Raw genomic sequence first — 56,035 nt, 5'->3', positions numbered from 1 at the left:
CGACGCCGACATCGCCACCGTCACCACCGTCGACAGCCGTGGCGAAACCTCGCTGCACCCGGTATTCGCGCTGATGCGCACCGCCGTCGCGGACGACCTGGCAGCGTTTCTGGCCGCCGGCGAGCGCAAGGTCCGCGCGTGGTACGCGCGCCACAGGACGGTCGAAGTCGTCTTTACCGACGAGCGCGCGTTCTACAATGCCAACTCGTTACAAGAACTCGCCGACCTCGAACGTAATCGAGGCCCCGGCTGACATCCGCTCCGGCCGCACGGCAACAGCCGCGCCCGTCTCCGGTCGCGACGCCCAGCCATTCATGACCACGCTCAACGACTTTTCACGCTGCGTCGCGCAGTACGATCCTCACGCGCTACCCGTCCCGGCCGCTCAGGCGATTGTCCGGCAGTGGGCGACGCCGGTCGCGGCCATCGAGCGCGTGGCGTTGCGTGATTCGCTCGAGCGCGTGCTCGCCGCCGACATCGTGTCGCCGATCGACGTACCCGCGCACGACAACTCCGCGATGGACGGCTACGCGTTCAATCACGCGGCGCTCGCGGGCGGTATGCGAGGCGACGCGAGCCGTGTCGAGCTGACGGTCGCCGGCAAGGCGCTCGCCGGCCATCCGTTTGCGGGCCGGGTCGCGGCGAACCAGTGCGTGCGCGTGATGACCGGCGCCTGCATGCCCGCCGGCTGCGACACCGTCGTGCCGCAGGAACGGGTGGAGCGCGACAGCGCGGATTCCCCGTCGATCCGCTTCGCGGCCAGCGCGGTCACGGCGGGCGCGAACCGCCGCCGCGCCGGCGAGGATCTCGCGCGCGGCCACCTCGCGCTGCACGCCGGACGCATCGTGCGCGCGTCGGACCTCGGTCTGCTCGCGTCGCTCGGGATCGGCGAAGTCAGCGTGCGGCGGCGTCTGCGCGTCGCGTTCTTGTCGACCGGCGACGAACTGCGCTCGCTCGGCGAACCGCTCGACGCTGGCTCGGTCTACGACAGCAACCGCTACACGCTGTTTGCGATGCTGCGGCGCCTGAACGTCGACACGCTCGATCTCGGCGTCGTGCGCGACGAGCCGGACACGCTCGAAGCCGCGCTGCGCAGTGCCGCGGCCAACGCCGACGTGGTGCTGACCTCGGGCGGCGTGTCGGTCGGCGAAGCGGACTTCACGAAGCAACTGCTGCAGACCTTCGGGGACGTCGCCTTCTGGAGTCTCGCGATGCGCCCCGGCCGGCCGCTCGCGTTCGGCCGCCTGTGGTCCGGCGCGCAGGCGGGGCTCGGCAATCCTGCGCTATTCTTCGGCCTGCCCGGCAATCCGGTCGCCGTGATGGTGACGTTCTATCAGATCGTGCGCGAAGCGCTGCTGCTGATGGCCGGCGCGACGCCGCGGCCGCTGCCGGTGATTCACGCGACGACCCGTGTGGCGCTGGGCAAGAGCGCGGGTCGCACCGAATTCCAGCGCGGCATCGCCGAACAGGACGCGCACGGACACTGGCACGTGCACCCGACCGGGTCGCAAAGCTCGGGCGTGCTGAGTTCGATGAGCGAAGCGAACTGCTTCATCGTGCTCGGCCACGACGAGGGCGACATCGACGTCGGCGAGCGCGTGTCGATCATGCTGTTCGACGGTCTCATCTGAGCTCTCGCGCGGCGCATCTATCGCATAACACCGGCATCACGGCGGCACCTGATCGATACTCCACCCACTATCACTACTACGACACACTGGGGTTTGACTTACATGAAAAAACAGATCTCGTTCATCGCACCGGGACAGACGGCCAAAGCGCTGATTCTCGTGTATCTGACGTTCTCGGTGCCGATCGTGCTGCTCGGCGTGCTGGTCGCGTTCGTGCGCTATGGCTCGGTGGAGCTGAGCACGGTGTTCAGTGCGCTGCTGTTGAACGCGATCCTCGGTTTCGTGCTGTTGTGGATCGCGTGTCACGCATACAACTGGGTCGCGTCGCGCTTCGGTGGCATCGAAATCCATCTGGCCGACGCACCGGAAGAAGCGTAACGCCCGCGACGATCCGCGCCGCCACGACCGGCCTGAATTCCAGCGCCTCATCCGTCATTGCTCATCAGGCTCTGCACCCGACAACGCATCGCCGAGCAACTCACTCGCCTCGTCGCCCGGTAACGCCTCGACGTCGCGCAGCTTGCGGTTCATCATGCGCGTGCGCGTTTCCGCGGCCTCGATCGAACGCGTGACGGTTTCGAGCTGCGCCTTGGTCTTCGCGAGCACGTCGCCGAATTTACCGAACTCCGTCTTCACCGCGCCGAGCACCTGCCAGACCTCGCTCGAACGCTTTTCGATCGCGAGCGTGCGGAAACCCATCTGCAGGCTATTGAGCAACGCGGTCAACGTGGTCGGCCCCGCAATCGTCACGCGATAGTCGCGCTGTAGCAGATCCGAGAGCCCCGGCCGGCGCAGTACCTCCGCGTATAGCCCTTCGGTCGGCAGGAACAGTAGCGCGAAGTCGGTCGTATGCGGCGGCGCCACGTACTTCTCCGCGATGGTGCGCGCCTCCGCGCGAATTCGCGCTTCGAGCGCGCGCGATGCTTCCTCGACCGCGGCCGGATCGGCGCGCTCCTGCGCTTCGATCAGCCGCTCGTAATCCTCGCGCGGGAATTTGGCGTCGATCGGTAGCCAGACCGGCGTATTCGCGCCGCTGGGCTCCGGCCGCCCCGGCAGCCGAATCGCGAACTCCACGCGATCGGCGCTCTTCGGCACCGTCGCAACGTTCTTCGCGTATTGATCGGGCGTCAGCAGCTGTTCGAGCAAGGCTTCGAGCTGCACTTCGCCCCACGTGCCGCGCGTCTTCACGTTGGTCAGCACGCGCTTCAGATCGCCGACGCCGGCCGCCAGCGTCTGCATTTCGCCGAGGCCGCGATGCACCTGTTCGAGTCGGTCGGACACGAGCTTGAACGATTCGCCCAGACGCTGTTCGAGCGTCGCATGCAGTTTTTCGTCGACGGTGCGGCGCATCTCCTCGAGCCGCGCTGCGTTGTTCGCCTCGATGTCCTTCAGACGCTGCTCGATCGTCGCGCGCACTTCGGCGAAGCGCCGATCGTTCGCCTCGGTCAGTTGCCCGAGTTGCAGGCTCAGCGTGTCGCCGAACTGCTTCAGTGAACGCCCTTGCTCTTCGCGCGCCTGCTGCGCCTGTGCCTGCAGGCTGTGACGCACGGCGTCGAACTGCTGCGCAAAGCCGTCGATCTTCCCGCCCTGCACCGTCGTCATGCTGGTGAATTGCGCGGCGAGCGTCTGCTGAAAATGCGCGAAGCCGCTGCTTTGCTCGGTGCGCGACACACGCGCGGTCTCGGCGATGTCGTTGCGCAGTTGCCGCTCGAGCCGCTCGGCGGTATGCGCCTGGGCGTCGACGACGGCATCGACGCGTTCGTTCAGCATCTCAAACTGCTCGTGCTGCTCCGTGCGATCGTGACCGCGCAGCAGCAACGCGAGTGCGATCACGAGGGCGACCGCCAGCACCGCGACGGCCACCACCAGAGTCATCGTCATGAACGCGCTCGGCCGATCACGTCGGGGTTGATCGGATTCGGCGGCTGACCGGCGCGCGGTCCTGCGCCGAGGCCGGCGATCAGGTTGTCCGCGGCGAGATTCGCCATCGCGCGGCGGGTGGCTTCGGTCGCGCTCGCGATGTGCGGCGTCAGCACGACGTTCGGCACGTTGAGCAGCGCCGGGTGCAGTTGCGGCTCGCCTTCGAACACGTCGAGACCGGCCGCCGCGATGCGCCTGTCACGCAGCGCATCGGCCAATGCCGCATCGTCGACGATACCGCCGCGCGCGATGTTCGTCAGCGTCGCGCTCGGCTTCATCAGCGCGAGTTCGGCCGCGCCGATCGTGTGATGATTGTCTTTCGTGTACGGCAGCACCAGCACGACGTGGTCGGCGCGCCGCAGCAAATCCTGCTTCGACACGTACTCCGCGTTCAGTTCGGCCTCGATTTGCGGCGCGACGCGCGAACGGTTGTGATAGATGACCCGCATGTTGAAGCCCCGCGCGCGCCGCGCGAGCGCCTGGCCGATGCGGCCCATGCCGATCACGCCGAGCGTCGAGCCGTACAGGTCGCTGCCGAGGAAGCCGTCGTAGCTCCACTTCTGCCAATGCCCGGCGCGCAACCAGTGCTCCGCTTCGGCGATGCGGCGCGCGGCGGCCATCATCAACGCCCAGCCGAAGTCGGCGGTCGATTCGTTCAACACGTCCGGCGTATTGGTGCCGAGTACGTTCGCCGCGTTGAACGCGGCCATGTCGAAGTTGTTGTAGCCGACCGCCATGTTCGACGCGACGCGCAGACGCGGCGCCGCGGCGAGCACGCCCGCATCGATCATGTCGCCAGCCGTCAGCGCTCCGTCCTTGTCCGCGAGACGGCGCTTCAGCTCGTCGGCGGGCAACACGTCGCCGTCGTTCCAGTCGACATCGAAGTACTGCTTCAGCCGATCGATCACGTCGGGAAAGATCGGACGGGCAACGAGGATTTTCTGCATTGCAAGTCTCCGTATCGCACGTCGAGGGAATGCCTCGGCGTTGCAGAGTCAGCGTCCAAAAAAGAGCCAGCCGGTCAGCGCGAACAGCGGCAGCAACACGGCGCCGGACCAGCCCAGATACGCGAAAAAACTCGGCATGCGCACACCGCGCGATTGCGCCATGGCCTTCACCATGAAGTTAGGCGCGTTGCCAATATAGGTGTTCGCGCCCATGAACACGGCGCCGGCCGAAACCGCCGCGAGCGTGGTCGCTCCGGTGCTCATCAATGCCTGCGCGTCGCCGCCGGCCAGGTTGAAGAACACGAGGTAGGTCGGCGCGTTGTCGAGAAACGAAGATAGCAGGCCGGTGGCCCAGAAGTACATGATGTCGCGCGGCTCTCCTGACGGATCGTTGACCAGATGGACGATGCCCGCGAATGCGCCGGCCTCTCCCGCGCGCAGGATCATGATGACCGGCACGATCGTCACGAAGATGCCGGCGAACAGTTTGGCCACTTCCTCGATCGGCGCCCAGTTGAAGTCGTTGCCCGCGCGGGCCGCGCGCGGCGTCAAGGCGAGCGACAGCAGCGTGACGACGATCAGCGCTGCGTCGCGCACGATGTTTTGCAACGCGACGTGCGTGCCGAACACGTCGAACGCGATTTGCGGGCGCCACAATCCGCTCATCAGCACGAGCGCGATCACCGCGGCGAGCAGCACAAAATTGATCTTGCCGTCGATGCCGAGCGGCGCGCCATCGGGCGTCGGATCGAGGAACGCTGAACGCACCTCCTCGCGCTGGTGAAAGTAATACGAGTCGAGCGCATAGAACGCGGCGAGCAGCATGCCGCTCACGAACAGCATTGGCCGCGCGAGATGCGTGGTGGTCCAGAAAAAGCTCACGCCTTCGAGGAAGCCGAGGAACAGCGGCGGATCGCCGAGCGGCGACAGCGCGCCCCCGACGTTCGCGACGAGGAAGATGAAGAACACGACCACGTGGGTCACGTGGCGGCGATTGTCGTTTGCGCGCAGCAACGGGCGGATCAGCAGCATCGCCGCTCCGGTCGTACCCATCACGCTCGCGAGCAAGGTGCCGAGCGCGAGAATCGCGGTGTTCAGGCGCGGCGTGCCATGCAGATTGCCGCGCACGCAGATTCCGCCCGCGACGGTATACAGCGCGGTCAGCAGGATGATGAACGGGATGTACTCGTCGAGCATGGCATGCGCGAGCGCGCCGAGCGCCGCGTTGGCGCCGAAGCTCACGGCAAACGGCGCGACGAACGCGAGCGCCCATGCCGCCGCGATCTTGCCGAAGTGGTGATGCCAGAGGGCTGGCGCGATCAGCGGAAAGATCGCGATCGACAGCAGCACACCCGCGAAGGGCAAGCCCCATAGCGCCGACAAGCGCGCGCCGTCGAGCGTCGCGGCCTGCACCGACGGCGAGCACAGCGCGACCATCGAAGCAACGGCGAGCCACAGGCCCACGCGTCCGGCCTGCGAATTCATCGCGATACAGGCCACGCGACGGTTTGCAACCGCGCGCACGACAGATACCGCGTGTGTTGCGTATGCGTTGGCACGCCGCCGCGCGACGCGTTCAAGCATCCTGGACGACGATCGCATGCACCCGGTAAGGGCCGTGCGCGCCCAGCACGATGGTCTGCTCGATGTCGCCGGTGCGCGATGGCCCCGATACGAAATTGACCGCGCGCGGCAGCTCGCCGCGTTCCTTGCGGATCAGGTCGAACGCCTCTTCATGACCCGCGACGATGCGCGAGCCCGGCACGATCGCGATGTGCGTCTCCGGCAGCAGCCCGGCCGACGCATACGTGTCGGGACCGGACAGCAACACGAGCGTGCCGGTCTCCGCGGTCGCGCAGAAGCAGCCGGTGAGGCCGACCACGTCATTGTCTTGCGGCTTGCGAAATTCGACGGCAAGGCCGGCTTCGGCCCACGGCAGATCGCGCAGCGTTTGCCACGCGATGGCCTGCAACGGCAAGCCGTGTTCCGTCAGATAGCGATGCGCGGCGGCGGGTACATCGGCCAGGGTTTGAACGGTGTCGACGGTGGTCGCCATTTTCTGCGCTTCGTCGATGAAACGCGCACGCAGATCGGCGGGCATGTCCGGACGCGGACCGGTTGGATGACGCGCGAGATAGTCCGCTGCGGCTTCGCGCTCGGCGGCGCTCGGCTCGGGCTCGCGCCCTTGCGCGGCGCGGATGCGCGCCAGGATGTTGCGGCGGGCAATCGATGTGTCCATTGGCGAAATCCTCGTGTCGACAGCCGTGCGATATGGCGCGGATTATACCGGCCGCCGTCCACGCGAACAGCCTGGCCGAACGGCATATTGCCGCCTGTCGATAGCGCGGCGACACTGTTCGCCACGCCACCCCGAACGCGAGCAGATCACGAACAGGCGATAAACCGAAAAGCAGGCCCCGAAGCGCACTACTTCGCCGCCTCTTCTTCCGGCTGCGCGATACCGAACACCTGCCGCAGATACGCGAGATATGCCTTGTCCTCGCACATGTTCTTGCCCGGCGAGTCCGACAATTTCGCGACCGGTTGACCGTTGCAACGAACCATCTTGATCACGATCTGCAGCGGGTTGTAGCCGAGGTCGTTGGTCAGATTGGTGCCCACGCCGAACGCGAGCTTACAGCGGCCGCGAAAGCGCTCGTACAGCTGCAGCACCTTCGGGATGTCGAGCGCGTCGGAGAACACGAGGACCTTCGTGCGCGGGTCGCAGCGGTTCGCCTCGTAATGCTCGAGCAGGCGCTCGCCCCAGTCGAATGGATCGCCGGAATCGTGGCGAGCGCCGTCGAACAGCTTGCAGAAGTACATGTCGAAGTCGCGCAGGAACGCCTGCATCCCGTAGACGTCGGAGAGCGCAATCCCGAGGTCGCCGCGATACTCCTTCGCCCACATCTCGAAGCCGAAGATCTGCGAGTCGCGCAATCGCGGACCGAGCGCCTGACAGGCCTGCAGGTACTCGTGGGCCATCGTGCCGAGCGGCGTCAGGCTGTGCTTCATTGCGTAAAAGACGTTGCTCGTGCCGGCGAACTGCTCGCCGAGGCCGTCCTTCAGCGTGAGGATCACCTCCTCGTGCCATTGTTTCGAGAAGCGACGGCGCGTGCCGTAATCGGCGATTTTGCAGTCGGCGAATTCCGGACGGGCGCCAAGCAATTGGATCTTGTCGAGGAGACGGCCGCGGCCTACGTGATAGTCGGGCGTTTGCTGGGTGTTGCGGAAATAGACTTCGTTGACGATCGCGAGCACCGGGATTTCGAAGAGGATCGTATGCAGCCACGGCCCCTTGATGTCGATGTCGATTTCGCCATTGCCCTTCGGCGACGGCGCGATCGAAATGTACTTCTCGTTCAGATGGATCAGCGCGAGGAACTCGATGAAGTCGCCCTTGATGAAGCGCATGCGCCGCAGGTAGTCGAGTTCGTCGTCGGTGAAACGCAGTTCGCAAAGCTTGCGCACTTCGTCGCGAATCTCGTCGATGTACGGCACCAGATCGACGTTCGGTGTGCGGCAGCGGAAGCGGTACTCCACGTTGGCGGCGGGGAAGTGATGCAACACCACCTGCATCATCGTGAACTTGTACAGATCGGTATCGAGCAGCGAAGTAATAATCATGATGGTACGAACTGGACCGCTGAAAAAGCGAAAAGGGCTCACAGCACCCTTGCAACGGACGCGCTGAGCCGAGCGGCGCGCCAACCTGACGCATGTTACCCGAATGCATCCGCATCCATCGTGCCACCGGCCCTTCGCCGGCTGTCCACGGCCGCTCGCAGCACCCCATAAACTAATCACAAAAACATATAAAACGCATGGCCCGATGCTTTATCCGGCTCTTGACGTTACGTTACAATAACTCTTTTGGCGTCCGCGCCTTCCCCGATTCCGCATGCAGGAGCTGCCTGAATGACTCACGTTGTGACCGAAAGCTGCATCAAGTGCCGCTATACCGACTGTGTCGATGTGTGCCCGGTGGACTGCTTTCGCGAAGGTCCCAACTTCCTCGCGATCGACCCCGATGAATGCATCGACTGCGCCGTGTGCGTGGCCGAGTGCCCGGTGAACGCCATTTATGCCGAAGAAGACGTGCCGGGCGACCAGCAGGACTTCATCCCGCTGAACGCCGACCTGGCGAAAGCGTGGCCGAGCATCACGAAGACCAAGGCGCCGCTGCCGGAAGCCGACGAATTCAAGGATGTGAAGGAAAAGCTCGCGCTGCTCGCGCGCTGAGCGCGGCCTCCTGTCGCCTGAGTTGGCCGTTCAGATTTAATATCGAGGTGAACGCAGAGGTATTGACAGACGTTTAAGCTGCCCCTACAATTTCGCTTCTCTGCTGTTGTTTTTCTGTTCCTCGATAGCTCAGTCGGTAGAGCGCCGGACTGTTAATCCGTAGGTCCCTGGTTCGAGCCCAGGTCGAGGAGCCAAGAATTGCAAAAGCCCGTTAACCAAGACGGGCTTTTTTATGTAGATCGAGTTGTATTGCTGTTCCTCGATAGCTCAGTCGGTAGAGCGCCGGACTGTTAATCCGTAGGTCCCTGGTTCGAGCCCAGGTCGAGGAGCCAAGAATTTGAAAGGCCCGCATCCGTGCGGGCCTTTTTGTTTTTGCGGCCTGATCGATAGCCTCCCGCGCGCGGTGCGCCGTTATACGATGGCGGATTTACGGCGCACGTTTCCCCCGTTCTAGCGCCGGCCCACTCCCGACACTTAAACCGGCACGCTCATGAAATCCACCTCGCTACGCATCGCGCTCGCGACCGTCGGTGCACTGCTGCTCTATTCGGCGCATGGCGAAGAAATCGCCAGCGTCAACACGAATTTTCACGTTACCGGCTCCGACCGCGTGGTCGTCGAGGCGTACGACGATCCCGTCGTGCAAGGGATCACCTGCTACGTGTCGCGCGCACGCACCGGCGGCGTCAAAGGCACGCTCGGCATCGCCGAAGATCCGACCGAGGCGTCGATCGCGTGTCGCCAAGTCGGGGGGCTGCATTTCACCGGCCCCGTCAAGCGGAAGGACGATGTGTTTTCGGTCAGCATGTCGCTGATCTTCAAGTCGCTGCACGTGGTGCGCGTGGTCGACACGAAGCGCAACGCCCTCGTCTATCTGACCTACAGCGACCGCGTGGTCAGCGGCAGCGCGAAAAACAGCGTGAGCGCCGTGCCGATGCCTGCCGGCACGACGATTCCGGTCAAATAAGAGCAAGGACGGCCACATGACGGCGCGAGCGGCGCGCGGGCGCACCCGCCGCCGTCCCCGATAACGACGCGCTAAACTGACCGGTCCAGCTGAACCTTCGTCATGACCGCCACCCCTCGTTTCCGCGATTCCGCCCGTTATTGGCGCACGCCGCTGCTGCCCGGCGCGGATCTGCTCACCGCCGAATATCACGACCACGAGTTCGCGCCGCATTGGCACGACGCCTACACGATCCCGGTCATCGTCGCGGGCGCGGAATGCTACCGGTATCGCGGCGAGAACCATGTCGCCGAAGCGGGCAGCGTGCCGGTCATCAATCCCGGGGAGTTGCACACGGGGTCGAAGGCGGTCGAGGCCGGCTGGCGGTATCGCGTGATGTATGCGCCGGTCGAGTTCCTCCGCGCGCTTGCCGACGAAGTCGCCGGCAAGCCGCAGGCGTTGCCCTGGTTCGCACCCGGTGTGATCCGCGATGCCGATCTCGCGACGCGGCTCGCGCACGCCCATCGTCTGCTCGAAGCCGGCGACGACGCGCTCGCCGCCGAAGCCGCGATGCTCGACGCACTGTCCACGTTGCTGGTCCGCTACGCGCAGACGCGCCCCGCTTGCGCGCGCGTCGCCGCCGACGACACCCGCGTCGCACTGATGCAGGAGCGTCTGACCGGCGATCTCGTCGAACCGGTGACGCTGGCCGAGGTCGCGAGGGCGGCGGGTCTATCGCCGTTCCATGCGGCGCGGCTGTTCGCGCAATCGACGGGCCTGCCGCCTCACGCGTGGCGCAATCAGGTGCGCCTGCAGCGCGCGCTCGCGCCGTTGCGCGCCGGCGTCCCCGTAACGCACGTCGCCGCCGCGAGCGGCTTCACCGATCAGAGCCATTTCACGCGGCATTTCCGGCGCATGTTCGGCGTGCCGCCAGGTCAATGGCAAGGCACGCAACGGGGCTCGTAACGCGATGCGGCACCACCGACGCTCGCACGGCGCGCCATCAGCGTCTCACTGCGACCCCTGAGCCTCGACCCTCCATCCACCAGCAACCCGCCGCAAGAACGTACAAGTTCGAACGCCCGTCAGCCGCTATGCTTCCGGAATCAAGGAGGCGTAGATTGACCGATCCCACCCAAGGCCAGCCTACCCGGGCCGGCCATCTCAAAGAATTCGCCGCCGGCGCGCGCGACATCATCCCGATGATGGTCGGCGCCGCCCCGTTCGGCGTCATTTTCGGCACACTCGTGACGTCCGGCCCGCTGCACCTGTGGCACGGCCAGTTGATGTCGCTCGTCGTCTTCGCGGGCTCCGCGCAGTTCATCGCGCTCGGCCTCATCGCCGGGCATGCGAGCTTCGCCGTGATCTGGGCGACCACGTTCGTCGTCAACCTGCGTCATGTGTTGTATAGCGCCACGCTCGCGCCGCACGTCGCGCATCTGCCGAAGCGCTGGCGTTGGGCGCTCGGCGCGCTGTTGACCGACGAGGTCTTCGCGGTCGCGTGGGAGCACTACCGGCACCGCGAGCCCGGCACGGTCGGCCCGTACTATTTCTTCGGCGCCGGCGTCGCGATGTATCTGAACTGGCAGCTGTGGACCGTCGCCGGCCTGCTGTTCGGCGCGGCCTTCCCGGGCCTGCAATCGCTCGGTCTCGACTTCGCGATGGTCGCGACGTTCATCGCGATCGTCGTGCCGCAACTGGTCGCGCTGCGCTATATCGCAGCGGCCGCCACCGCCGGCACGCTGGCGTTTTTCTGGCAGGCCTGGCCGTACAAGCTCGGTCTGCTCGGCGCGGTGTTCGCGGGAGTCGCGGTCGGCGTGCTGCTGTCGATGTCGCGTCTGAACCTGCGCGGCGCGCGCCGTACCGTGGAGGCCACACGATGAACTACGTCGTTCTGATCGTCGGCATGGCCGCGATTACATGGTTGATCCGCGCGACCGTGTTCGTGCTCGGCGACCGGCTCGTGTTCCCGCCGCTTCTGCGCACCGCGCTTAGCTTCGTGCCGGTTACGGTGCTGACCGCGATCATCGTCCCGATGGCCGTGTCGCCGCACGGCAACGACGCCGAGTTGAGCTGGCGCAATCCGCAACTGGTCGGCGCGCTCGCCGCGATCGTCGTCAGTGCGCTGACGCGCCGGCCGCTGCTGACGATCGCTGTCGGTCTGGCCGTGTTCTTCGTGTGGCAGTGCGCGGTGCTGAAGTAAGCGCGCCTTCTCTGCGCTGAACAACTCGTCAGCGGTCCGTCGACAGCTCGCTCCGCTGCGGGCCGCGGTGCCGCGGCCCGCGAGCGCTCGAATCTTCCCTCCAAAGCGCCCGCGCGTCGCCGGGCCGCCCTCAAGTTTCCCGCCACCCCGCCGATATGCAGTCGAGGTCCGCTCATCGGGAGTCGTCCCGCTGGTTATGCGGCTAAAGGTATGAATCAAGCGCGTCGGCAGCCGGCGTCGCGTCGCCCGGTCCGCGAGTGGCTGGGCGATCTTGCGACGCCGCGCCGCGCGTGGCCGCATTAAACGGGATAACACATGGGTCAAATCACCCTGAAGCTCAAGGACGAGACCGTCGCGTCGCTGCGCAAGGACTTCGATGCCTTCTTGCGGGTCTCGCTGAAGCTCGATCCGCAGTTCGCGACGCCGTCGTTCGAGGATTTCTTGCGCGCGAAGCTGCTCGACAACATGGTGCCGCTAACCGAGCACGCGGTGCAGCGGATGCTGCAGGGCGGTCAGTACGCGTGGGCCAAACGCACGCTCGACAAGGAGTTTCCGGACGTCGTGTCGATCCTGTTGCGGCAGGCGAGCGAGTTTGGCTTCGGTTTCGCAGCGCGCTCGGAATGGACGCCCGAGGAGCTCACCAAGCAATGCCGCGACTGGGCGGCCGCGATCGTCAAGGAAGCGGAAGGCGACACGACGCTGGTCGACCCGCTCGCCTCGCAGATCAAGAGCACGGTGCAGGATATCCAGGCGCTGGAGGAAGTGATGCAGACGCCGGCGTGGCGGCTCGTCGAATCGCTGCGCCAACGCGTCTACGAGGCGAAGGTCGCGTGCGAGACGAGTGTGGGCAGCACCGCTCGCGAGAAGCTCGGCGAACTGCGCGGGCTGTTGCGGCTCGGCATTTCGCACGGCACGTTCCAGAAGCAGGAAGCGCAGCAGATCATGGAGTATCTGCGGCTCCTGAAGCCGGAGATTTTCGTCGAGGAGCCGTACGACGTGTTCTCGCGACTCGCGGCATGGCTGCGCAATTTCTTCGTGCCGCCTCCTCCGGTCGCGCAGCAACAGCAGCGGCAGTCGCGCTGAGCGTGTATCGACGCGCATCCGCGCACCCGCGCATCAGCCGCAACGCGGCGCTACCCGCTCAATCCCACATCTTCCTGAGCTTCGCCGCGATCTCGATCTTCGCCTGCGCGGCCGCGGCTAGTCCCGCCGCGCCAGGCGCGCTCGCCACGGGCACGCGCGGCCATGCGTAGGCATCGAACAGCGGCAGCATCGGCGTGGCGATGAAGCGCGTGCGCGACGCCCACACGTGCCGGTCGCCCAGATGCGTCTGGTTGTGCACGTAAAAGCGCTGCGGCACGACGATATGCAGGTCTTCCTTCGCGCGCGTCATCGCCACGTAGAGCAGGCGCCGCTCCTCGTCGATTTCCGCGTCGCTGCCGGTGCCGAGATCCGACGGAATGCAGCCGTCGACGCCGTTCAGCACGAACACGTTGCGCCACTCCTGGCCCTTCGCCGAATGAATCGTCGACAGGATCAGGTAGTCCTCGTCGATCAGCGGCACGCCGGATTCGTCGCTGGTGGCATCGGGCGGGTCGAGCGTCAGCTCGGTCAGGAAACGCTCGCGCGACGGATACGTGCCCGCGATGCTTTCCATTTGCAGCAGGTCCGCGTGACGAATCGCGGCGTCTTCGTGATTGCGCTCGAGATGCGGCTCGTACCAGCGCCGCACCATTTCGAACTCGGCGGGCCACGGCGTTTGCCGCCCGTAGACACCCGACATCAGCCGGACGAACGGATGCCAGTCTTCCTGCGCGCGAGCGGGCGCCGCAAACGCGGCCAGTACGCCGCCGGCGGTCGCGACTGGATCGCCGCCATCCGCGCGCGCGGCGATGTCGTCGAGCACCTTCGCCGCGGTACCCGGGCCGACACCCGGCAGCAGCTGCACGACCCGAAACCCGGCGACGCGGTCGCGCGGATTCTCGGCCCAGCGCAGCACCGCGAGCACGTCCTTCACGTGCACCGAGTCGAGAAATTTCAGCCCGCCGAACTTGACGAACGGGATATTGCGGCGCGTGAGTTCGATCTCGAGCGCGGCGCTGTGATGCGCGGCGCGAAACAGCACCGCCTGCGACTTCAGCTTCACGCCCTGCTCGCGCGCTTCGAGCACCTGCTCGACGATGTAGCGGGCTTGCGCGGCATCGTCAGCGACCGTGACGAGGCGCGGGCGCTGCGCCGACGCCTTGTCGGTCCACAGATTCTTTGTGTAGCGCTCGCTCGCGAGCTCGATCACCGCGTTCGACGCGGCAAGAATCGGCTCGGTCGAGCGATAGTTGCGCTCGAGCGTGACCTGCCTCGCCGGCGGCTCGAACTGGGCGGGGAAGTCGAGGATATTGCGCACGGTCGCGCCGCGAAACGAATAGATGGACTGGGCGTCGTCGCCAACCACGGTCAGCCCGCGGCCGTCCGGCTTCAGCGCGAGCAGGATAGACGCCTGCAGGCGGTTGGTGTCCTGATATTCGTCGACCAGCACGTGATCGAAGCGCGCCGACAGATCGGCCGCGATGGCGGGCTCGCCGGCCATGTGCGACCAGTAGAGCAGCAGATCGTCGTAGTCGAGCACACTCTGCTTCTGTTTCGCGTCGAAGTAGGCGGCGAACAGCCGGCGCAGATCCTCCTCCCACTCGCGACACCACGGAAACGCGCGCTCCAGCACCTGGCCGAGCGATGCGCCGGTGTTGACGACGCGCGAGTAGATCGCGAAGCAGGTGCCCTTCGCCGGAAAACGCCGCTCCTTGGCGGACAGCCCGAGCTCGTGGCGCACGAGGTTCATCAGGTCGGCGGAGTCTTCGCGGTCGTTGATCGTGAACGCGGGCGCGAGACCGATCAGATCCGCGTATTCGCGCAACAGCCGCGCGCCGACGCTATGAAACGTGCCCGCCCACGTCAGCCCTTGCGCAAGCGCGGCGCGGGCCCCGACGGAGGTGGCCGCGGCGGCCGTGATGCGCGTCACACGGCGGGTCATTTCGAGCGCCGCGCGGCGCGAGAAGGTCAACAGCAGGATGCGCTGCGGATCGGCGCCCTTCACCACCAGATTGGCGACGCGGTGCGCCAGCGTGTTGGTCTTGCCGGAGCCGGCGCCCGCGATCACGAGCAGCGCGCCGGGCAGCGCGTCTGGCGTGTCGGTCCCGTATTCGACGGCTTCGCGTTGGGCGTCGTTGAGCTTCGCGAGCCAGGAGGTGGTATCGAACGACGGAGCGGATTCGGCGACGGTGGACACGGATAGGCTTTGCGTGCTGGATGGATTTCAGGATGCGACGCACACTGTATATCCATACAACCCCACGCGACAAGCGCCCTTTTTCCGGGCGCCCATCTGCGGGGGCCAGACGTCGGCAGGCGGGTGGCCTGACGCACAACCCGTTAAGCGAGAGTCGTCGGCGGCGCGCGAGCCTCGCAACGCCACGCGCCGCCGCATCCAGCAGGGCTTAATGCTTGACGTCCGCGCCATCGGCCTGCGCGGCAGCCTGCCCTTCCATGTTCATCTTCATTTCGTTATCGGCGGTCTGCCTGTCCGCCTTCTGGTTCAGCTTCGCGCCGCGCACCTGGTCCTTGTACTGGTCCTTTGCGGCCTTCTGCTGCGCCTTCAATTCCGCTTTCGAGGACTTTTTCGCCGCGCGATACTCGGCGTTGGCCTTGGCGTCGGCGTCGCGCTTCTGCACGAGCGGGTCGGTCGAGCCCGACGCCGTCAAACGGGCCGGCGGCGGCGCCTCGACGCCCTGCGCGGCGGGCGCGCCGGGGACTTGCTGCATGCCTTGCGCCGAAGGCGGCGCCTGCAAGCCCTGTGCGCCAGCAGCGGACGGCGGCACCATGTCGGCGGCGCCCTGGGTCTGGATTTGCGCGTGACCGCCAATGCCTGCTGCCGGTGCTGTCTGCGCGACAGCGGCCGTCGCGGCAAAAGCGGTGAGGGCGGTACCGATCAGGAGCGAACGAATCTGGGTCATGGCTTTCCTCTCTAAAGTTGTCGTGACTCGGGCGGACTTTCCGGCATCGCGATGACGGTATGTCCCGCGCGCCTCACCCGGTCTGGACGTCGCTGGATGGGTGGCCGGGGAGCGATCCCGGAAATGCCAGCGGGCTTTGCTGCTGAACTGCACTTTAGGAGTGAAATCCGTCCGACGCGACCGGCGTTACGGAACGTTTCAGTTTCCGATAACTGAATAACATCTGCTTTCATTTGCTTGCCGGGGCGCGTTTCGGAGGAATCCTGCGCAGGTCGAACGGCCCGCGCCGCCGCGGCGCATGCACTTGCTTTATGATGCGAACCCCGAACGCGACCCGTGCCCCAAGGTGCAAATGCGATGCCCAACCTCAATTTCACGCTGACCGGCGAATACGTCGAACTGCACAATCTGCTGAAAATCACGGGCCTCGCGGATAGCGGCGGCTCAGCGAAGATGATGGTTGCCGACGGCGCCGTGATGGTCGACGGCCGCGTCGAGACGCGCAAGACCTGCAAGATCCGCGCGGGCCAGGTCGTGCTGCTCGGCGATACGCGGATCGCTGTCCACGAAGGCTGACGGCAGTCCGGAAATTCGCGGGACGCCGCGCACCAGGATTGTGCGTTGTCCATCGACATCGGCCGGGCGAGGCAATAAGCTGTCGGTTTCGACAGGTATACGACGGACCGCGCCACGCGCGCGTAGTCGGCTGACCGGCTCGCCGCCGCGCCCCCGCCGCCGGAACGCGCAGCGCGAGGTACGCGCCCCCGCTTGCGCCGGTCCCGCGCTGCTGCCAGCGCCGTCGCCATCGCTGTCGCCACCTTTCGCCGCCAGGCATTCGATGACTCAACCCAGCTTCGCCCGAGCGGCCAGCCGGCCGCCGACCCTATCCCGCCACGCGGCCGACACCGCGCGGCTCGCCGCGCCGCTCGCGATCGCGCAACTGTCGCAGATGGCGATGAGCGTCACCGACACGATCCTGCTCGGTTCGCTCGGCCCCGATGCGCTCGCCGCCGGCGGCCTCGGCGCCAACCTCTTTTTCGTCGTCGTCACGTTGCTGCAGGGCGTGCTGACCTCGGTCAGCGTCAGCGTCGCCCACGCGCGCGGCGCGCAGGACGACGGCCGCGTGCCGCATATCTACTGGACCGGTTTCGTGCTGTCGGTGCTGCTGTCGGTGCCGGCATTCAGCCTGCTGTCGTTCGCGTCGCACATCCTGCTCGCGTTCGGCGAGCCGGGCCTGCTCGCGCACAACGTCGGCCAATACGCGGCGGTACTGCGCTGGGGCGCGCCCGCGAGCCTGATCGGCGTCGGCCTGATGCGCTCGTTCCTGCCGGCGATCGGCGCGGCACGGCGCCTGTTGTGGGTGTCGATCGTGAGCGTCGGCGTGAACGGCTTCCTGAACTACGGCTTGATTCACGGCGCCTACGGGCTGCCGCGGCTCGGTTTTCTCGGCTCGGCGGCCGCGACCACGATCACCGTATGGCTGACCGCGCTCGTGCTGATGGCGCTGCTGCATCTGCGGCCGCGCTTCCGTCATTTCGTCGTCGCGACGCGGCCGAAACTGCCATTGATGGGCGAATTGTTCGGCATCGGCTGGCCGGTCGCGATCACCTACGGCGTCGAGTCGACGCTGTTCCTTGCCACTGGCCTGATGGTCGGCCTGCTCGGCGAATCGCAACTGGCCGCGCATCAGATCGCGCTGAACGTCGCGTCGGTCGCGTTCATGGTCCCGTTGTCGATCGGCCAGGCGGCCAACGTGCGGGTCGGCTACTGGGCCGGCGCCGGTCAGCCGCTCGCGGCGCGCCACGCGGGCTTCGTCGCGCTCGCGCTCGGCGTCGGCTTCATGTCGATGTCGGGCCTCGTGCTGGTCACCGCGCCGCACTGGATCGTCGGCCTGTATCTGCATCTCGACGACCCGGCCAACGCGCCGACCATCGCGCTGGCCAGTTCGCTGCTCGGCGTGGCGGCGATTTTCCAGATCGTCGACGGTATGCAGGCGGTGGGCTCCGGTTGTCTGCGCGGCCTGAAGGACACGCGCGTGCCGATGATCGCGGCCGCGTTCGGCTACTGGGTGATCGGGTTTCCGACCGGCTATCTGCTCGCGTTTCACGCCGGCCTCGGCGCGCGCGGCTTGTGGTGGGGGCTCGCGGCAGGGCTCGCGAGCGTCGCGCTGTTGATGACGCTGCGCTTTCATCGGCTGAGCCGGCGGCAGACGCCGGTGGAACGATCGGTCACGCCGCATGCGCGGTCGGTCCGAGCGAAGTAGCGGTATCCCCACTGCTGAAGCGTGATGATCTCTGTCGCGCGCGGCGACGTCGCGCTGTCGGCGCGGAGCAACGACGAACACGCGCCCCAATTCCCTTAGAATGGTTTTCTCGACAGCATGTGCAGGCCTTCGCTGTCGTCACGCGAAAAAACTTGCAAAACAAGGGGAAAACAGCGTGCAGGGCCAATTCGAACAACATCGGCGGGCCGCGCGCCGCCGCTTCCTATTCAGCACAACGAGAGAATTTTTCCTGCTCTGTTGCGCCGCAGCAGTTTTGACCGCCTGCGCGACGAAGCCGCCCGCCACCGCGTTCGACCGCAAGGTCACGCACGCGCTGCCCGCCACCGCCGATACGCCGCTGCGCGAAGCGCTCGCGCCGCTCGAGGCGAAGCATCCGCGGCAATCGGGGTTTCGCGTGCTGGCGAAGGGCAGCGACGCGCTGCAGGTGCGCATCGCGCTCGCGCGCGCCGCAACCAGAACCCTCGACATGCAGTACTACATCGCCAAGGAGGACGCCACCGGCAAGCTGCTGCTCGGCGCCGCGCTGTACGCGGCCGATCACGGCGTGCGCGTGCGCATGCTGGTCGACGATCTGAACTTCAAGGACATCGACCGCATCATGGCGGGGCTGAACTCGCACGACAACATCGAGATTCGCGTGTTCAATCCGTTCGGCAGCCCGCAGCAAGGCATGTTCGAGCGCACCACGAACCTGTTCACTCAGATCGGCCACTTCACGCGCCGCATGCACAACAAGGCGATGATCGCGGACAACCAGCTCGCGATCGTCGGCGGGCGCAATCTGAGCGACGAGTATTTCAGCGCGAGCGAAACCCTGCAGTTCCGCGACCTCGACGTACTCGCGGCGGAACCGATCGTCGCCGACGTCTCCGCGAGCTTCGACGACTACTGGAACAGCGACCTCGCCTATCCGCTGCGCGCGCTGAACAAGCAGAAATTCGACCAGAAGGAACTCGACCAGACGCGCGACGACTTGCGCCAGCACTGGCGCAGCAACGCCGATCCGTACAACGCGAAACCGCTGAATGCGACGCCGCTCGCCGCACAGATCACGAGCGAGCGACTCGGCATCACGTGGGCAAGCGCGGAATTCAGCGCGGACGCGCCGGAGAAGATCGAACATCCGTCGCCCGACTACGTGAGCCCGCCGCTCGCGCGGCTGCGCGAACTGATGCGCGACGCGCACCACGACTTCCTGATCGTGTCGCCCTACTTCGTGCCGCACGCGTCGGGCGTGCAGGCGGCCAGCGGGCTCACGCATCGCGGCATCCGCATCGCAGTGCTGAACAACTCGCTCGCGGCCACCGACGCGGTCGCCGTGCAGGCCGGCTACAGCCCTTTCCGCGTGCCGCTGCTCAAGGCGGGCGTCGAACTGTACGAGTTCAGGCCGCACCAGGACACGCCGAACGTCGGGCTGGTCGGCTCGCGGTCGCGCGCGAGCTTGCATGCGAAGGCTTATGTGATCGACCATCAGATTCTCGTGATCGGCTCGATGAACCTCGACCCGCGCTCGGCCAATCTGAACACTGAGCTCGCGCTCGTGATCCACAGCCCCGAACTCGCGAATCAGGTCGCCAGGATCTTCGAGCGTGCCACCCAGCCCGATCAGAGCTACCACGTGACGCTCGCCGACGCGACCCAGCTCGCCTATCTGCGCTCGATCGGCGCGCCGCTGTCGCCGCTCGTCTGGACCGACGTCGAGAACGGCCAGACACGCACCTACATTTTCGATCCGCAGGCCGGCTTCTACCGGAATGCGCTAACCGGTCTATTCTCCTTATTGCCGGTCAACCCGGAACTTTGAGAAGCGGAGTCAACCATGACTGAAGACGTACGGATGGAGCGCGACACGTTCGGCGAAATCGCGGTGCCGAACGCCCGCCTGTGGGGCGCGCAGACGCAGCGCTCGCTGCAGAACTTCAAGATCTCGACCGAGAAGCAGTCGCCCGAACTGATCGCCGCGCTCGCGGTGATCAAACGCGCGGCGGCCGAAGTCAACCTCGGCCTCGGCGAACTCGACGAGCAGAAGGCCCGCGCGGTCATGCAGGCGGCCGACGAGATCATCGACGGCAAGCATCCGGACGAATTTCCGCTCGCGGTCTGGCAGACCGGCTCGGGCACGCAGACCAACATGAACCTGAACGAGGTGATCGCGAATCGCGCGAGCGAGTTGCTCGGCGGCGAGCGCGGCGAAGCGCGCAAGGTGCATCCGAACGACGACGTGAATCGCGGGCAGTCGTCGAACGACGTGTTTCCGACCGCGATGCACGTGGCCGCCGCGAGCGCCATCGTCACGCATCTGCTGCCCGCGCTGAAAACGTTGCGCGATACGCTGGACAGCAAGGCGAAAGCGTTCGCCGACGTCGTCAAGATCGGCCGCACGCACCTGCAGGACGCGACGCCGCTCACGCTCGGGCAGGAATTCTCAGGCTATGTCGCGCAGCTCGAGCAAGGCATCCGGCACGTCGAGTCGGCGCTGCCACACCTGTACGAGCTTGCGCAGGGCGGCACCGCGGTCGGCACGGGACTGAACGCGCATCCGAAGTTCGCCGACAGCGTCGCCGCCGCAATCGGCAAGCTGACCGGTCTGCCGTTCGTGTCGGCGCCGAACAAGTTCGAGGTGATGGCGGCCGCCGACGCGCTGGTGTTCGCGCACGGCGCGCTCAAAACGGTGGCCGCGAGCCTGAACAAGATCGCCAACGACATCCGCTGGCTCGCGAGCGGCCCACGCTGCGGTCTCGGCGAGCTGTCGATCCCCGAAAACGAGCCGGGCAGCTCGATCATGCCGGGCAAGGTCAATCCGACCCAGTCCGAAGCGCTGACGATGCTGTGCGCGCAGGTGTTCGGCAACGACGTCGCGGTGAACATCGGCGGCGCGAGCGGCAACTTCGAGTTGAACGTGTTCCGTCCGATGATCGCGCACAACGTGCTGCAGTCGGTGCGCCTGCTCGCCGACGGCGCGCATAGCTTCAACGAGAACTGCGCGGTGGGCATCGAGCCGAATCACGAGCGCATCGATACCTTGCTCAATGAATCGCTGATGCTGGTGACCGCGCTCAATCCCCACATCGGCTACGACAAGGCCGCGCAGATCGCAAAGAAAGCGCACAAGGAAGGCACGACGCTGAAGGCTTCGGCGCTGGCGCTCGGCTATGTCACCGAGCAGCAGTTCGACGAATGGGTGCAACCGAAAGATATGGTCGGGCGCACGGCATGACGATGCGCGAGGCGCCCCGAGAAATGGCGCGCAAAGGGGCGCGCCGTTCGGGGCTCCGACGCGCTTAAATCTTTCCCTGCGCGACTTCTTCCGGCTTCAGCTCGACGATCGCGTCGAGCGCTTCCTTCACGTCCATCGCGTACCTGGCGAGGCGTTTCTGCTCCTCCGTTTGCGGCACGAAGGCGGCCACCGGCACCGGATGGCCGTTCTCGTTGACGGCGACCATCACGACGAGACAGTCGGTGGTCTGCAGCAGCTCGCCGCCCTTCGGATCGCCCGCCTGCACCGACACATGAATGTGCATGCTGGTGCGGCCCGTCGCGACGACGCGCGCACGCAGTTCGACCAGATTGCCGACGAGGATCGGCCGGCGGAAACGGATATTGCCGACGCTGACCGTCACGCAATAACGCCCCGACCACACTGCCGCGCATGCATAGGCGGTCTCGTCGATCCACTTCATCAGCGCGCCGCCGTGCACCTTGCCGCCGAAGTTGACCGAGGTCGGCTCGGCGAGAAAGCGGAAGGTGGTTTCCGAACGGTCCAGCGGTGCGGCGGGCACAGTGCTCATCTTGACTCCGGTCAATCGGATGCATTGAAAGGAGGCGATTATACGAGCGCAATATTGCGCGCGGCGCTGCGTCGATTGAGGACGCGGCGCGAGGCGCGAGGATGGCCGAAGCTCGGGCCTAGTTGTGGACGCTGACGCCTTCGTCGATGGTGCCGTACATGCTGATGCTGCCGCTGCCGGCCGAGCCGGAGCCGGCTCCGCCCCCCGCGCAGGCGCTGAACAGCAGAACCGCCGCGGCGACGGCCAGAAGAGTTTTCATTGCATCGTGTTCCTGCAAGACAGGCTTCGATTCTAGCCTGGCCGCACCAGACAACGCGGGAACGCGGGCTGGCAGGACACAACGCCGCATTCATTGTTCACGCAAGGCTGAAACATCGAATACCCGATGCGCGTAGAGTAGGAATCGTGGCGGCGCGCTTTGCCATTCGGCCGCACTGCCGTTCGCCGCCCATTCAGGAGACGTGAGATGACGGCCCCCGTTGCAGACGACCAGAACCACTTCCCCGGCCTGAGCCGGATCGGCGCGCTGCTCGCGGACCCCGGTCGCGCCACGATGCTGTGGGCGCTAATGGACGGCAGCGCCCGCCCCGCCGGCGAACTGACGATGATCGCGGGGCTGTCGCCATCGGCGGCGAGCGCCCATCTCGGACGGCTCACCGACGGCGGGCTGCTCGCGCTCGAAGTGCGCGGCCGGCATCGCTATTTCCGTATCGCGTCGCCGGACATCGCCGCGTCGATCGAAGCGCTCGCGAACGTCGCGCAGGTCAGCGCGGCGCAGCGCCCCGTGCCGCGTCCGGCCCGCACCGTGCCGCTCGAGATGCGCTACGCGCGCACCTGCTACGACCACATGGCCGGTGAGCTGTCGGTGCGGCTGTTCGAGCGCATGCTCGAGCGCGGGCTGCTGACGCAAAACGGCACATCGCTCGAAGCGACCGCGCAGGGCGCCGTCCGCTTCGCCGACTGGGGCATCGACCTCGCCGCGCACAAGACCCGCCGCCGCTTCGCATGCACATGCCTCGACTGGAGCATGCGCCGGCCGCATCTGGGCGGCGCGCTCGGCGCGGCGCTGCTCGACGCGTGGTCGTCGCACGGCTGGGTCGAGCGGACCGTGCGGCCGCGCGTGCTGCGGGTTACGCCGGCCGGCCAGCAGCATTTCGATGCATTTCTGGCCGGATAGACGGTTGCGTTATTCGCGGCGCGATGGCGCGATGGCGCGAGACGCGACGCCGTGAGACCTTTTGTTACACGCCCGCGAATCCACCTTACAAATGAGCGGGCCTTGAAACATGGCCGACAGCTACAGTGACTGAACGGACGCGGCCCATCGCCGCGTCCGCCGGAGATCAGTCATGACACACGCCAAGCAGCCCGTGCAGCAAGCCGGGAACCGACGCCGGATGAGCGGCTATACGCTGATCGCGGCCGCCGTCGTCGCGCTCGCCGCGCAGAGCGCCTTGGCGCAGCAAGCGCCAGCCGCGCCGCCAACCGCGGCGGCCGTCGCGTCGGGCGGCGCTCCGGCGGGCGGCGACCCGTCGGGCGGCGATCCGCCGGGGCGCATCGCGCGTCTGAATTACACGGCCGGCGCCGTGACCACCGAGCCCGCCGGCGCGACCGACTGGTCCTACGCGCAGATCAACCGGCCGCTGACGACCGGCGACCAGTTGTGGAACGACCAGAACGCGCGCTCCGAGCTGCACATCGGCTCGACCGCGGTGCGCCTGGGTCAGAACACGAGCCTCGACGTGCTCAACCTCGACGACACGAGCGCGCAACTGAAAGTCGCGCAAGGCACGCTGTCGACGCGCGTGCGCGAGCTCGCGCCGGGATCGTCGTATGAAATCGACACGCCGAACCTTGCGCTCGGCGTGAACGGTCCCGGCGACTACCGCGTCGACGTCGCGCCCGACGGCAGCAGCACGACCGTCACCGTGCGCAGCGGCAGCGCGATCGCGTACGGCGACGGCGGCCAGGTGCCGATCGCGGCGGGTCAGCAGCTCCGCTTTGCCGGCACCACCCTGCAGCAGCTCGCCGACAATCGCGCGCCCGCTCTCGACGAGCTCGACCAGTGGGCCGCCAGCCGCGACGCCACCGAAGACCGCTCGCTGTCGGCGCGCTACGTGTCGCGCGACGTCCCCGGTTACGAAGACCTCGATGCCAACGGCACGTGGCGCGAGACGCCGCAGTACGGTGAAGTGTGGGTACCGAACGCGACGCCGGCCGGCTGGGCGCCCTATCACGACGGCCACTGGGTCTGGCAGGCGCCGTGGGGTTGGACGTGGGTCGACGACGAACCCTGGGGCTTCGCGCCGTACCACTACGGCCGCTGGGCCCAGGTCGACGGCACATGGGCCTGGGTACCCGGTCCGCTCGAAGCGGACTCGGCGCCGGTCTATGCGCCGGCGCTGGTCGCGTTCGTCGGCGATAACGAGGGCGGCGTCGACTGGGGTGTGAATCTGGCGGTCGGCGGCGTCATCGCGGCAGGCGTCGCGTGGTTTCCGCTCGGGCCGGGCGAGCGGTGGCATCCGCATTGGCGCGATCACGACCGCTGGAGCGCCGGGTACTACGACCGCGTGAATCGCCCGACGATCGTCAACGATTTCCACCGCAACGTGAACGTCCACAACACGTACGTCAACTATCGCGTGCCGGGCTGCGTGACGGCCGTGCCGGCGACCGCGTTCGTGCACGGTCAGCCGGTCGGACGCTTCTCGCAGAAGATCGATCCCGCGCAGTGGCGCCACGCGCGGATCAACCCTGGCGCACCGGGGATAGCACCGGTGCGCGAGAGTTTCGGGTCGGATCTGCGGCGCGCGAATTATCGGCCGCCTGCGAGCGTGGCCGCGCGGCCGGTCGTTGCGACACGCAACCCCGTGATACCGGCTGCGTACCACGACGAGCTCGCGCAGCGCTTCGCGCAAAGCGGCGGTCGGGTGCCAGGTGGCGGTCAGCCGGTCGTGCACACCTCGGTGCCCGCGCATATGACCGGCGCACCGGGCGCGCTGCCGATGGCGAACGTGCGAGTAGTACGATCGCATGTGCCGGGTCGTCCGCCGGGGATGGCGACCGGTGCCCCCGCTGCGCCTGGCGGGGCTGGCGGCATCGCGCCGCGTGGCGTCGAGCAGGCGGGCCAGCGGCCCGGTGAAGCGGCCGCCGTGGGGCCGCATGCCGAAGCGCCGCAAGCGCGTCCGGGCATACCGCCGCAGATGGTCGGCAACCCGCATCCGCCGCAGCCTGACGTGAGCGGGCTCGCGGGCAATGCGAGCCATCCGTCGAACGGGGTGCCGCGGCCGCCGCAAGCAGGCGGCGTCAATCCAGCCAACCCAGCCTACGCACGGCAGCACGGCGCGCCGCAGGAATGGGGCGCGGTCGGCAGGTCGCAGCCGACATGGACGCAGCCACATACGCCGATGGCGCAGCAGGCACCACGAGTCGAGCAGCCGGGCGGACCGCAGCAACCGAGGTTCGCGCCGCAGTCCGGGGTGCCGCGTCCGCCGGAAAATCCGGCCGCACGGCAACAGGCGCGTGGGCCCGAAGGGCATCCGCCGGCGATGCAACCGGCGCCGCGCGCGGAGCCGCCGCAGCAACCGCGTCCTGAACCACGGATGCAGCAGGCGCAGCAACCGCGTGTCGAGCCCCGTCCGCAGCCGATGCCGCAAGCGCGGCCCGAGCCGCAGTTCCAGCAGGCGCAGCAGCCGCGGGTCGAACCGCGTCCGCCGATGCAGATGCAGCAGCCGCGCCCCGAACCGCGCCCGCCGATGCAGATGCAGCAACCGCGCCCCGAACCGCGTCCGCCGATGCAGATGCAACAGTCGCGCCCCGAACCGCGGCCTCAGCAGGTGCAGCAGCCGCGTGCGCAACCCCAGCCGCAACCGCAACACGCCGAGCAGCACCAGGGCGGCGGCAATCGCGACGAGCATCACAAGAGCTGAGCAGGACGGCTGCCGTCCCGACGACAAAAAGCCCCGCGACGCAAATCGTCGCGGGGCCTTTTATGTTTGACGAGCCCGAGCGCTACTGCCTCGCTTGCACCGCCATCAAATCGCCATCGGCGCCGTCAGTGGCTCGTGATGCCGATAGCCGACCAGCGAGAAATCCGCCGGCTCAATTTTCTCGAGCCACTCCGGCTCGTACACGCCGGTCTTCGCGTAGTCGGGCACACGATCCGAAATCGCCAGCCGCGGACTTTCGTACGGCTCGCGCCCGAGTTGCTGGTGCAGCATGTCGAGCTGATTCTCGTAAATATGCGCATCGCCGATGAAATAGCTGAACCAGCGCGGCGTATAGCCCGTCAGCCGACCGGCCAGATGCAGCAGCGCGCCGCCCTCGGTCAGATTGAACGGCGTGCCGAGCCCGACGTCGTTGCTACGGATATACAGGCACAGCGATATTTCGCGGCGCGTGACGTTCGGCAGGAACTGGTACAACAGATGGCAGGCCGGCAGTGCGATCTGATCGAGCACGGCCGGATTCCAGGCATGGAAAAGAATCCGTCGATCGGCGGGATTCTGCATGATCGTGTCGAGACACTGGCGGAGCTGATCGATCGACTTGTAAAGCAGTACCTTCGAGCGGCCTTCTTCGTCGAACTGCGTGATCACGCGGAAACCGCGCGCCTGCGCGTCGGCGAGCTGTGCGCTCGCGCTGGCGTCGAGAACCTTGTAGGCCGGCCACTTGCGCCATTGCACGCCATACACATCGCCGAGATCATCCGGGCCCTCGCGATACGGATTGGCGAGCCACTGCGCGTTCTGATTCGCGTTACCGTCCCACACCTTGCAGCCAAGCTCGCGGAAATCAGCGGCGCTGCGCGAAGCACGCAGAAACCCGACCAGCTCGCCGATCGCCGACCTGAACGCGAGCTTCTTCGTCGTGACCGCCGGAAAGCCCTGCTGCAGATCGAAGCGCAGCATCGCGCCGGGCATGCTGATGGTGCGGATGCCGGTGCGGTTTTCCTGCCACGTGCCGGTGTCGAGAATCGTGCGGACGAGTTCCAGGTATTGTTTCATGCGGTTTCCTTCGACGCGGCGCGAACCCGACCAGGCGCGCTCACGGAATTGAGCAAAGCCTGATTCTAACAAGCGCAACCGGGCGACGCCGGGGCACGGCGCGCCGCATGGGAAGTATCGAGGGGGAAATCAGACGGAAAGGAAAAGCCCGCGGAACGCGAAATACGAGCGGCCAACACGCGCACGCACGCACACGCGACAGCGCTTCGACGCCTGGCCGGTGGACCCGCGGCGACGCGCCAGACCTTCACATGCCTCGTCGCCAGCCTCGCCGCTCGCCCGCCGCCTTATAGATGCTGCACCGTCGCCGGCAAATCGCCGTGCGGCGTCGACATCGGTTCGCCTTCCATGTGACGCATGCCATGCGAGCACAGCAACCGGTACAGCGTCACCCGCGAGATGCCGAGTTCCTGCGCCGCATCGCCGAGCCGGCCGCGATGCCGCAGCAACGCAAGCTCGATCGCCTGACGTTCGGCCGCTTCGCGCGCCTGCGCAAGCGAGACCGGCACGATCTCCACGTATTCGGCCAGTTCGAGATCGCGCGCGGTGATCGCGCGTCCCTCCGACATGACGATCGCGCGGCGCACCCGGTTGATCAGCTCGCGCACGTTGCCCGGCCAGCCGTAGTTATGGAGCGCGGCAATCGCATCGGGCGCGAAGCCGCGTAGCCGACGGCTGGCATCCTTCTTGAAACGTTCGAGCATGTGCCGCGCGAGCAGTTCGATGTCCTTGCCGCGCGCGCGCAGCGGCGGCTCGTCGATCTGCAGCACGCAGAGGCGGTGATACAGGTCTGAGCGGAAGCGGCCTTCGATCATCGCCGCGGTCATGTCCACATGGGTGGCCGAAATGATCCGCACGTCGACGTCGATCGCGCTATGTCCGCCGAGCCGCTCGACCTTGCGCTCCTGCAGGAAGCGCAACAGGCTCGCCTGACTTTCGAGCGGCAGATCGCCGATTTCGTCGAGAAACAGCGTGCCGCCGTTGGCCGCTTCGACCCGGCCGATCTTGCGCTGGTTCGCGCCGGTGAACGCGCCGCGCTCGTAGCCGAATAGTTCCGATTGCAGAAGATGCGGCGGGATCGCACCGCAATTGATCGGCACGAACGGCGCGTTGCGCCGCGCCGAGCGTTCGTGAATCGCAACCGCCGTCAGCTCCTTGCCGGTGCCCGATTCGCCGGAGATGAACACCGGCGCGTCGGTCATCGCGACCTTGCGGATCGAGCGGAACAGCGCAAGCATCGCGTCGCACGAGCCGACCATCTCGCCTTCGGCGCCCTGCGAGCCGTCGTTCGACGCGGTCTCGCTCAACGAGATCATGCCGTAGGCATGACCAACAGAATCGACGATACGGTCGCCCGAATACGGCACCGTCACGTAATCGAAACAGTAGTCGCGCACGAGCCGGCGCAACGCGGCGTCCTGCAGTTGGCCAGGCGTGGTGGCGGCGACCCAGCCGACGTTCGGCATGGTCAAACAGGTTTCAAAAGCGGCGATTTCGTGCGGCTGGAAATCACTGGACAGATCGAGCAGGCCGCCAGCTGCCGAGCCGGTGCGCACTGCCCGGCGCGCATCGCGCGCCGATCCCACGACTTCGACATGCCAGCCGCGCTGCAGAAAACGCGTATTCAGTTCCGCGCTAGGGTCGCGCGAAACGTAAATCAGTTGCCGCGTTGCGGGTTCCATTATTCAGATCCTCTCGTCAACGAACGTTTAGGACGACGCATGCACCTGAAACTGCAGTTCAGACACGCTGACTCGTTCGGGATTCGCGAATCGCAAAACCCGAACGGCCATTCCATTCCGTGCGGACAGCTGATCCCCAAGAAAGCGGCGTGTGTGTTTGAGACGGCCTGATATGGGCCTTTTTTAAACTTTGAGCTGTTGTTCGAGAGCTTACTATACGTGCGCCGCTTCGAAAACAATTATGCGAATTTAATCAGTAGACCCCTTGCCCATCAAGGCTTAGCGGCCGATCGTGGATGATTAAGCCGACAAATAAAACATTAGTGGAAGCGCTTTTCGTGGCGTTCCCGCGACAGTAGTTCGTACTTCACGGATTAACGAATTATAGGTATTTTCTGCTGCTCCGTTTCGGCACTGCAACGTTTTTCCCCGATTTGGAACGCATTAGCTCTGTTTCTGCCGGTTGACGCCAGACGCATCAATGGATTGCGAGCGATGGCATAGGTTTCGCTAAATGGCGAGCACCAGGGAGACACATCATGCGACTTGCATTCTGCATCGATCTGATAAGCCGCCGCGCAGTTGACTTCGCAATTTGCGCAGCCCTTGCCCTCAGCGCTCCGCCAGCGAGTGCCGGCACCCCGACGGCGCAAGCCGCCCCCGCTCGATCCGCCACGCTGGCGGATTCCAACGATGCCGCCGACCCTGCCTCCGCCAGCCTGCAAGCCACGACGCCGGTTCCCGCGGAAGACGACAGCCAGAGCGCCGCCTGCGCGTGGAACCCGGCTGTCGATGCTGCATCGATGAACGACATTTCGCTCGACGACCAGATGCTGTCGCGCCAACGCGGCGGCGCGGTCGGCATGTTGATGGTCGCCGCGACACCGCAACTGATGCAAAACAGCGGCAACCAGGTGACGTTGTGGGACGAGATTGCCCCGCCCTCGCCGCTGCCGGTGCCCGTCGATGCCGCGCGCGCCGCCCAGGGCAACGTCGCGACTTACCAGCGCAAGTAGCAGGACGTAGCACCGAACAGACAGCGAATCACCAGGTAATGCAGGACCGGTGGCCGCGCGCAACGCAGCGCGCGCCACGACGGCGGGACACAAGTTACAACAGAGAAGGGGCCAGGACATGGCTACGAATCACCAGACGCCGCACGCCTTCGGGCTGCCGTCGGCGTCGTTCGACAACGCTCCCGTCTTGCCGCGCGCCGCTTGCGCCCGCGCCGCCCTCCTCGCCAGCGTCCTCGTCACCGCCTGCTTCGCGAGCCACGCGTATGCCGAGCAGGTCGCCAATCCGGGCGACATCATCGTCGAGCGCAGCATCACGCCGCGCGACGCATTCGTCCCCGTGCCGCGCGACCAGGACCCGGTCGCGGTGCGCGCCACGACGTTCCCGGCCAACTCGTTCGATCCGACGATCGCGACGCTCGTCGGCGATACCGATCTGACGAACGCGCACGGCTCGAACGGCGTCGCCGACGGCGGCGTGCTCGGCGGTACCGGCATGCAGGCCGTCACGCAGATTCTGAGCGGCAAGGCGACCGGCAACACGATCCCGCTGAACTCGGGCGGCATCGGCGGACCGGCGGTGGGCATCAGCGGCACGATCAGCTCGTCGGTGACGGGCGCGCTCGCGCCGCTATCGAACGTGCTCGGCGGCGCGCTCGGAGGTCTGAAATGAGCACGCTCCTGCGCCCCTCGCTGCAATCGCTGCAATCGCTGCAAGTCGCTTCGGCGCGCCCGGCGCTGCGCGTCTGCGCGTGCCTGTGCATGGGCGTCGCCGCGCTCGTCGCGAATGACGCCCACGCGCAGTCGCAAGCGGTGCCAGTCGTCGGCGCGACCGCGACGATCGGCGCCGCCGCGGGCATGGGCGTGACGGGCGCGCTCGCGGTCAACGAAACGGCTGGCCTCGACAACGCGCAGGTCAACCAGATCACGGTGACGAACGGCACCGCGCTCCGCAACGCGAACGCGAGCGTGCAAAGCACGGCCGTGGTCGCGAACGTGCCGCGCGCGCAAGCGTCGATCGAAGCCAACGCGTTTTCGAACACATCCGGCGCGGTGCTGGTGAACCAGTCGGCCGGAGCAGGGAATCTGCAGCGCAACAGCACCCAGCTCGGGACTGCCGCGCTCGGAGTCGAGACCGTCCCGGATGGGGAGCTATCCGCAGCGGCCGCGAAAAACGGCAGCCTGGGGCAATCCAACGCGCTTCACGGCGTGCGCGAGGCAAGCATCTCCAGTGATGCGTTGCGCAACGCAAGCGGAATCGTGCAGATCAACCAGGCAGCCGGCGCCGGTAATGCCACGGCAAACAGTTTTGTGCTCCGTCCCCCGGCGGGCACTTTTTTTAACTGACCACACTTAAGTATCGGAGCGAATCATGAAGCGCACTCTTATTGCCACGGCCGTTCTCGTTGCCGCATCCGGCAGCGTGCTTGCCGCGCCGCAGAAGGCCTACCTGTTCAATACGACGGTCGTCGGCGAGATGGTCGGCGTCGAAGGTCTGGTCGGACTGTTTGGCTGCGTGCATGTCTCCAGCACGGCTAACGCGGTGATCAACAACAATCAGACCGTCAACGTGAATGCGATGCTCGATCCGCAGGCGCAGACCTACACCAGCGGCAACGTGACCACGACCCTGACCAGCAGCAGAACGACGGTCAGAGGCGGCGGCTCGGCATTCGCGTTCACGACGCAAAACCATACGTCGTCGAGCTCGGGCTCGCAGGGCTTCAAAGCCTCCGGCGGCTATGCGTACGGCAGCCAGAGCGCGAGCGTGACGAGCGGCGGCTATGAAACCAGCCAGCAGGCAGCCGGCATCGCGGGCAGCTTCTCGCACATAAGTCAGAACTCTGGCGGCCATCTGTCTGCCGGCGGCTCGATCGGCGGCAGCTACAGCTATCAGGACCACAACACGTTCTCGCACGGCAGCGGCTCGTTCAGTGCCCGCGGCGGCTTGCAGGCCGGTTATCGTGAATCGAGCTACTCGAACTCGTCGGGCGTCGCCGGCGGCTTCGAAGCCACCGAAGCGTCCGGACAAGGCCGTGCATGGGGCTTCACCGCGAGCGAAGGCTCCGGCCATGCGATGGTCGGCGAGCAATCGTCGGGCTACTCGCGCAGCCGCTCGTCGTCGACGAATTCGTACGGCGCCGCATGGGGCATCGACGAAGGCATGGCGACCACCGACGTGACGACGCGCGGCTCGATCACGCAGCACATCAACAACGAAGCGGCCGGCACGCTGAACGCGACCACCGGCACCAACGCGGCCAGCAACGTGTCGGGCAATCTCGGCATCAACGTCGCGGAAGGCATCGACAACGCGCAGAGCAATGACGTGTCGCTTGCCTCGGTCGATGTCGGCAACGTGTTCGGCAACGCGCAGGACTTCAACGTGCAATCCTCGGGCGGCAACGCAACGATCCACAACTTCAATCTGAACGCGTCGATCGGCAACGCGTCGCTGTCGGGTGTGACGGGCAACGTCGGCGTGAACATCGCTTCCGGTATCGGCAACGCCCAGGACAACGCGCTTGCCGGCGCGGTGACCACGACCGATCCGGGCAAGGCGCTGACCACCGCGATGGATGCCACGGATGACAACTCGCAATCCGCCACCATGATGGTTCACGGGCAATTCCAGGGCACCGCAAGTCTGGGTGCCGATACGCTGAAAGGCGCGTCCGGCAACATCGGCGTGAACATCGCCGGCGGCGCGGGCAATCTGCAGCACAACGGCCTTGCCATCGCGGCGCTGAACAGCGGCAAGTAAGCCGACGACGCAACGAGCGCAGGCAAGCAGAAGAAGCACAAAGGAAGCACAAAGCAGTGGGAAGGGCGCGCCGGCAGCCATAGAAGCTGCCGGCGCTGATCGGGTAGGAGACCAGCATGACCGGGTTCAAGGGGTTCCCGGCGCTACCGTTCGCCGTAGCGCTGGCAGGCTGCGTGCTGTGCGCGGATCACGCCGCGGCACAGTCGAGCATCGACACAGCCACGTTCGTCGGCGTGCCGTTGACGAAGACGGTCCGTTCGATGAAGGACCTGCGCAATAACCACATCGTCAACCAGCAGTTCGATTACAGCTGCGGCGCGGCGGCGCTCGCCACTCTCCTGAAGTACGGCTACGGCATCGATATTCCGGAAACCGAACTGATCCGCCGGATGATGGTCTTCTCGACGCCCGAAGTCGTCGTCAAGAACGGCTTCTCGATGCTCGACATGAAGCACTTCGTCGAGACCATCGGACTGCGCGGCCGCGGCTTTCGCGTCAACGTCGAAGCGCTCCACCATCTGCAGATCCCCGTGATGGTCCTGATGAACATCGACGGCTACGAGCATTTCGTGATCGTCAAGCATGCGCAGGACGGCCGCGTGTTCATCGCGGACCCGGCGCTCGGCAATCGCATCGTGCTCGAAGAGGACTTCGCGAAGACCTGGAACGGTCTCGTGTTCGCGGTCCTCGGCAAACCCTTCAGGGAGGATTCACCGCTGTTGCAAGACAACGAGTCGCTCGCGCTGAAGCTGCGCGCCGCCGCGCTCGCAGCCGGCACCGCCGCGACTCCCTTTTTCGAGTACGGCTTGAACAAGGCAGACATGTTCTGATCCCGCCATGAAGTCACACTTCTCACAGCTTGGGGTCGTGCTATGCGCCATCGCATGCGGCGCTAGCGGCCTCGCCCAGGCTTCGGAGGGCGCCGCCCCGCCACCGGCCCCCGAACTTTCGATAGCGCCCGAGCCCGGCGCCGCGCCCCTGCGGGTGCAGCTCGTCGGCGACGACGTGCTCGCGACCCAGACCGGCAAATACGCGGGCGCGACGATGATCTCCGGCTTCGTGCTGAACGTCATTTCGCAGTGGCAGATGCCCAACGGCGCGAGCGCGCTCGCCCAGGGGTCGCTGAGCGCGGTGCACAACGACAGCGGTCAGCTCACGAGTTCCGTCAGCACGTTCGCGCGCGTGAGCGGCGGCGCGCATGGCCATGCAGGCGATTCGGGCGCCGATCCGAACGCCCAGGCGCGCGGCGGACAGAACATCGGCGTCAACGGCGTGTCGCAGGTCACCCAGGTCGCGGGCGATCGCAACAGCGGCATCAACTCAGCGCTGATCGACTTCAACAACAGCGCCGTGACGCTGACGACGGGCTCCGCCAACGCGCCGTCGGCGTCGGCCAGCAATTCGACCGGCTCCGTGAAAGCCGGCATTTCGTTCGGCGGCAACGGCGTGAGCGTCGCGCTGCAGACACCCGCTGGGCTCGCCACCCAGACCATCGCGCCGAGCAACGGGCAGATCGCCCAGTTGCTGCAGATTGCAGGCAATAACCAGCAAGTCGCCAACGCCCTGCAACTGCATCTGCAAACCCAGCAGATGCCGGCTTCGATGCTTCGTCAGTTAGGCGTATTACAGGCTCTGCAAAACAGAAGATAGCGCGGCGGGCCGCCGCCCGCCAGCTGCAGCACAAGCAGTAAAAAAACGGCCGCGCAGTCAGCACCGCGCGGCCGGAACACCGGGGGAGCAAAAAATGAAAAAAGTGTCATCGACCAGGGCGCCGCGCATGGCTCTTGCGGCCATTCCGGCTGCCGCCATGCTATGGGCTCTTTCGCAATCGGCGAGCGCGCAGGCGCTCACCGGTCAATCCGTGGAGGACCGTCTGAACACGCTGGTGCGCGTCGTCGACGAGCAGCAGCGGCAGATCCATTCGCTCGAACGCCAGGTCACCGAACTCGAGATGGCGCAACGCGGACGCGGCGTGCCGGGCACCGGCGCCCCCGTCGGCAGCGAAGCGGTGGCCGAGCAGCCCGGCGCCGACGGCCTGCCGGTGCCGCTGCCGCCGCTCGCGCAGATCGCGCCAGGCGCGCCCGCGCCGACGGGCACCACCGGCACCGCGACCGGCGTGCCGGTCAAGCCGCCGACGCCGGACGGCGGCAATGCAGGCAGCGCCAGCGCCGGCGGCCTGCCCGCCGCCACCGACGGCAGCGGCGCGGTCGGCCAGACCCAGCGTGCGAACGAGCCGGTGCGCACCCAGGCCGAGCAGGCGGTCGTACAGCGCGAGCATGCGCCGCTCTTCGACCACAAACTGACGATGGACTTCGGCATCAGCGACACCTACTACGACCGTCGCCAGTTGCAGTTGTCGGGCTTCCTCGCGCTCGACGCGATTTTCCTCGGCAACATCAACCTCGGCCAGACCAAGTCGCACCAGGTGATGGCGGACCTCGGCACGCGCTACGGCGTGACCGACCGCATCAACATCGACGTCGACGTGCCGTACGTGTACCGGCGCAGCACCTTCATCGTCGGCGGCGCGGGCGGCGCGGCGAGCACGCTGTCGGACGCGACGGTGTCGAGTCACGACATCGGCGACGTGAACTTCGGCATCTACTACCAGTTCCTCAAGGAAACCAACGCGATGCCGGATGTGGTCGGCAGTCTGCGCGTGAAGGCGCCGACCGGCAGTTCGCCGTTCGGCGAAAAAGTCGTGCAGGTCGACGCGAACAACACCAACCTGGTCGCGCCGACCAGACTGCCGACCGGCACCGGTTTCTGGAACATCACGGCGGGTCTGTCGGTGCTGAAGACCTACGACCCGGTCGTGCTGTTCGGCAGCGTTTCCTATACCTACAACCTCGCGCGTTCGTTCGCGGACATCTCGTCGGTGCAGGGCCAAACCGAACCGGCGACGGTCAAGCTCGGCGACATCGTGCAGTTCGGCGGCGGCGTCGCGCTTGCGTTCTCCGACAAGGATTCGGCGAGCGTGTCGTTCACGATGGCGCTCGAACCCGAGTCGCAGACCAAAGCGCCGGGCGGCACCTATCAGAAAGTGCCGGGCAGCGAAACCACGGCCGCGGCGATGAATTTTGGCCTGAATCACGTTGTGAACAAGCACCTGACCATCAATGGCTCGGTCTCGATCGGACTGACACCCGACGCGCCGAACTTCGTGGTCGGCGTGCGCTTTCCGTACACCTTCTGACGTGCCAACGATGCGAGGTCGAACGTGCGTGAATCACCTCATCTGACTCAAGTGGCTTCCGTCGCGGCAGCGGGATCGCATCTGTCGCTCGCGGTGCCCAGGCAGCGCGCCGCCGCGGTGCGCGGCGTCGAGCGACAGCTGCTGTACCTCGCGCGCAGGCCCGACGAAACGCTGATCGCGCATCTGAAAAGTCGCGGCTGGCAGGTCGCGGCCGCGCGCTCGGCGCACGAACTCGGGCGGCTCGTGAAGCCCGATATCGCGGGCGCGGGCATCGTCGATCTGGCGAGCTTCGCGCCGCGCGACATCGGCGGGCTCGAGGCGAGCCTGCGTCAGCAGCAGGTCGGCTGGATCGCGCTCGCGACCAGCGAGCGGCTCGACGACCCGCTCGTGCGACGACTCGTGCGCCACTACTGCTTCGACTTCGTGAAGCCGCCCGTCGCGCACGCGACGATCGACTATCTGGCCGGCCACGCGTTCGGCATGGTCACGCTGTGCGACCCGGAACTACCGCCGCCCGCCAGCGAAGCGGGCGACGAGGAAATGGTCGGCACCTGCGAGGCGATGCAGCAGCTCTTTCGCACGATCCGCAAGGTCGCGAACACCGACGCGAGCGTGTTCATCGCGGGCGAATCGGGCACCGGCAAGGAGCTCACCGCGCTTGCGATCCACGAGCGCTCGCCACGCCGCAAGGCGCCCTTCATGCCGATCAACTGCGGCGCGATTCCGCATCACCTGCTGCAATCCGAATTGTTCGGCTACGAGCGCGGCGCATTTACCGGCGCGAATCAGCGCAAGATCGGCCGTGTCGAGGCGGCCGACGGCGGCACGCTGTTTCTCGACGAGATCGGCGACCTGCCGCTCGAGAGCCAGGCGAGCCTGCTGCGCTTTCTGCAGGAAGGCAAGATCGAGCGGCTCGGCGGGCGCGAATCGATTCCCGTCGACGTGCGCATCGTCTCGGCGACCCACGTCGATCTCGACAGCGCCATGCGCGAAGGCCAGTTCCGCGCCGACCTGTTTCATCGCCTGTGCGTGCTGCGCGTCGACGAGCCGCCGCTGCGCGCGCGTGGCCGGGACATCGAGATTCTCGCGTATCACATCCTGCACAAGTTCAAGACCGACAACGCGCGCAAGATTCGCGGCTTCACGCCGTCGGCGATCGAGGCGCTCTACAACTACAACTGGCCCGGCAACGTGCGCGAGCTGATCAACCGCGTGCGCCGCGCGATCGTGATGGCCGAAAACAAGCTGATCTCAGCCGACGACCTCGACCTCGCGAACTACGCCGGGCAGCAGACCATGACGCTCACCCAGGCGCGCGAGGCCGCCGAGAAGCGCGCGATCGAGGCCGCGCTGCTGCGGCATCGGCACCGGTTGAACGAGGCGGCGGTGGATCTGAATATTTCGCGCGTGACGTTGTATCGGCTGATGGGCGTGCATGGCTTGCGCGAACCGGGTGGCGCCGACAAAGGGGCTTTCGCGGCGGACGGGCCGGCGCCGGGATAAGCGGCGGGCGCGCATCGGTGGGCATCGGCGCATCGGCGCGTCGGGTAGAATCGCCCGGTTACCCTCCTCTTTCCATTCGATGACGACGCTCACCCTGATCGTCGCTCGCGCCAGCAACGGCGTGATCGGCCGCGACAACCAGTTGCCCTGGCGACTGCCCGAAGACCTCAAATTCTTCAAGCGCACGACGATGGGCGCGCCCATCATCATGGGCCGCAAGACTCACGAATCGATCGGCCGGCCGCTGCCGGGACGCCGCAACATCGTCGTCACGCGAGATGCCGCGCGGCGCTTTCAGGGCTGCGACACCGCGACCAATCTCGACGACGCGCTCGCGCTGGCCGCGCAGGACCAGGCGCCGCAGGCTTTCCTGATCGGCGGCGCGCAGCTGTACGACGAAGGGCTGCGCCACGCGGACAAGCTGATGGTCACCGAAATCGCCGCCGACTTCGACGGCGATGTGACCTTCCCCGCGATCGACCCGCATGTGTGGGAAGAAATCGCGCGCGAGGCGCATCACTCGAACGCGCCGAACGACTTCGATTACGCATTCGTCACGTATCAGCGCAAGGACGTCTGAAGGCTCGCGCAACGCACCCGAAAAAAACGCCACGCAACGTTTCGTTGCGTGGCGTTTTCGTTTGCTCCACGGCGGCGTTGGATCAGGCCGCGCCGCTCACTGTCCCGCGATCGTCATCCGCTCGATCAGCACCGAGCCGGTCCGCTTGGTGCCGCGCGTGATCGTATCCGCGCCGATCGCGACGATATGGCGGAACATCTCCTGCAGCGTGCTCGCGACGGTGATCTCCTCGACCGGATACTGGATCTTGCCGTTCTCGACCCAGAAGCCCGACGCGCCGCGCGAATAGTCGCCCGTCACGTAGTTGACGCCCTGCCCCATCAGTTCGGTCAGCAGCAGACCGGTGCCGAGCTTTTTCAGCATGGCCTCGAAGTCGTCCTCGGGGCGCGTGTTCGAACTGAGCAGCGACAGATTGTGCGAGCCGCCCGCGTTGCCGGTGGTCTTCATGCCGAGCTTGCGCGCCGAGTAGGTGGACAGGAAATAGCCCTCGACGACACCGTCCTTCACGACCGAGCGCTGGCGTGTGCGCACGCCTTCCTCGTCGAACGGCGCGCTGCCCATCGCGCGCGCGACGTGCGGATCTTCGACCACCTGCACGTGCGGCGCGAACACCGGCTTGCCGAGGCTGTCGACCAGAAACGAGGTCTTGCGATACAGCGCGCCGCCGCTCGTCGCCTGCACGAACGCGCCGAGCAGGCCCGCCGCGAGGGGCGCCTCGAACAGCACCGGCACCTTACGTGTGTCGAGGCCGCGTGCGCCGATCCGCGCGAGCGCGCGCTGCGCCGCGTAACGGCCGACCGCTTCGGGATCGGCGAGTTCGTCGGCGCTGCGCGTCGACGTGTACCAGTCGTCGCGCTGCATGTTGCGGCCGCTGCCGGCGATCGGCGCGCACGCGATGTAGTGGCGCGAATACGGATAGCCGGCGAGGAAGCCGCGCGAGGTCGCCAGCACGAACTGCGAGTGCTGTGCCGACACGCTCGCGCCCTCGGAGTTCTTGATCTGCGGGTCGGTCGCGAAGGCGGCGTCTTCGGCGCGGCGCGCGATTTCGACCGCTTCGTCGGCGGACAGATTCCACGGGTGATACAGATCGAGGTCGCGCGGCGCGGTTTCGAGCAGCTCGGCTTCGGCGAGGCCCGCGCAATCGTCTTCAGCGGTGAAGCGCGCGATGTTGTAGGCGGCCGCGACCGTGTCCTTCAATGCCTGCGGCGAGAAGTCCGAGGTGCTGGCATTGCCGCGTTTGTTGCCGATGAACACCGTCACGCCGACCATCTTGTCGCGGTTGTGCTCGATCGTCTCGACTTCGCCACGCCGCACGGAGACGGACAGGCCGTCGCCCTCGGAAATTTCGGTCGCGGCGTCGGTGCCGCCGAGCGCTTTCGCGTGACGGAGGATGTCCGAGGCGATTTCCTTCAGCTCATCCTGGGTATGCGGAAAAAAGCGCTGCTTGACGTCCATGTCTGCTGCCATTGTGGTTGCCGTCCTGTTGGGGCCGCGCGGCCCTGATATGCGCGCCGTAGTCGGCGCGGGCGCGCGGGTGCGGATAAATGCATCCCGCGATCATAGCAAGGTACGAGCCGCCGCGGGTCGGGGCCGCGCGGCAAGTTACAATACCGGCATGACACGCAAAACCCGCATTCAACCGATCGAATCCGTCGTCACGGAAGTCGACGAAAACGGCTACGATCGTCCGAGCAAGTCCCAGCTCAAGCGCGACATGCAAGCGCTGCAGGATCTGGGCGCGGCGCTCGTCGCGCTGCCGAAAGACGCGCTCAAACGCATGCCGATGACCGAAAAGCTCGACGATGCCGTGCGCGAAGCGCGCCGCATCACCGACCACGAAGGCAAGCGCCGCCAGATCCAGTACGTCGGCCGCGTGATGCGCTCGCTGCTCGACACCGAAACCGCCGCGCTGCGCACCGCGCTCGACACCTACAACGGCGTCAACAAGAGCGAGACCGCGAAGCTCCATTGGATCGAGCGCACCCGCGAAAAGCTGCTTGCCGACGACGCCGCGCTGACCGAGTTCATCCGCCAGCACCCGAGCGCGGACCCGCAACAGGGTCGCACGCTGATCCGCAACGCGCGCAAGGAAGCGGAGCAGAGCAAGCCGCCGCGCTACTTCCGCGAGCTGTTCCAGTGGATCAAGAACGCAGCCGGCACGGACGACGAAGCCGAAGACGAAGACGCGCACCGCGCCGACCTCGCTGCCGAAGACGACGATGACGACCGCGACGCCTGATCAACGCAAGCACCCCGACGAAATCGTGATCGGCCTCGTGTCGATCAGCGACCGCGCGTCGACGGGGGTCTACGAGGACAAGGGCATTCCCGCGCTGCAGGAGTGGCTCGGCGCGGCCTTGACGTCACCGTGGCAGGTCGTCACGCGGCTGATCGCCGACGACGCACCGACCATCTCGGCGACGCTGATCGAACTGGTCGACGCAGTGGGCTGCGATCTGGTGCTCACGACCGGCGGCACTGGCCCATCGCGCCGCGACGTGACGCCGGAGGCGACGCTCGCGGTCGCGACGAAACAGATGCCCGGCTTCGGCGAGCAGATGCGGCAAATCAGCCTGAATTTCGTGCCGACCGCGATCCTGTCGCGCCAGCTCGCGGTGATCCGCGAAACCGAACGACACGCCGCGCTGATCATCAACCTGCCCGGCCAGCCGAAATCGATCAGGGAAACGCTGGAAGGCCTGCGCGATGACGGTGTGGTGAAGGTGCCGGGGATTTTCGCGGCGGTCCCTTACTGCATCGACCTGATCGGCGGGCCTTACGTGCAAACCAACGCCGACGTGGTCAAGGCGTTCCGGCCGAAGAGCGCGCAACGCGCACCGCGGCAGGACTGAGGTTCGAGGTTCGGGGCCTGCGCGTTTATTGAGCGCTCGCGGCGGCATCCGGCGCCGACGGCACGAGGAAATGCTGGCGGTAGTACTTCAGTTCGTCGATCGACTCGTGGATGTCGGCCAGCGCCGTGTGCATCGCGCGCTTCTGGAAACCCTTGTAGATGACCGGCTGCCAGCGCCGGCACAGCTCCTTCAGTGTACTCACGTCGAGGTTGCGGTAGTGGAAGAAGCTCTCCAGTTCCGGCATCCAGCGCGCCATGAAGCGGCGGTCCTGACAGATCGAGTTGCCGCACATCGGCGACTTGCCCGGCGGCACGTACTGGCCGAGGAACTCGCGGATCTGCGCGGTCGCGTCGGCCTCGCTGACCGTCGACGCCTTCACGCGATCGATCAGCCCCGAGCGGCCATGCGTGTTCTGGTTCCACTCGTCCATCTTCGCGAGCGTTTCATCGCTCTGATGAATCGCGAGCACCGGACCTTCGACCATCCTGTCGAGCGTCGAATTCGTCACCACCACCGCGATCTCGATGATGCGGTCGGTGTCGGGCTCGAGCCCGGTCATTTCCATGTCCAGCCAGACGAGATTCATGTCGCTGCGCACGAGCGGCGGCTGTTCGGTGGATGCGAGGATGTCAGTCATGAAGGCAGCCCTGAGGGCCGCGCGGCGGGCTTCGCTCGAAACCCGCGCGGCGCGGCTGTGTTCGTTTGAAATCAGTTCGCGCGGTTCGAGCCGGGCCGGCCGCGCTGAAGCGCCGCCTGGAACCACTGCGTTGAACCGTATCTCCGCCGAGAGGCGGGAAGAAACATATAATTCTCGCATAGATACCACGGAATCCCCGGATGCCAACCCTGTACTTCACCACCCTGTTCGTCATCGCCGTCATTGCGATGGTCGGCACCAAACTCTGGCTCGCGTCGCGGCAGATCCGCTTCGTCGTCGCGCATCGCGAACAGGTTCCGAGCCAGTTCGCGAACACGATCGCGCTCACCGCGCATCAGCGCGCGGCCGACTACACGGTCGAGCGCACGCGGCTCGCGATGGTCGAGATCGTTGTCGGCGCGGCCGTGCTGATCTGGCTCACGCTGCTCGGCGGCGTGCAGACGCTCGATCTCGCGATCTCCGACTGGCTCGGCCGCGGCTATGTCGGGCAGATCGCGCTGGTTGCCGCAGTGATCGCGATCACCAGCGCGATCGACCTGCCGTTCGATTACTACCGGCAGTTCGTCGTCGAGCAGCGCTTCGGCTTCAATCGCATGAGCAAAAGCCTGTTCTTCTTCGACCGCTTGAAGGGCGCGCTGCTCGGCATTGCGTTCGGTCTGCCACTGCTGTTCGTCGTGCTGTGGCTGATGAACCGTGCCGGCAACCTGTGGTGGCTGTGGGCGTGGATCGTGTGGGTCGCGTTCCAGATGTTCGGCCTGCTGATTTTCCCAACCTTCATCGCGCCGCTCTTCAACAAGTTCGAACCGCTGAAGGATGAAGCGCTCGTGGCCCGCATCGAGGCGCTGATGCGACGCTGCGGCTTCGCCGCGAAGGGCCTGTTCGTGATGGACGGCAGCCGCCGTTCGGCGCACGGCAACGCGTATTTCACCGGCTTCGGGGCAACCAAGCGCATCGTGTTTTTCGACACGCTGCTCGCGCGCCTGTCGGGCCGCGAGATCGAAGCGGTGCTCGCGCACGAGCTCGGGCATTTCAAGCGTCGTCACGTTATGAAGCGCATGCTGGTCACGTTCGCGATCAGCCTCGCGATGCTCGCGCTGCTCGGCTGGCTGACGCAATGCGTGTGGTTCTACGAAGGGCTCGGCGTGCGGCCGTCGCTCGTCGGCGGCAATAGCGGACTCGCGCTCGTGCTGTTCTTCCTCGCGCTGCCGGTGTTCATGTTCTTCGTCACGCCGCTTGGCAGTCTCAGCTCGCGCAAGCACGAGTTCGAAGCCGACGCGTTCGCGGCGACGCAAACCGACGCGCACGATCTCGTCAATGCGCTCGTCAAGCTGTACGAGGACAACGCATCGACGCTGACGCCCGATCCGCTCTACACCGCGTTCTACTACTCGCATCCGCCGGCCTCGCAGCGGATCGACCGACTGCTGCGGCACGCATGAGCGGCCGCACTCCGAAGAAGGCGTCGCGCGGCGCACACGCCGCCGGGTCCGGCAGGCACGGCGCGCGCATGGGTGGCCTCGTCGTCGCCGCGCACGGCCGCCACTATCTGGTCGCTCCCGAAGACGGCGGCGCGCTGCTGCAATGCTTTCCGCGCGGCAAGCGCAGCGAGGTCGCGGTCGGCGATCGCGTGATCTACGAGCCGACCTCGGCGGATCAAGGCGTGATCGTCGAAATCGGCGAGCGGCGCAATCTGCTGTATCGCTCGGATCAGTACAAGTCGAAGCTGTTCGCCGCGAACCTCGACCAGTTGCTGATCGTGCTCGCGACCGAGCCGCATTTCAGCGAAGACCTGCTCGGCCGCGCGCTCGTGGCCGCCGAGGAGAACGAGTTGAAGCCGCTGATCGTGCTGAACAAGATCGACGTCACCGATGCTCTGGACAGCGCGCGCAAGCGGCTCGAACCGTATCGCGCGCTCGGCTATCCGGTGCTCGAAGTATCGATCCGCATGCAGCCCGACGCGGCACGCGCGACGTTGACCGAACATCTGCACGCTCACGCGACGCTGCTGCTCGGCCAGTCCGGCATGGGCAAATCGACGCTCGTGAACCTGCTGATTCCCGATGCCGAAGTCGCGACGCGCGAAATCTCGACCGCATTGAACAGCGGACGCCATACTACGACGTTCACGCGTCTGTATCCGCTGGCGCAGTCGCAAGGTACGGCCGGCGTGACTGACGTCAACGGCGCGGCCGGCGCGCTGATCGACTCGCCGGGCTTCCAGGAATTCGGCCTGCACCACCTGACCGAGGGCCGGCTCGAACGCGCGTTCCCCGAGTTCCGGCCGCTGCTGCCGAATTGCCGCTTCTACAACTGCCATCATCTGCACGAGCCCGGTTGCGCGATCCTCGAAGCGGTCGCCGACGGCCGCATCCGCCGCGAACGGCATGCGCTTTATGCGCAGCTCGTGCACGAGGCGAGCCAGATCGTCCGCTGACATGAAACTGATGCGCGCGCCGAACCTGATCATCGGGCAACATTGGGTCAACGTGCTGGAGACCGCGGGCATCGCGTGCGAGTTGCATAACCGCTATCTGAACGGCGCGCTCGGCGAGATTCCGGCCGATCAGTGCGCGCCTGAGCTATGGCTAGTCGATGAACGCGATGAGGCGGTCGCGCGGCGGCTGATCGAAGCGGCGTCGCGAGGACCGGCGCCGGGTGCGCCGCCATGGCAATGTCAGCAGTGCGGCGAGATGCTGGAGGCGCAGTTCACCGTGTGCTGGCAATGCGGGACCGTGCGCGATCCGTTGAAGGGATGAAGCGCAGTCGGGAATTGAAAAAGCCGGGCAATGACCGGCTCTTGTCCGCTGTTGCTCTGACCGCGTGGCCGCGTCACGCGAGCCAAACTGCGATAGTCAGCATCAACAGCAGGATCATCCACAGCACGACCGCGCGCCACACGAGCCCCACCGCCGACTGCAGCGTGCGCGGCGTGCAGTCGTCGCCGACCTGCATCGGACCGCCGTCGCCAGTGGCGAGCGCGTCGAGGCTCGACGGCTCCGCGAGCGGCCCGGCCAGGCGCGCGCCGAGCGCCCCGCTGCCCGCGGCGAGCAACACCCCGTCGTTCGTATCGGGCCACTGCCGCGCATGGTTGCGCCACGCGTAAATCGCATCCTCGAAATTGCCGACGATCGCAAAGCCGAGCGACGTCAGCCGCGCCGGTACCCAGTCGATCACGAAGAACGCGCGCTGCGCGAAGCTCGAAAACGCAATGGTGCGGTCGTCGGCCGGCCGCGCCCATGCGCGCGCGAGGTATTCCGCGCAACGGTACAACACCGCGCCGGCGGGACCGACCGGAATCAGGAACCAGAAGAACACGCCGAACACATGACGATGCGACGCGACCACGGCATGGATCAGCGTGTGACGCGCGATCTCGCTGACCGGCATGTCGACGGTCTCGAGCCCGGTCCATTCGTTCAGGATTTCGCGCGCGCGCGGCACGTCGTCGTTGTTCAACGCGAGATGGATGTCGGTGAAGTAATGGCTGAACTGACGGAAGCCGAGCGTGAAGTACAGCACCACGACGTTCCACAGGAACGCGAGCATGAAATGAATCTGATACAGCACGTAGTAGACGAGCGCGACGGCGAGCGTCCAGGGCACCACCACGACGAGCCACGCGAGCAGACCGTGGCGTTGCTTGCCGGCATCGAATCCGTGCGCCGCCGACTCCGCATGGTATTGAAGCAACGCGGACACCGGATTGTTCGGCGATAGCGCGCGTACCTGTTCAATGATCAGAGCCAGCAATACGGAGAAAAAAGTCATGCGATGCGCCGTGCTTTTTAAGTTTTTACGATTGTTTTATAACGATAGCACAGGGTCGGATGAGTCTGAGCGGGGAAGCTGACAAAGCGCCGACGAGTGCGTCGTTCGCGCAACTACGCATCGTCGACGCGTCGATGCGAGTCGTGTTACTCATGCGGCAAGAAATCGGTACAGGTTGCGCAGCATGGCGGCGGTTGCGCCCCAGATGAAATGATGGCCGCCTTGCCCGGCTGCCGGCGTGGCTGTTTGCGTGCGTTGCGCGCCGCGCTGCTCGACGGCTTCCGGAGCCACCGTCAATTCGCCGCGCGGATACGGCATCGCAAAGAAGCGGCGCTCTCCGCCCTCGTAGCGCAACAGGCGCTCTTCATGGTTGGCCGGGTCCATTAGAAACGCGAGCGGCACTTCGAAGACCTCGGCCACTTCGAGCGTGTCGATCTCCAGCGAGAATGGGGGATGCACGAGAGCGATGATGGCTGATACGCGAAAGCCGGTGCCAGTCAGATAGTCGGGCAATGCGCCGAGAACCTCGACGCGCGACGCGTCGAGGCCAACCTCTTCGCGCGCTTCGCGCAGCGCCGTCGCAGTCGCATCGGCGTCGAACGGTTCCTGGCGGCCGCCGGGGAAACTCACCTGACCCGCGTGATCGTTCAGATGGTCCGCGCGCTGCGTGAGCAACACGGTAAGGCCCCGCGCGCGTACGACAAGCGGCACCAGCACCGCGGCCACGCGCGGATCGAGGTCGGTATTGCGCCACGGCGCATCGGCGATTTTCTCTGGCGTCCAGGCAAGCTGCCGTTCGAAACGCGCTCGCAGTGCATCGGGCGTCAGACACTCGCCCGCGACCGGTGGCAGATCGGCGCCCGTCGCGATGACAGGCAGGCTTTCGGGCTCAAAGACGGGGCGGATCAACGGGTCTCTCTGATGAGCGGGGACATGCCGCTATTTTGACCTGGCCAACAAAAAAGCACCCGCGAGGGGTGCTTTTTCTTACAGCATTTACGCTTCGGAAGAAGCGCGGCCTTTGGAGACCAGCTTTTCCTTGATTCGAGCCGACTTGCCCGAACGCTCGCGCAGATAGTACAGCTTCGCACGACGCACATCGCCACGACGCTTGACGACGATGCTTGCCAGCAGCGGCGAATACGTCTGGAACGTACGCTCGACGCCTTCGCCCGACGAAATCTTGCGGACGATGAACGACGAATTCAGACCACGGTTACGCTTGGCGATCACGACGCCTTCGTAAGCCTGCACACGCTTACGCGTGCCTTCAACCACGTTCACGCTGACGATGACCGTATCGCCCGGACCAAAATCCGGAATGGTCTTTTCGCCGAGAACGCGCGCGATTTCTTCCTGCTCGAGTTTTGCAATCAGATTCATCACTGACTCCTGGATCCATCTTGTCGGCGTTCGTACCTGCTTTACGCGACTACTGCGTTCGGCTACGGCCCCGATAGAGGATGGGTTCACATCTGGCACCGCACACGCATGGACGGCACCGCCTTGTGTCCGCTCGAAAGACCAAGGCCTCAGGCCTCTGGCTCTTCCTTCGCGAGACTTGCGAGCCACGCCTCGTCGGCACGGCTCAGCATTCTGTTCTTTCTGGCCTTCACGATCAGATCCGGCCGTTTGTTCAACGTGTTGCGCAATGCTTCGCGCCGCCGCCACGCTTCGATTTCCGCGTGATGGCCGCCGAGCAGCACATCAGGCACCCGTACGCCCTCGTATTCCTCGGGACGCGTGTAGTGCGGACAATCGAGCACCACGTCGGCGAAACTATCCTGCACTGCCGACTGCGAGTCGTTCAGCACGCCGGGCAACTGACGCACGACCGCATCCATCAATGCCATCGCGGGCAACTCGCCGCCCGACAGCACGAAGTCGCCGAGGCTGACTTCGTCGTCGACGACACGGTCGAGCAAACGCTGGTCAATCGCTTCGTAACGCCCGCACAACAGGATCAGACCGGGTTCGGCCGCGAATTTCATCACGCGCTCGTGATTCAGCGTGGCGCCTTGCGGTGACATCATCACGACCCGCGACGCGCCGATGCCCTGCTCCAACTGCGCCGCTTTCGCTGCACTGATCGCGTCTTCCAACGGCCGGGCCAACATGACCATGCCGGGGCCGCCGCCGTACGGGCGATCGTCGATTGTGCGGTAGTTGTCGGTCGTGAAATCGCGCGGATTCCATGTACGCAACTCATAGCGCTGCTGCTTCGCGGCCCGACTGGTGATGCCCCAGTCAGTCAGCGCGCGGAACATTTCTGGAAAGAGCGTCACGACATCGAACTGCATCGCTCTCCCCATTCAACGAAAGATTTCAATAGTCAGCTTCCCAGTCGACGACGATCTGCTTTGCCGCCTGGTCCACCGTTTTGACAAAGACGCCGACGAACGGGATCAAGCGCTCGCCTGCGACCGGTTTGCCGTTTTTATCGGTAGCCGGATACTCGACGCGCAGCACCGATTGCGCGCCGTTGTCGATCATGCTGGCGACCTTGCCAAGGTTGAGCCCGGCGACAGTCACCACTTCCAGGCCGATCAGATCGACCCAGTAGAATTCGTCGGCTTCTAGCGCCGGAAATTCACTACGGCTTACGTACACGCGAGAGCCTCGCAAAGCCAGCGCAACATCGCGGTCAGCGATGCCACCCAAACGGGCGACCACGCTGTCGGTGTGCGTTTTGGCCTGCAAGGACGGCGCCGATTTGCGCTCCTGGCCTTTCAGCAGCCACCAGCGCTTCGCGCTCAGCAAGGCGTCGCCGCCCTGCCCGGCATCCGCGTGCGCGGCTACCTTGACCCAGCCTTTGAGACCATAAGCGTCGACGATTGCGCCGACCTCGACCGCATCGGCCGGCCAGCTTGCCGCCGTTTCGATGCGCATTTCTGCAGCTTCGGACCCGGCGTTCGCGGCATTGACTTCCGCCTCTTTCGCCTCGCCGTCGGTACGTTCGGCCGACTTGCGGACGAAGGCGCCGAACGACGCCTGACCAGACGCCTTTGCGCGGGAAGCTGCCTTGGCGCGACCAGAACCGTCGGAATCACGCTCAGACATCGAATAACCTCGACAACAACTTCGCAGCCTGCCTTGGCGTCTGCTTCAGTAAAACAACTTGCGCATCGGACTGCTCACACGAGTTGCGTGAGCCGCCGGCCGAACCGACGACGATACACATGCGGGCCGCCATATCAAGCAGCCGGCTGCGCCGCTTGCGCTTCCTTCACGAGACGTGCGACGGTCGGCGACAGTTGCGCGCCAACGCCTTGCCAGTACGTCAGGCGATCCTGAGCAATACGCAGGGACTCGCCCTTCGTAGCGACCGGGTTGTAGAAACCGACGCGCTCGATGAAGCGGCCGTCACGACGGCTGCGCGAGTCGGTGGCGACGATGTTGTAGAACGGGCGCTTCTTGGAGCCGCCACGAGCCAAGCGGATGATGACCATACTAGAATCCTTGAAAACCGGGGTTCGGAACGACTGAAACACGCGATTATAGCGGGAAACTGACGCCATAACAAACACTTACCGGGATAAACTGCGGAACGGGGCTACGCCGACCTTCCACGAGAGGTGCACGAACCCGCCCAAACGCCCGCATTACCTGAAGGAGCGCGTGTGCAACGCCAGCCGAACCTCCCATTTCTGTCCGTTCTTTATGTGTTTTTCCGGCGCTTTGCCGGACTTGGCCGCCCGGCGCAGAGCCGGATTCTACGCGTGGCAGCGGCCGCGTTGCTCGCTGCACCGGCGTTGACGGCAAACGCTGCGCTACCCACCGAGAAAATCAGGCTGCCGCCGAGCTTTCACATCGAGGTGCTGTCGGATGACGTGCCGGGCGCGCGTGCGATGACGCTGTCGCCCAAAGGCATTCTTTATGTCGGCAGCCTGGATGGGCACGTCTATGCGCTCGAGCTGCACAGCGGCCGCGCGACGGGCCGCCACGTGATCGGGTCCGGGCTGGAGACGCCAGCCGGTGTCGCGTGGCGCGACGGCGCACTGTATGTGTCGGCCGTGTCGAAAATCGTGCGCTTCGATGCGATCGACGCGCACCTGAACGATCCGCCCAAACCCATCATCGTCACCGACAAGCTGCCGACGCAGACGCATCACGGCTTGAAATTCATCGCATTCGGCCCGGATGGCAAGCTGTATGTGCCGCAAGGCGCGCCATGCAACATTTGCCAGAAAGATCCGGACCGCTTTGCGCTGATTGGCCGCATGGACCCGGACGGTAGTCACTACGAGGTCGTCGCGCGCGGCATCCGCAATTCGGTCGGCTTCGCGTGGCATCCAGTCACGCACGAACTGTGGTTCACCGACAACGGTCGCGATCTGCTCGGCGACGATATTCCGAGCGACAAGCTCGACCGCGCGCCGCGGGTCGGCATGAATTTCGGCTTTCCGTACTGTCACGGCGGCGACACGCTCGATCCCGAATTCGGCAAGGATCATTCGTGCAGCGAATTCACACCGCCGGTGGCCAAGCTTGGCGCACACGTGGCGGCGCTTGGCATGCGCTTCTACGACGGCCCGATGTTTCCGGCCGACTACCGCAACAACATCTTCATCGCCGAGCACGGCTCGTGGAACCGCAGCAAGAAAGTCGGCTACCGGGTCGTGCGCGTGATCACCGACCCGGACGGCAACCACGCGCGCCAGCAAGTCTTTGCCGAAGGCTGGCTACAACCCGGCGAATCAGTCTGGGGGCGCCCCGCCGACGTGCTGCCGCTGCCAGACGGTTCACTACTGATCAGCGACGATACTGGCGGCGCGATCTATCGCGTCACGTACTCGGCGCCGTAGCGTGCGGATGCATGCATATCCGGCTGAATCTCTGGATTCGCTGCGAATCGAGTCTGACGCGTCCCGCCGCGCCGTTTTCAGCTCGGGCGTCCGCCCTCCATGTGACCGCGCGCCCGCCACAGGCGTAGAATGCGCGTCGGTCCGCGCCCCACGGCGCGCCTTTCGACCGCCTGCCACACTGCCCACGCGCTCATGTCCACCATTGCCTCGACTTCCCCGCGCTTCAGATCGAAGACGCTCACCGCCGCGCTGGCGCTCCTGTTCGGCAGCCTCGGCGCGCACCGCTTCTATCTGTACGGCACGCGGGACATCTACGGCTGGGCGCATCTGGTCGGCACGCTGATCGGCGTTCCTGGCGTGATGCTGCTGATCGCGACCGAGCGCGCGTCGATCCTCGGCTGGGTGCTCGCGTCGATTGGCGCGGTCTCCCTGTTTGCCGCTTTTCTGGCGGCGCTCGTCTACGGCCTGCGTCCGGATCAGAAATGGGATGCGCAATTCAACGCCTACACGCAACGCAAAAGCCGCTCCGGCTGGGCGGTGATTTTCGTCGTGATCTTTTCGCTGCTGATCGGTGCGTTTCTGCTGATGACCGGTCTCGCGCTCGCGTTCCAGACCTACTTCGAAAGCCAGATCGAAGCTGCCAAGGCGATTTCGCAGTAAACCCCCGTCACGGGACCAGCAGGCGTTCCCGCGCACTAGAAAAGCCTCAGTTGTGAATTGCCGCGCGCCTGTGCGCTCACCTGCTCCGGGTGCGGCGGCTCGATCCGGCGGAACTGCGACATGTCGAGAATGCCGCGCTCGCGTCCATTCAGCCCCAAACGGCGCACCGCCTTGTGAAAGCGCTGCCGGAGCAGATCCGCCCATATGCCCTCTCCCTTCATGCGGGTCGAGAACGACGAGTCGTAATCCTTGCCGCCCCGCATGTCGCGCACGCGGCTCATCACGCGCTCGGCCCGATCCGGGAAATGTGCGCTCAGCCAATCCTTGAACAGCGGCGCGACCTCCCATGGCAGCCGCAGCACGATATAGCTCGCGCTGGTGGCGCCCGCTTCCGCGCACGTTTCGAGCACGCGTTCCATGTCCGGCTCGGTGACGAACGGGATCACCGGCGCGATGCTGACGCCGACCGGAATGCCCGCCTCGCTCAGCGTACGGATCGTTCGCAGCCGGCGCGACGGCGTGGCCGCGCGCGGTTCGAGCGTGCGCGCGATGTCGGCGTCCAGCGTGGTAATGGTGATCGCCGCCATGAATTGCCCGCGCTCCGCCATCGGCGCGAGCAGGTCGATGTCGCGCTCGATCAGCGACGATTTGGTGATCGCCGCGAACGGGTGGTTTCGCTCGCTGAGCACCTCGATCACGCGACGCGTAAGACGGAGGTCACGTTCGGCCGGTTGCCACGCGTCGGTCGCGACGCCGAGTGCGATCGGCTCCGGCACATAGGATTTCTTCGACAGCTCCCGCATGAGCAGTTCCGGCGCGTTGATCTTCGCGTAGATACGGCTCTCGAAATCGAGCCCCGGTGACAAGCCCAGATAGCTGTGCGTGGGCCGCGCGAAGCAATAGATGCAGCCGTGCTCGCAGCCGCGATACGGATTCAGCGAAACATTAAACGGAATGTCCGGCGACGCGTTGCGCGTGAGGATCGTTTTCGCCCGTTCCTCGAACACCTGTGTGCGCAGGACCTTCAGCTCGCCGTCTTCGTCGGCCGTCTGCCAGCCGTCGTCGACGGCCTCGCGCTGGTCGACTTCGTAGCGGCCTTGCAGGTTCGTGACCGCTCCGCGCCCCTTGCGAGGCGCTGGTGGCGCGATCGGAAATTCGGGAATGTCAGAGGTGTCGGGGTCATTCACGGCGGGCCACGCAAGCAAACGCAAACAGGAAGCGCCAAAAGAAGCGGCGAGAAACGGCGCGAAATACCTGTATAAATATACAGTATTTACGCGGTTTGTCGAGCACCTGTTTGCTCGCGGGATGCGCGGATCAGCCCTGCCAGTGAATAGGCGCTTACTCGGCCACCGGGATCATCAGCGTCTCCTTGACTTCCTCCATCACCACATAGCTCTTCGACTGCACCGCGCCGGGCAGCTGTAGCAGGATGTCGCCGAGCAATTTGCGGTAGTCGGCCATTTCGCCGATGCGCGCCTTGATCAGATAGTCGAAATCGCCCGACACGAGGTGGCACTCGAGCACCTCGGGGATCTTCTGCACCTCGCGCCGGAACTGGTCGAACATGTTGCCGCTCTTGTGATCGAGCGTGATCTCGACGAACACGAGCAACGCCGCGCCCAACTCCGCCGGGTTCACGCGCGCGTAGTAGCCGATGATCACGCCGTCGCGCTCCATCCGCTTGACGCGTTCGATGCACGGCGTCACCGACAGTCCGACCCGCTCCGCCAGGTCCTTCATCGCCATACGGCCGTCCTGCTGCAGCAGCCGCAGGATCTTGTGATCTAGCTTGTCGAGAGCCCGCACGGGCTGGCGCTGGATACGCATGGTGTTTTTTCCAAAAGCGATGAAAATACGATAACAAAAACTGCCTGACTGTTAATAGTATAGCGGTTATCACTGGGCAAACAGCATTTCACCTTCGGTTGCAGCTCGTTGAATCGAATCAGATCGAAGCCTGCGACGAATTCCTTGCCCTCACTCAATTCTGGAATACCTGGAGCAGCTATGCGAGTCGTCGTTTTGGGCAGTGGCGTCGTCGGCGTGACGAGTGCGTATTACCTCGCGCGCGCCGGTCACGAAGTGACCGTCATCGATCGCGAGGCTGGTCCAGCGCTGGAAACCAGCTTCGCCAACGCGGGCCAGATCTCGCCCGGCTATGCGTCGCCGTGGGCCGCGCCCGGCGTGCCGCTGAAGGCGCTCAAGTGGATGTTCCAGAAGCACGCGCCGCTCGCAATCCGCCTTGACGGCACCGCGTTCCAGTTGCAATGGATGTGGCAGATGCTGCAGAACTGCACGGCATCGCGCTATGCGGTGAACAAGGGCCGCATGGTGCGGCTCGCCGAATACAGCCGCGACTGCCTGCAGGCGCTGCGCGCCGACACCGGCATCCAGTACGAAGGCCGCACCGGCGGCACGTTGCAGGTGTTCCGCACGCAGCAGCAGTTCGACGGCGCCGCGAAAGACATCGCCGTGCTTCAGGAAGCCAACGTGCGATACGAGCTGCTGACGGCCGATGAACTCGCGAGGGCCGAGCCGGCGCTCGGCGCGGTGTCGCACAAGCTGACCGGTGGCCTGCGCCTGCCGGGCGACGAAACCGGCGACTGCCAGATGTTCACGACGCGCCTCGCCTCGCTCGCCGAGGAGCTGGGCGTCAAGTTCCGCTACAACACGTCGATCGACGCGCTCGCGATGGCGGGCGGCCGCATCGCCGGCGTGCAGTGCGGCGGCGAGCTGGTGCGCGCGGATTCGTTCGTGGTCGCGCTCGGTTCGTATTCGACGCGCTTCCTCGATGGCATCGTGAAGATCCCGGTCTATCCGCTGAAGGGCTATTCGATTACCGCACCGATCGTCAACGCGGCTGCCGCGCCGGTGTCCACCGTGCTCGACGAGACGTACAAGATTGCAATTACGCGCTTCGACGACCGGATTCGCGTCGGCGGCATGGCTGAAATCGTCGGCGTCGACAAGTCGCTGCGCCAGGCGCGCCGCGAGACGCTTGAGCTTTCTGTGAACGACCTTTTCCCGGGCGGCGGCGACACGGCCAACGCGACGTTCTGGACCGGTCTGCGACCGATGACGCCGGACGGCACGCCGATCGTCGGCCGCACGCCGGTGCCGAACCTGTTCCTGAACACCGGCCACGGCACGCTCGGCTGGACGATGTCGTGCGGCTCGGGTCAACTGCTCGCCGACCTGATGTCGGGCAAGCAGCCGGCGATTCGCGCGGACGACCTGTCGGTGCATCGCTATCTTGGCGAAACCGTGGGCGAGCATCGGCCGGCCTATGCGTGAGTTCGTGTACGTACGCTGACGCGGCCTCAGCCACAGCGCAGCCCGCAACAAACTGCAGCAGCAAAAAGCCAACGGCGCCTCGCGAGGCGCCGTTGGCTTTTCAACGTGCTACCGCGATCGCGGCCGGCATCGACGCATGCTCAGAACTGATCTTCCGACAATGCCAGCACGCCCTCGCCTCCCCTCGCGCTGACGATCGCCACTTCGAGCGCCGCCGCCTGCGGCAGCACATGTTCGGCGTAAAACCGCGCGGTCGCGATCTTGGCATCGTGAAACGCGGGATCCTCGTCGCGCCTGGTCGCCGCGGCAAGCTGCGCACGCGCCATCTGCCAGCCGCCTAACACGATGCCCGCGAGCTTCAGATAGGGCACGCTGCCCGCGAACACCGCATTGGGATCGCCCTTCGCATTCGCGACGACGAAATCGACGACCGCGCCGAGCGCGCGCTGGCCCTGCGCGAGTTGCATCTGCATCGACGCGAATGCCGCGCCCTGCTGCGCGCCAAGCGCTTCCACCGTTTCGGCGATGCCAGCAAGCAGCTCCCTCGCGACCTTGCCGCCGTCGCGCAGCGTCTTGCGACCGATCAAGTCGTTGGCCTGAATCGCGGTCGTGCCTTCGTAGATCGGCAGAATGCGCGCGTCGCGGTAGTACTGCGCGGCGCCGGTTTCCTCGATGAAGCCCATGCCGCCATGCACCTGCACGCCGAGGCTCGCGACATCGACCGACAGTTCCGTGCTCCAGCCCTTGACGATCGGCACCAGGTATTCGTAGATCGACTGATGCTTCGCACGCGTCGCCTCGTCCGGATGCCGATGCGCGACGTCGCAATGCGAGGCCGCGACGTACGCGAGCGCGCGCGACGCCTCGGTGAGGCTGCGCATCGTCGCGAGCATGCGGCGCACGTCCGGGTGCTGGATGATCGCCACAGACTGCTTCGCGGAGCCATCCACCGGACGGCTCTGCACGCGATCTTTCGCGTAGGCAACCGCCTTCTGGTAAGCGCGATCCGATATGCCGACGCCCTGCATCCCCACCGCGAAACGCGCCGCGTTCATCATGATGAACATGTATTCGAGGCCGCGATTTTCTTCGCCGATCAGCTGACCGAGCGCGCCGCCGTGATCGCCGAACTGCAGCACGGCGGTCGGGCTAGCCTTGATGCCGAGCTTGTGTTCGATCGACACGCAATGCACGTCGTTGCGCTCACCTAGCGAGCCGTTCTCGTTGACGAGAAACTTCGGCACCAGAAACAGCGAGATGCCCTTCACGCCTTCGGGCGCGTTCGGCGTACGCGCGAGTACCAGATGGACGATGTTCTTCGCCATGTCGTGCTCGCCCCACGTAATGAATATCTTCGTGCCGAACAGCTTGAACGAACCGTCGCCCTGCGGCTCGGCGCGCGTGCGCACCATCGCGAGATCGGAGCCGGCCTGCGGCTCGGTCAGGTTCATCGTGCCGGTCCAAACGCCTGAGATCAGCTTCGGCACGAAGGTCTGTTTCTGCGTTTCGCTGCCGGCGGTCAATAGCGCTTCGATCGCGCCGTCGGTCAGTAATGGACACAACGCGAACGACAGATTCGACGCGTTGAGCATTTCGACGCACGGCGTCCCGATCAGCTTCGGCAGTCCCTGCCCTTCATAGTCGAGCGGATGCTGCACGCCCTGCCAGCCGCCCTCGGCGAACTGGCGGAACGCGTCCCTGAAACCGGGTGTCACGGTGACGACGCCATCCTTCCAGCTGCTCGGATTGCGATCGCCGTCGACGTTCAGCGGCGCGAGCACTTCGCCGCACAGTTTCGCGGATTCGTCGAGCACGGCCCGCGCCGTGTCGATGCTCGCGTCTTCGAAGCCGGGCAGCTTCGCGATGTCTTCGAGTCCGGCCAGTTCTTTCATCACGAACAGCATGTCCTTGATGGGCGCCGTATAGCTCATTTCGGTTCTCCTCCCTTGATATGAAAAAAGGGCGCGGGACTCGGTCGGTCCTGCGCCCTTCGCTTGCTGTCGGCGACTTGTGACAGTCGCCGCGGCGCTTAGCCGAGTTCGCTCACGAGTTCCGGCACGACGGCGAACAGATCGCCAACGAGACCGTAATCGGCGACGCTGAAAATCGGCGCTTCTTCGTCCTTGTTGATCGCGACGATGACCTTCGAATCCTTCATGCCTGCGAGGTGCTGGATCGCACCCGAGATGCCGACCGCGACGTACAGTTGCGGCGCGACGATCTTGCCCGTCTGGCCGACCTGATAGTCGTTCGGCACGAAGCCCGCGTCGACGGCCGCGCGCGAGGCGC

The 56,035-nt window shown here is 65.7% G+C and carries 55 protein-coding genes and 2 tRNA genes (1 of these 57 cut by a window edge); 34 read left to right on the top strand and 23 right to left on the bottom strand.

Going from position 1 to position 56,035, the window contains the following annotated elements:
* The 3 genes from mobA to F6X42_RS13950 all read left to right on the top strand — a co-directional run.
* A protein-coding gene (mobA, locus tag F6X42_RS13960) for a molybdenum cofactor guanylyltransferase MobA (protein WP_187634790.1) crosses the window boundary here: on the top strand, positions 1-253 show its 3' portion. 374 nt of this gene lie to the left of the window's left edge; only the last 253 of its 627 coding nucleotides appear in the window; its start codon lies off the left edge, out of view; its stop codon occupies positions 251-253.
* Positions 254-314: 61 nt separating this feature from the next.
* Positions 315-1,631 (top strand): molybdopterin molybdotransferase MoeA, encoded by a 1,317-nt coding sequence (gene moeA / locus F6X42_RS13955; RefSeq protein ID WP_187634955.1) that lies wholly within the window; start codon positions 315-317, stop codon positions 1,629-1,631.
* A 102-nt stretch (positions 1,632-1,733) separates the two neighbouring features.
* Positions 1,734-2,009, top strand: a complete 276-nt coding sequence (locus F6X42_RS13950; RefSeq protein WP_094782810.1) for a hypothetical protein — start codon at positions 1,734-1,736, stop codon at positions 2,007-2,009.
* Positions 2,010-2,063: 54 nt separating this feature from the next.
* Here F6X42_RS13950 and F6X42_RS13945 read toward each other — a convergent pair whose 3' ends face one another.
* From F6X42_RS13945 to pncB, 5 genes are all read right to left on the bottom strand, one after another.
* A complete protein-coding gene (locus F6X42_RS13945) occupies positions 2,064-3,512 on the bottom strand; it encodes a DNA recombination protein RmuC (protein WP_187634789.1) in 1,449 nt (482 codons plus the stop codon).
* Positions 3,509-4,498, bottom strand: a complete 990-nt coding sequence (locus tag F6X42_RS13940) for a 2-hydroxyacid dehydrogenase (protein ID WP_187634788.1) — start codon at positions 4,496-4,498, stop codon at positions 3,509-3,511. Before F6X42_RS13940 ends, F6X42_RS13945 begins: the two co-directional genes overlap by 4 nt.
* Before the next feature lie 48 nt (positions 4,499-4,546).
* A complete protein-coding gene (locus F6X42_RS13935) occupies positions 4,547-5,983 on the bottom strand; it encodes a sodium:proton antiporter (RefSeq protein WP_187634787.1) in 1,437 nt (478 codons plus the stop codon).
* A gap of 91 nt (positions 5,984-6,074) precedes the next feature.
* Positions 6,075-6,737 (bottom strand): LutC/YkgG family protein, encoded by a 663-nt coding sequence (locus F6X42_RS13930; protein ID WP_187634786.1) that lies wholly within the window; start codon positions 6,735-6,737, stop codon positions 6,075-6,077.
* A gap of 188 nt (positions 6,738-6,925) precedes the next feature.
* On the bottom strand, positions 6,926-8,122 hold the full coding sequence (pncB, locus tag F6X42_RS13925) for a nicotinate phosphoribosyltransferase (RefSeq protein WP_187634785.1): 1,197 nt from the start codon (positions 8,120-8,122) through the stop codon (positions 6,926-6,928).
* A gap of 291 nt (positions 8,123-8,413) precedes the next feature.
* Between pncB and fdxA the strand changes: the two genes are divergently transcribed.
* The 8 genes from fdxA (at position 8,414) to F6X42_RS13885 (ending at position 12,969) form a co-directional block, all read left to right on the top strand.
* Entirely contained in the window at positions 8,414-8,737 is a 324-nt protein-coding gene (gene fdxA, locus F6X42_RS13920) for a ferredoxin FdxA (RefSeq protein WP_187634784.1), read from the top strand.
* Between the two features lie 118 nt (positions 8,738-8,855).
* Positions 8,856-8,931 (top strand) — tRNA-Asn (locus tag F6X42_RS13915).
* Between the two features lie 62 nt (positions 8,932-8,993).
* A tRNA-Asn gene (locus F6X42_RS13910) sits at positions 8,994-9,069 on the top strand.
* Between the two features lie 158 nt (positions 9,070-9,227).
* Positions 9,228-9,704, top strand: coding sequence for a CreA family protein (locus F6X42_RS13905; protein WP_187634783.1), 477 nt, complete (start codon positions 9,228-9,230; stop codon positions 9,702-9,704).
* A 102-nt stretch (positions 9,705-9,806) separates the two neighbouring features.
* Positions 9,807-10,649, top strand: a complete 843-nt coding sequence (locus tag F6X42_RS13900) for a helix-turn-helix transcriptional regulator (protein ID WP_187634782.1) — start codon at positions 9,807-9,809, stop codon at positions 10,647-10,649.
* A gap of 155 nt (positions 10,650-10,804) precedes the next feature.
* Complete coding sequence (locus F6X42_RS13895) at positions 10,805-11,566, top strand: AzlC family ABC transporter permease (protein ID WP_187634781.1); 762 nt, start codon at positions 10,805-10,807, stop codon at positions 11,564-11,566.
* Entirely contained in the window at positions 11,563-11,886 is a 324-nt protein-coding gene (locus tag F6X42_RS13890) for a branched-chain amino acid transport AzlD family protein (RefSeq protein WP_187634780.1), read from the top strand. Before F6X42_RS13895 ends, F6X42_RS13890 begins: the two co-directional genes overlap by 4 nt.
* Positions 11,887-12,201: 315 nt before the next feature.
* A complete protein-coding gene (locus tag F6X42_RS13885; RefSeq protein ID WP_187634779.1) occupies positions 12,202-12,969 on the top strand; it encodes a DUF4088 family protein in 768 nt (255 codons plus the stop codon).
* A gap of 58 nt (positions 12,970-13,027) precedes the next feature.
* Here the strand turns inward: F6X42_RS13885 and F6X42_RS13880 are convergent, their stop codons facing one another.
* Together F6X42_RS13880 and F6X42_RS13875 are read right to left on the bottom strand one after the other, a co-directional pair.
* On the bottom strand, positions 13,028-15,166 hold the full coding sequence (locus tag F6X42_RS13880; protein ID WP_187634778.1) for an ATP-dependent helicase: 2,139 nt from the start codon (positions 15,164-15,166) through the stop codon (positions 13,028-13,030).
* Positions 15,167-15,374: 208 nt separating this feature from the next.
* The gene (locus F6X42_RS13875) at positions 15,375-15,890 is read right to left on the bottom strand and encodes a hypothetical protein (protein WP_187634777.1); all 516 of its coding nucleotides are present in this window, start codon (positions 15,888-15,890) and stop codon (positions 15,375-15,377) included.
* A 357-nt stretch (positions 15,891-16,247) separates the two neighbouring features.
* Here F6X42_RS13875 and F6X42_RS13870 point away from each other — a divergent pair, with 357 nt between their 5' ends.
* The 4 genes from F6X42_RS13870 (at position 16,248) to fumC (ending at position 21,391) form a co-directional block, all read left to right on the top strand.
* Positions 16,248-16,466 carry an RNA-binding S4 domain-containing protein gene (locus tag F6X42_RS13870; protein ID WP_013090085.1) on the top strand — a complete coding sequence of 73 codons (219 nt, stop codon included), beginning with the start codon at positions 16,248-16,250 and terminating at the stop codon, positions 16,464-16,466.
* Between the two features lie 262 nt (positions 16,467-16,728).
* Positions 16,729-18,153 carry an MATE family efflux transporter gene (locus F6X42_RS13865; RefSeq protein WP_187634776.1) on the top strand — a complete coding sequence of 475 codons (1,425 nt, stop codon included), beginning with the start codon at positions 16,729-16,731 and terminating at the stop codon, positions 18,151-18,153.
* Between the two features lie 100 nt (positions 18,154-18,253).
* Positions 18,254-19,978 carry a phospholipase D family protein gene (locus F6X42_RS13860; RefSeq protein WP_246530094.1) on the top strand — a complete coding sequence of 575 codons (1,725 nt, stop codon included), beginning with the start codon at positions 18,254-18,256 and terminating at the stop codon, positions 19,976-19,978.
* A 15-nt stretch (positions 19,979-19,993) separates the two neighbouring features.
* Positions 19,994-21,391 carry a class II fumarate hydratase gene (fumC, locus tag F6X42_RS13855; protein WP_187634774.1) on the top strand — a complete coding sequence of 466 codons (1,398 nt, stop codon included), beginning with the start codon at positions 19,994-19,996 and terminating at the stop codon, positions 21,389-21,391.
* 64 nt (positions 21,392-21,455) lie between these two features.
* On the opposite strand, the gene F6X42_RS13850 is transcribed toward fumC, so the two are convergent.
* Positions 21,456-21,962, bottom strand: coding sequence for an acyl-CoA thioesterase (locus F6X42_RS13850; protein WP_187634773.1), 507 nt, complete (start codon positions 21,960-21,962; stop codon positions 21,456-21,458).
* Positions 21,963-22,080: 118 nt separating this feature from the next.
* Positions 22,081-22,221 (bottom strand): hypothetical protein, encoded by a 141-nt coding sequence (locus F6X42_RS13845; RefSeq protein ID WP_187634772.1) that lies wholly within the window; start codon positions 22,219-22,221, stop codon positions 22,081-22,083.
* A gap of 207 nt (positions 22,222-22,428) precedes the next feature.
* On the opposite strand from F6X42_RS13845, the gene F6X42_RS13840 reads away from it, so the two are divergent.
* Positions 22,429-23,139 carry an ArsR/SmtB family transcription factor gene (locus F6X42_RS13840; protein ID WP_187634771.1) on the top strand — a complete coding sequence of 237 codons (711 nt, stop codon included), beginning with the start codon at positions 22,429-22,431 and terminating at the stop codon, positions 23,137-23,139.
* A gap of 172 nt (positions 23,140-23,311) precedes the next feature.
* Entirely contained in the window at positions 23,312-25,891 is a 2,580-nt protein-coding gene (locus F6X42_RS13835) for a DUF6600 domain-containing protein (protein ID WP_187634770.1), read from the top strand.
* 105 nt (positions 25,892-25,996) lie between these two features.
* On the opposite strand, the gene F6X42_RS13830 is transcribed toward F6X42_RS13835, so the two are convergent.
* Positions 25,997-26,968 (bottom strand): thymidylate synthase, encoded by a 972-nt coding sequence (locus F6X42_RS13830; protein ID WP_187634769.1) that lies wholly within the window; start codon positions 26,966-26,968, stop codon positions 25,997-25,999.
* Between the two features lie 287 nt (positions 26,969-27,255).
* Positions 27,256-28,650, bottom strand: a complete 1,395-nt coding sequence (locus F6X42_RS13825) for a sigma-54 dependent transcriptional regulator (RefSeq protein ID WP_187634768.1) — start codon at positions 28,648-28,650, stop codon at positions 27,256-27,258.
* 539 nt (positions 28,651-29,189) lie between these two features.
* Between F6X42_RS13825 and F6X42_RS13820 the strand changes: the two genes are divergently transcribed.
* The 9 genes from F6X42_RS13820 (at position 29,190) to F6X42_RS13780 (ending at position 37,706) form a co-directional block, all read left to right on the top strand.
* Complete coding sequence (locus F6X42_RS13820) at positions 29,190-29,666, top strand: hypothetical protein (RefSeq protein ID WP_187634767.1); 477 nt, start codon at positions 29,190-29,192, stop codon at positions 29,664-29,666.
* Between the two features lie 118 nt (positions 29,667-29,784).
* Positions 29,785-30,336, top strand: coding sequence for a FapA family amyloid fibril periplasmic chaperone (locus tag F6X42_RS13815; RefSeq protein WP_187634766.1), 552 nt, complete (start codon positions 29,785-29,787; stop codon positions 30,334-30,336).
* Positions 30,333-31,010, top strand: coding sequence for a FapB/FapC family functional amyloid domain-containing protein (locus tag F6X42_RS13810; protein WP_187634765.1), 678 nt, complete (start codon positions 30,333-30,335; stop codon positions 31,008-31,010). Before F6X42_RS13815 ends, F6X42_RS13810 begins: the two co-directional genes overlap by 4 nt.
* A gap of 25 nt (positions 31,011-31,035) precedes the next feature.
* The gene (locus F6X42_RS13805) at positions 31,036-32,427 is read left to right on the top strand and encodes a FapB/FapC family functional amyloid domain-containing protein (RefSeq protein ID WP_187634764.1); all 1,392 of its coding nucleotides are present in this window, start codon (positions 31,036-31,038) and stop codon (positions 32,425-32,427) included.
* A 116-nt stretch (positions 32,428-32,543) separates the two neighbouring features.
* Positions 32,544-33,257 carry a C39 family peptidase gene (locus F6X42_RS13800; RefSeq protein WP_187634763.1) on the top strand — a complete coding sequence of 238 codons (714 nt, stop codon included), beginning with the start codon at positions 32,544-32,546 and terminating at the stop codon, positions 33,255-33,257.
* Between the two features lie 7 nt (positions 33,258-33,264).
* Positions 33,265-34,077, top strand: coding sequence for a peptidase C39 (locus F6X42_RS13795; protein WP_187634762.1), 813 nt, complete (start codon positions 33,265-33,267; stop codon positions 34,075-34,077).
* 94 nt (positions 34,078-34,171) lie between these two features.
* Positions 34,172-35,623: a hypothetical protein gene (locus tag F6X42_RS13790; RefSeq protein WP_187634761.1), complete on the top strand. Its 1,452-nt coding sequence runs from the start codon at positions 34,172-34,174 to the stop codon at positions 35,621-35,623.
* Between the two features lie 24 nt (positions 35,624-35,647).
* Positions 35,648-37,126: a sigma-54 dependent transcriptional regulator gene (locus tag F6X42_RS13785; protein ID WP_187634760.1), complete on the top strand. Its 1,479-nt coding sequence runs from the start codon at positions 35,648-35,650 to the stop codon at positions 37,124-37,126.
* A gap of 79 nt (positions 37,127-37,205) precedes the next feature.
* On the top strand, positions 37,206-37,706 hold the full coding sequence (locus tag F6X42_RS13780) for a dihydrofolate reductase (protein WP_187634759.1): 501 nt from the start codon (positions 37,206-37,208) through the stop codon (positions 37,704-37,706).
* Between the two features lie 96 nt (positions 37,707-37,802).
* Here the strand turns inward: F6X42_RS13780 and pmbA are convergent, their stop codons facing one another.
* Complete coding sequence (gene pmbA, locus F6X42_RS13775) at positions 37,803-39,173, bottom strand: metalloprotease PmbA (RefSeq protein WP_187634758.1); 1,371 nt, start codon at positions 39,171-39,173, stop codon at positions 37,803-37,805.
* A 148-nt stretch (positions 39,174-39,321) separates the two neighbouring features.
* On the opposite strand from pmbA, the gene yjgA reads away from it, so the two are divergent.
* Together yjgA and mog are read left to right on the top strand one after the other, a co-directional pair.
* The gene (gene yjgA, locus F6X42_RS13770; protein WP_187634757.1) at positions 39,322-39,945 is read left to right on the top strand and encodes a ribosome biogenesis factor YjgA; all 624 of its coding nucleotides are present in this window, start codon (positions 39,322-39,324) and stop codon (positions 39,943-39,945) included.
* Positions 39,926-40,558 carry a molybdopterin adenylyltransferase gene (mog, locus tag F6X42_RS13765; RefSeq protein ID WP_187634756.1) on the top strand — a complete coding sequence of 211 codons (633 nt, stop codon included), beginning with the start codon at positions 39,926-39,928 and terminating at the stop codon, positions 40,556-40,558. The genes yjgA and mog overlap by 20 nt, the downstream gene beginning before the upstream one ends.
* 25 nt (positions 40,559-40,583) lie before the next feature.
* On the opposite strand, the gene orn is transcribed toward mog, so the two are convergent.
* Positions 40,584-41,195: an oligoribonuclease gene (orn, locus tag F6X42_RS13760; protein WP_187634755.1), complete on the bottom strand. Its 612-nt coding sequence runs from the start codon at positions 41,193-41,195 to the stop codon at positions 40,584-40,586.
* A gap of 200 nt (positions 41,196-41,395) precedes the next feature.
* Here orn and F6X42_RS13755 point away from each other — a divergent pair, with 200 nt between their 5' ends.
* From F6X42_RS13755 to F6X42_RS13745, 3 genes are read left to right on the top strand one after another with little or no spacing between them, the layout of a single operon-like run.
* Positions 41,396-42,655: a M48 family metallopeptidase gene (locus tag F6X42_RS13755; protein WP_187634754.1), complete on the top strand. Its 1,260-nt coding sequence runs from the start codon at positions 41,396-41,398 to the stop codon at positions 42,653-42,655.
* Positions 42,652-43,650: a ribosome small subunit-dependent GTPase A gene (rsgA, locus tag F6X42_RS13750; RefSeq protein ID WP_187634753.1), complete on the top strand. Its 999-nt coding sequence runs from the start codon at positions 42,652-42,654 to the stop codon at positions 43,648-43,650. The genes F6X42_RS13755 and rsgA overlap by 4 nt, the downstream gene beginning before the upstream one ends.
* A 1-nt stretch (position 43,651) precedes the next feature.
* Positions 43,652-43,972: a putative signal transducing protein gene (locus F6X42_RS13745; RefSeq protein WP_187634752.1), complete on the top strand. Its 321-nt coding sequence runs from the start codon at positions 43,652-43,654 to the stop codon at positions 43,970-43,972.
* Positions 43,973-44,045: 73 nt separating this feature from the next.
* Here F6X42_RS13745 and F6X42_RS13740 read toward each other — a convergent pair whose 3' ends face one another.
* From F6X42_RS13740 to rpsP, 6 genes are all read right to left on the bottom strand, one after another.
* A complete protein-coding gene (locus F6X42_RS13740; RefSeq protein ID WP_187634751.1) occupies positions 44,046-44,984 on the bottom strand; it encodes a CobD/CbiB family protein in 939 nt (312 codons plus the stop codon).
* 150 nt (positions 44,985-45,134) lie between these two features.
* The gene (locus F6X42_RS13735) at positions 45,135-45,893 is read right to left on the bottom strand and encodes an NUDIX hydrolase (RefSeq protein WP_187634750.1); all 759 of its coding nucleotides are present in this window, start codon (positions 45,891-45,893) and stop codon (positions 45,135-45,137) included.
* An 87-nt stretch (positions 45,894-45,980) separates the two neighbouring features.
* Positions 45,981-46,367, bottom strand: coding sequence for a 50S ribosomal protein L19 (gene rplS / locus F6X42_RS13730; RefSeq protein ID WP_187634749.1), 387 nt, complete (start codon positions 46,365-46,367; stop codon positions 45,981-45,983).
* Between the two features lie 149 nt (positions 46,368-46,516).
* Positions 46,517-47,284: a tRNA (guanosine(37)-N1)-methyltransferase TrmD gene (gene trmD / locus F6X42_RS13725; RefSeq protein ID WP_187634748.1), complete on the bottom strand. Its 768-nt coding sequence runs from the start codon at positions 47,282-47,284 to the stop codon at positions 46,517-46,519.
* Between the two features lie 25 nt (positions 47,285-47,309).
* A complete protein-coding gene (gene rimM / locus F6X42_RS13720; RefSeq protein WP_187634747.1) occupies positions 47,310-48,044 on the bottom strand; it encodes a ribosome maturation factor RimM in 735 nt (244 codons plus the stop codon).
* A gap of 134 nt (positions 48,045-48,178) precedes the next feature.
* A complete protein-coding gene (gene rpsP / locus F6X42_RS13715; RefSeq protein WP_187634746.1) occupies positions 48,179-48,433 on the bottom strand; it encodes a 30S ribosomal protein S16 in 255 nt (84 codons plus the stop codon).
* A 171-nt stretch (positions 48,434-48,604) separates the two neighbouring features.
* Between rpsP and F6X42_RS13710 the strand changes: the two genes are divergently transcribed.
* Positions 48,605-49,789 carry a PQQ-dependent sugar dehydrogenase gene (locus F6X42_RS13710; protein ID WP_187634745.1) on the top strand — a complete coding sequence of 395 codons (1,185 nt, stop codon included), beginning with the start codon at positions 48,605-48,607 and terminating at the stop codon, positions 49,787-49,789.
* A gap of 192 nt (positions 49,790-49,981) precedes the next feature.
* A complete protein-coding gene (locus F6X42_RS13705; RefSeq protein WP_187634744.1) occupies positions 49,982-50,449 on the top strand; it encodes an NINE protein in 468 nt (155 codons plus the stop codon).
* A 35-nt stretch (positions 50,450-50,484) separates the two neighbouring features.
* Here F6X42_RS13705 and F6X42_RS13700 read toward each other — a convergent pair whose 3' ends face one another.
* Positions 50,485-51,636, bottom strand: coding sequence for a PA0069 family radical SAM protein (locus tag F6X42_RS13700; protein ID WP_187634743.1), 1,152 nt, complete (start codon positions 51,634-51,636; stop codon positions 50,485-50,487).
* 154 nt (positions 51,637-51,790) lie between these two features.
* Positions 51,791-52,279, bottom strand: coding sequence for an Lrp/AsnC ligand binding domain-containing protein (locus F6X42_RS13695; RefSeq protein WP_187634742.1), 489 nt, complete (start codon positions 52,277-52,279; stop codon positions 51,791-51,793).
* 180 nt (positions 52,280-52,459) lie between these two features.
* On the opposite strand from F6X42_RS13695, the gene F6X42_RS13690 reads away from it, so the two are divergent.
* Positions 52,460-53,746, top strand: coding sequence for a D-amino acid dehydrogenase (locus F6X42_RS13690; RefSeq protein WP_187634741.1), 1,287 nt, complete (start codon positions 52,460-52,462; stop codon positions 53,744-53,746).
* Between the two features lie 140 nt (positions 53,747-53,886).
* Here F6X42_RS13690 and F6X42_RS13685 read toward each other — a convergent pair whose 3' ends face one another.
* Positions 53,887-55,677: an acyl-CoA dehydrogenase gene (locus F6X42_RS13685; protein ID WP_187634740.1), complete on the bottom strand. Its 1,791-nt coding sequence runs from the start codon at positions 55,675-55,677 to the stop codon at positions 53,887-53,889.
* A 98-nt stretch (positions 55,678-55,775) separates the two neighbouring features.
* A partial coding sequence (locus F6X42_RS13680; RefSeq protein WP_222945598.1) for an electron transfer flavoprotein subunit alpha/FixB family protein occupies positions 55,776-56,035 on the bottom strand: 260 nt, incomplete at its 5' end.

The sequence above is a fragment of the Paraburkholderia podalyriae genome (assembly GCF_014397785.1).
Lineage (GTDB): Bacteria > Pseudomonadota > Gammaproteobacteria > Burkholderiales > Burkholderiaceae > Paraburkholderia > Paraburkholderia podalyriae.
The sequence above is the reverse complement of the archived record's forward strand: the minus strand, read 5'-3'. Positions and strand labels throughout refer to the sequence as shown.

What these genes read in the sequence shown, in the direction of transcription:
- moeA (WP_187634955.1), top strand. Translation starts at nt 315, where the DNA reads ATGACCACGCTCAACGACTTTTCACGCTGCGTCGCGCAGTACGATCCT.
- F6X42_RS13950 (WP_094782810.1), top strand. Translation starts at nt 1,734, where the DNA reads ATGAAAAAACAGATCTCGTTCATCGCACCGGGACAGACGGCCAAAGCG.
- F6X42_RS13945 (WP_187634789.1), bottom strand. Translation starts at nt 3,512, where the DNA reads ATGACGATGACTCTGGTGGTGGCCGTCGCGGTGCTGGCGGTCGCCCTC.
- F6X42_RS13940 (WP_187634788.1), bottom strand. Translation starts at nt 4,498, where the DNA reads ATGCAGAAAATCCTCGTTGCCCGTCCGATCTTTCCCGACGTGATCGAT.
- F6X42_RS13935 (WP_187634787.1), bottom strand. Translation starts at nt 5,983, where the DNA reads ATGAATTCGCAGGCCGGACGCGTGGGCCTGTGGCTCGCCGTTGCTTCG.
- F6X42_RS13930 (WP_187634786.1), bottom strand. Translation starts at nt 6,737, where the DNA reads ATGGACACATCGATTGCCCGCCGCAACATCCTGGCGCGCATCCGCGCC.
- pncB (WP_187634785.1), bottom strand. Translation starts at nt 8,122, where the DNA reads ATGATTATTACTTCGCTGCTCGATACCGATCTGTACAAGTTCACGATG.
- fdxA (WP_187634784.1), top strand. Translation starts at nt 8,414, where the DNA reads ATGACTCACGTTGTGACCGAAAGCTGCATCAAGTGCCGCTATACCGAC.
- F6X42_RS13905 (WP_187634783.1), top strand. Translation starts at nt 9,228, where the DNA reads ATGAAATCCACCTCGCTACGCATCGCGCTCGCGACCGTCGGTGCACTG.
- F6X42_RS13900 (WP_187634782.1), top strand. Translation starts at nt 9,807, where the DNA reads ATGACCGCCACCCCTCGTTTCCGCGATTCCGCCCGTTATTGGCGCACG.
- F6X42_RS13890 (WP_187634780.1), top strand. Translation starts at nt 11,563, where the DNA reads ATGAACTACGTCGTTCTGATCGTCGGCATGGCCGCGATTACATGGTTG.
- F6X42_RS13885 (WP_187634779.1), top strand. Translation starts at nt 12,202, where the DNA reads ATGGGTCAAATCACCCTGAAGCTCAAGGACGAGACCGTCGCGTCGCTG.
- F6X42_RS13875 (WP_187634777.1), bottom strand. Translation starts at nt 15,890, where the DNA reads ATGACCCAGATTCGTTCGCTCCTGATCGGTACCGCCCTCACCGCTTTT.
- F6X42_RS13870 (WP_013090085.1), top strand. Translation starts at nt 16,248, where the DNA reads ATGCCCAACCTCAATTTCACGCTGACCGGCGAATACGTCGAACTGCAC.
- F6X42_RS13865 (WP_187634776.1), top strand. Translation starts at nt 16,729, where the DNA reads ATGACTCAACCCAGCTTCGCCCGAGCGGCCAGCCGGCCGCCGACCCTA.
- F6X42_RS13860 (WP_246530094.1), top strand. Translation starts at nt 18,254, where the DNA reads ATGGTTTTCTCGACAGCATGTGCAGGCCTTCGCTGTCGTCACGCGAAA.
- fumC (WP_187634774.1), top strand. Translation starts at nt 19,994, where the DNA reads ATGACTGAAGACGTACGGATGGAGCGCGACACGTTCGGCGAAATCGCG.
- F6X42_RS13850 (WP_187634773.1), bottom strand. Translation starts at nt 21,962, where the DNA reads ATGAGCACTGTGCCCGCCGCACCGCTGGACCGTTCGGAAACCACCTTC.
- F6X42_RS13845 (WP_187634772.1), bottom strand. Translation starts at nt 22,221, where the DNA reads ATGAAAACTCTTCTGGCCGTCGCCGCGGCGGTTCTGCTGTTCAGCGCC.
- F6X42_RS13840 (WP_187634771.1), top strand. Translation starts at nt 22,429, where the DNA reads ATGACGGCCCCCGTTGCAGACGACCAGAACCACTTCCCCGGCCTGAGC.
- F6X42_RS13835 (WP_187634770.1), top strand. Translation starts at nt 23,312, where the DNA reads ATGACACACGCCAAGCAGCCCGTGCAGCAAGCCGGGAACCGACGCCGG.
- F6X42_RS13830 (WP_187634769.1), bottom strand. Translation starts at nt 26,968, where the DNA reads ATGAAACAATACCTGGAACTCGTCCGCACGATTCTCGACACCGGCACG.
- F6X42_RS13825 (WP_187634768.1), bottom strand. Translation starts at nt 28,650, where the DNA reads ATGGAACCCGCAACGCGGCAACTGATTTACGTTTCGCGCGACCCTAGC.
- F6X42_RS13820 (WP_187634767.1), top strand. Translation starts at nt 29,190, where the DNA reads ATGCGACTTGCATTCTGCATCGATCTGATAAGCCGCCGCGCAGTTGAC.
- F6X42_RS13815 (WP_187634766.1), top strand. Translation starts at nt 29,785, where the DNA reads ATGGCTACGAATCACCAGACGCCGCACGCCTTCGGGCTGCCGTCGGCG.
- F6X42_RS13810 (WP_187634765.1), top strand. Translation starts at nt 30,333, where the DNA reads ATGAGCACGCTCCTGCGCCCCTCGCTGCAATCGCTGCAATCGCTGCAA.
- F6X42_RS13805 (WP_187634764.1), top strand. Translation starts at nt 31,036, where the DNA reads ATGAAGCGCACTCTTATTGCCACGGCCGTTCTCGTTGCCGCATCCGGC.
- F6X42_RS13800 (WP_187634763.1), top strand. Translation starts at nt 32,544, where the DNA reads ATGACCGGGTTCAAGGGGTTCCCGGCGCTACCGTTCGCCGTAGCGCTG.
- F6X42_RS13795 (WP_187634762.1), top strand. Translation starts at nt 33,265, where the DNA reads ATGAAGTCACACTTCTCACAGCTTGGGGTCGTGCTATGCGCCATCGCA.
- F6X42_RS13790 (WP_187634761.1), top strand. Translation starts at nt 34,172, where the DNA reads ATGAAAAAAGTGTCATCGACCAGGGCGCCGCGCATGGCTCTTGCGGCC.
- F6X42_RS13780 (WP_187634759.1), top strand. Translation starts at nt 37,206, where the DNA reads ATGACGACGCTCACCCTGATCGTCGCTCGCGCCAGCAACGGCGTGATC.
- pmbA (WP_187634758.1), bottom strand. Translation starts at nt 39,173, where the DNA reads ATGGCAGCAGACATGGACGTCAAGCAGCGCTTTTTTCCGCATACCCAG.
- yjgA (WP_187634757.1), top strand. Translation starts at nt 39,322, where the DNA reads ATGACACGCAAAACCCGCATTCAACCGATCGAATCCGTCGTCACGGAA.
- mog (WP_187634756.1), top strand. Translation starts at nt 39,926, where the DNA reads ATGACGACCGCGACGCCTGATCAACGCAAGCACCCCGACGAAATCGTG.
- orn (WP_187634755.1), bottom strand. Translation starts at nt 41,195, where the DNA reads ATGACTGACATCCTCGCATCCACCGAACAGCCGCCGCTCGTGCGCAGC.
- F6X42_RS13755 (WP_187634754.1), top strand. Translation starts at nt 41,396, where the DNA reads ATGCCAACCCTGTACTTCACCACCCTGTTCGTCATCGCCGTCATTGCG.
- rsgA (WP_187634753.1), top strand. Translation starts at nt 42,652, where the DNA reads ATGAGCGGCCGCACTCCGAAGAAGGCGTCGCGCGGCGCACACGCCGCC.
- F6X42_RS13745 (WP_187634752.1), top strand. Translation starts at nt 43,652, where the DNA reads ATGAAACTGATGCGCGCGCCGAACCTGATCATCGGGCAACATTGGGTC.
- F6X42_RS13740 (WP_187634751.1), bottom strand. Translation starts at nt 44,984, where the DNA reads ATGACTTTTTTCTCCGTATTGCTGGCTCTGATCATTGAACAGGTACGC.
- rplS (WP_187634749.1), bottom strand. Translation starts at nt 46,367, where the DNA reads ATGAATCTGATTGCAAAACTCGAGCAGGAAGAAATCGCGCGCGTTCTC.
- trmD (WP_187634748.1), bottom strand. Translation starts at nt 47,284, where the DNA reads ATGCAGTTCGATGTCGTGACGCTCTTTCCAGAAATGTTCCGCGCGCTG.
- rimM (WP_187634747.1), bottom strand. Translation starts at nt 48,044, where the DNA reads ATGTCTGAGCGTGATTCCGACGGTTCTGGTCGCGCCAAGGCAGCTTCC.
- rpsP (WP_187634746.1), bottom strand. Translation starts at nt 48,433, where the DNA reads ATGGTCATCATCCGCTTGGCTCGTGGCGGCTCCAAGAAGCGCCCGTTC.
- F6X42_RS13705 (WP_187634744.1), top strand. Translation starts at nt 49,982, where the DNA reads ATGTCCACCATTGCCTCGACTTCCCCGCGCTTCAGATCGAAGACGCTC.
- F6X42_RS13695 (WP_187634742.1), bottom strand. Translation starts at nt 52,279, where the DNA reads ATGCGTATCCAGCGCCAGCCCGTGCGGGCTCTCGACAAGCTAGATCAC.
- F6X42_RS13690 (WP_187634741.1), top strand. Translation starts at nt 52,460, where the DNA reads ATGCGAGTCGTCGTTTTGGGCAGTGGCGTCGTCGGCGTGACGAGTGCG.
- F6X42_RS13685 (WP_187634740.1), bottom strand. Translation starts at nt 55,677, where the DNA reads ATGAGCTATACGGCGCCCATCAAGGACATGCTGTTCGTGATGAAAGAA.